Raw genomic sequence first — 57,671 nt, 5'->3', positions numbered from 1 at the left:
CTCCGCGAGCTGCATGCCCTACACGTTCCGCGGGTGAATCGGGAGCCTCATCGCTGCGGGGTCTCCCGTATTACACTTATCCCGCAGGAGTCTCCGGGCATTCCGCTCGCTCCGTTTTGGTCAAAAAAACTAGCTAAAGCCATAATGGACCATCTTATGAATAGCCTAAAGGTTTGAGATTCTTCCTAGTTAAAGGTGAGAATAAAACTTTTTCAGCGACCTCTGATATTCCTATGGTGGTTATTGGTGATTCTCATAATGGTTGTGTTGACTTTTTATGAGTTATTCCCTATCATCTTGTCCATTTTCAACCGTTTGACTACTCAAGTATTCATTTGGTTCTCCACCGACAGCGTTATGGTTTTTAAACTGGCTTAATCGACCATTTCTATGCTCTCCACTATTTTCATTTTCCTTAAATTGATTGTTATGCTTTTTATTGTGTTTACCCATTTTACACCTCGTTAAAAATTTTAATATATACGATCCTCTCAAATCAGTGAACCAGTCCTATTGTCTGTTTACGAACTAAAAATTATACGAGTCAAAAAAGACTTTTGCATAATAAAATTTTCTAAAGGATTATTATTTTATTGGGTAAGAGAATTTAAAGAATAGCATGAGATAGGCTTCTTTTTCACCTTCTTACTTCCTTATACGCCGTACTTCAGCTAGCTCGGCTCCTTTTCCACCTTCTTGATTCCTTTTACGCCGTACTTTCGCTAGCTCGGCTTCTTTTTCACCTTCTTGATTCCTTTTACGCCGTACTTCAGCTAGCTCGGCTCCTTTTCCACCTTCTTGATTCCTTTTACGCCGTACTTCGGCTAGCTCGGCTTCTCCCAAACTAAAAACGCTTAATCATTTCCTATCCAACAAAAAGAGATATCCAAAAGCTCCACTGCATTTGGATACCCCTATAATGTATAAAACGAACTTTTCCAAAACGACTTAACTTACAGCTTCTTTTTTTCTTCTAACACGCTCTCTCCATGTTGGTATAACAATGGATAATGCGGTCAGGACAAATAACGTCATAGCAAGTGGACTGCTTGTAAAAATATTCCAAGACCCACCTGAGATCGTTAATGATTGACGTAGTGCTTGTTCCATCATTCCTCCTAAAATAAAGGCGAGAATAAATGGAGCAGCCGGAAATGCAAATATTCGCATTAAATAACCTAATATTCCAAAAATAACGAGTAAATAAAGATCAAAGGTACTAAAGCTGACGGCATAAACCCCAACTAAACTCGAAATAATCACTAATGAAATTAATAACGGACGTGGTACTTTTAAAATTTTTACAAAATAAGGTATTAATGGTAAATTTAAAATTAATAAAAAGACATTCCCTATATACATACTCGCTATAACGCCCCAGAATACCGTGGGGTTCTCTGTCATTAATAACGGACCTGGCTGAACACCAAGAACGAGAAAGGCTCCTAGCATGACAGCCGTTGTTCCTGACCCAGGAATCCCTAGACTTAACAAGGGTACAAAAGCTCCACTTGTTGCTGCATTGTTCGCCGTTTCAGGTCCGGCTAAACCTTTAATTGATCCTTTCCCGAATTCTTCAGGCTTTTTGGCCATTTTCTTTTCGGTAATATAAGCGACAAATGACGAGATCGTTGCTCCTGCACCTGGCAAAACGCCAAGGATAAATCCTAAGAATGATTGTCTTGTCATGGGACCTTTCATCTCTTTAAAATCTTCCTTTGTTAACTTCAAACTCCCAATATTATTTAAACCTGACAATTTTTCTTTTCGATTTAAAATTAAGAAACAAACTTCTGCTATCGCAAAGACACCGAGGGCAATAATTAAAAAGTCAATTCCATCAAGTAAGTTCACACTTCCAAATGTAAATCGACTCGTTCCCGTTTGTGAATCGATACCGATTGTCACAATCATAAATCCAAATACAGCTGAGATCAGAGCTTTAATGGTCGACCCTTCTGATAAACTCGCGATCGCTGTTAAGCCGAGTAACATTAAAGCAAAATATTCAGGTGGGCCAAATACAATAGCCACACTAGCAAGCATTGGGGCAAACATCATTAATAAAAGAACACTGACCGTCCCTCCAACGAAGGAAGCAATGGCCGATATCGCCAACGCCTTTCCAGCTTTCCCTTGCTGGGCCATCGGATATCCGTCGAATGCTGCGGCAACCGTTCCTGCTACACCTGGTGCATTTAATAAAATGGATGTCGTTGAACCCCCGTACATCGATCCATAATAAACACCAGCCATCATCACTAGAGCAATCGTTGGATCCATTCCATATGTGACTGGAATCATAATCGCAATCGCGCTAATCGGTCCAAGGCCAGGAATCATCCCAATTAGCGTTCCTACTAATACACCTATAAAAACAAATAATATGGCTTCCCAGCTAAAAGCTACCTGGAAACCTTGTACGATTCCATCAAACATTGATTGTCTCACTCCTTTCCATCATTTCTTAAAATGGGAGAATCCCTGCAGGTAAACGGATGGCTAAACCGTAATTAAATAAACTATATGCACTAATTGAAAAAATACAGGCCGTTACAATATTTACAACCCATTTTTTATAACCAAGAAATCTAGAGCAAACGATAATAAAGACTGCCGTCATAATGACAAACCCTACGACCTCCAGAACCGTGATATAAATAAGAATAAGGGTCATGACGCCAAGTAACATAAGAGCCTCTTTTTTCGGAATCACTCGTTTTTTCTTTTGTTCCTCCGTATCAACATCTTTACTAAAGAAGAACAAGATAGAAAGGAGTAATAAACAAAACCCCAACATCTTTGGAATCAAATCGGCATCTACAGGTACAAACGCATACTCAGGCAAACGAAACGCCATGATTAAATAAGCAATCGCTACAACAATTAATACGATAGAAATCGTTTTATTCATAGTTAATCTCATAATGCCCCCCTTAATCATTTAAAAATCCTAACTCTTTTAACAGGACTTCTAAATCATTTGATTGTTCATCCAAAAACGTTTTAAAATCCGTACTATTCATGTATTGCTCATCCCATCCATACATGTTTCTAATTTTCTCAAAGGCTTCAGAATCAGATGTTTCCTTAAAAATTTTCTCATAATAAGCTAATTGTTCTTCCGTCATATCTGGTGGTCCAAAAATGCCACGCCAAACGACAAATTCAGCTTCTATCCCTTGCTCTTTTCCTGTTGGTAATGTTTCTAAAAATTCATCCCCTTGTAATCGCTCCGGCGCTGTTATTCCGAGAATTTTCATTTTCCCTGCCCGAGCTTGGTCTGCTGCATCTGATACCCCTGTTGAAACGACATCGACACTACCATTTAACACAGCTGTCATCGCCCCGCCATCTTGGTCAGATATATAACGAATCTTTGTAATATCGACGCCGGCCGCTTCAGCAAACATAATAAACTGCATATGATCCATACTGCCCGGAGAAGAAACTCCGACAACGGTTACATCTTCAGGATTCTCTCTCATCTCTGCAAATAATTCGTCAAGAGTATCCCAGCGAGCATCTTCACGAACGGCAAAGGCACCATAGTCGGCAATCAGATTGGCAATCGGGGTAAAATCTTCGTACCCGTATGGTGACTGTCCATTAAGGTAGACAAAATGTAACGGTGGCGAGCTAATGAATAAATTATGTGGATCATTTCGCTTATGAACATAAGCCCACCCTACTGCACCGCCTCCCCCTGGTTTATTGACAACACCAAAACCACGTGTACTTAGGTTTTCCTCATCGATCGTCCGCGCTAACATTCGAGCGGTCGTATCCCATCCCCCACCCGCGGCGGCTGGGGCTATGATTTCAATCGAACGATCTGGTTCCCATTCTCCCTCTTCATTTATCGTTCCACTTTGAACAGGCATCGTACAGCCTACTAATATAATGAGCCCGAAGAGCATCATGGTTATTAATCTCGTTTGCAATGAAAGTCCCCTCCTTCTGTATTTTCACTAATTCTACTTTTAGTGATTGAATTTGTAACCGTTTTCAAATTATTGTTCATTAAGACTATTCTGAATGTTTTGTTCATTTTGTTCACAAAAAAAAGCCTTCAAAGGAATCTATGTCCCTTAAAAGCTCCTGCACACCTGTATACAAAACACCTCTTTATTTTTTCTTTACCGCTTGATACTTCCTCTCCGGGCGTCCGACAATTCCGTAGACCAGTTCCGCACGTGCTTCATGGATTGAAATTAAGTACTCTAAATATCGCCTGGAAGTTGTTCTAGACGCTCCAAAAAGGTGCCCTAATGCCTCTGCTGTTATACCTTCCGTTTGTTGTCTCAATAAATCCTTCACCTTCTCAAGTGTCAATTGATCGATACCTTTAGGGAGGTCCACATCCTTCGCTTTTTTGGCCATTGGTTGAAAGATCTCATCCAATAATTGCTGAGTAACATCATTGCTTGTATGAAGAAGCTGTTGATTTTTCTTTGCCTTAGCAACCGCATCAGCTAGTCGTTCTAAGGCAATGGGCTTCACTAAATAATCGACTACTCCATATTGGTAAGCTTTTTGTAAAACCTCTTTATCAGTAGCAGCTGTAATCAGCACAATTTGTAAACCTAAACATGCTCCTCTTAAATCATCCATTATATTTATTCCGAGCTCATCCGGTAAATAGACATCTAATAAGACTAAGTCTGGCTGTTTGAGTTGAACTAACTCTAACGTTTCCTGTGCTGTTTTAGCAACGGCGATGACATTGACACCTTGGATACTTTGTAAATATTGTCGATGAATATCGGCTACTCGATAATCATCCTCTGAAATCAAGACATTCATTGTGATCCCCTCTCACCTTTGGAATATATACATTAACAATCGTCCCATTTGGCTCGTTCTTCGTTATTTCTATTGAACCCTTTAATTCCTTTAATGCCGCCTGTACTAGGGCAAGTCCAAACCCACGATGCCCACCTTCTTTTGTTGTAAAACCTTGCTCTAACACCTTGTCGATATTTGCTAAAGCAATTCCAGAGCCATTATCTGCAACTTCGATAATTAAATCGTGACCAATATCCGTTAAGAAAATTTCGACCTTAGGTTCAACCACTTCGCTCACTGCATCAAAAGCATTATCTAATACATTACCAATGATCGTAACTAAAGGGGCTGTTGTTTCTACTGGCCACACATCGTTCAACATACTTTCTTCATTGAGTAAAAAGGTTATTTTCTTCTCAGAAGCCTTCGAGAGTTTCCCGATTAAGATGGCTTGAATCGTCGGATCTTGTATTTGTTCAAATAAAACTTGCTCATATTCTTTTTGCTGCCCTATTTCTTGATGAATAAATGTCATCGCTTTTTTTGTATGCCCAAGTTGTAACCACCCTGAAATCGCATACAATTTATTCGTATATTCATGTGTTTGAGCACGCAAATCTTGAGAATACTGCTGTACTTCTGACAATGTATTTATAATTTCTTGAATGCCTAGCCTATCTTGAAAACTAGCTACTTTCCCAGCATAAATGCCATCATCATCGATTGTTTGATACCGAACTAGCAATTGCTTCTCTTTATAAAACGTTTCATATTGACCTGTCGCCTTTTCGCTTGCTAGCACATAGGCTATTTCAGATTGGGACATCACTTCTTGAATGGGTCGTCCCACTGCATCTGAACTTATTCCTAAGATTTCTTTAGCGGATTGATTAAGAACGGTGATACGACCCTTTTGATCGGTTGCGATTAACCCTTCTTTAATCGACTCTATAATAGCTCCTTTTTCTTTATAAATACGGGCAATTTGATAAGGCTCTAATCCAAAAGTATCACGACGAATACTTTTTGCTAATATAATGCTTCCGACTAAACCGACCATAAAGATCAATACTAACCAAAGCACAAAGCCCATTAATCCTTGTCGAAAGATCGAATCAACATATGAAATCATAAAACCGACCGAAACAACACCAATAATCTGACCGTGTTCATCATAAATAGGGGTTTTCCCTCGAACCGAGGCACCAAGCGAACCATCTGCTAAAGAGATGTAACTATCCCCGTATATAAGAGCCCCTTCATTATCTCCACCTATCATCTCTTGTCCTACTTTATCAGGCTCTGGATGGGTATAACGAATTCCTTCAACATCACCGATTACGATAAATTCCGCACCTGATTGAACTCTTATACTTTCTATTAAAGGCTGGATTTCTTCAGCATCACGATCGGTCGTAAGCACTTGTTTCACTTCAGGAATTTCAGAGACAACAATCGCAGTCGTTAACGCTTGATGACCAATTAATTCACGAGCCTGCTCTCGCTCAATATATATATAAACAGCTGTCACCATAAACATAATAATTGCGATTAATATACAAATAAGGATCATGAATTTTCGTTCTAATGACCAATGTTGATTCATCCAGCACCTCCCAGCTTCCTTTAGTATATCTACCGTTCAAAAAAAGTGATAGTCCGCAAAGTAGGAATTAGAAAACAACAAAAAACGTTGAACCGTGCAAAAAGCAAGGTCCCACGTTTTTACTCTTTCTTATGGAATCATGTTACCTGCTGCTGAATATAGCTCGTACCATTCTTCTCTCGTTAATTCAATATCTGCCCCTGCTGCAGATTCTTTTAAACGTCCTATATTTGTTGTCCCTAACACGACTTGAATATTGGCTGGGTGGCGTGTAATCCAAGCGACCGCAATCGTTGTCGGAGATACATGATATTTTGTCGCAAGCTTTTCTAACACTTGATTTAATTCAGGGTACTTTTTCGTGTCTCCAACAAATGGGCCATCAAAAAAGCCGGATTGGAAGGGCGACCACGCTTGCAACGTAATGTCGTTTAATCGACAATATTCTAATGTGCTACTCGCACGGTCAATGGCATTATTCGTATTCATATTTAAAGACATTCCTGAATCAATAAGTGGTGTATGTGCAAGGCTAAACTGGACTTGATTAACAACAAGCTTTTGGTTAAGACTTTTTTGCAAAAGTTCGATTTGCATCGGATTATGATTCGATACACCAAAATAACGGACCTTTCCAGACTTATGAAGTTGGTCAAACGCCTCGGCCACTTCGTTTGGTTCCATTAATGGGTCAGGTCTATGTAGCAATAAAAGATCTAGATAATCCGTTTGTAATCTTCTTAAAATTCCATCAACAGATGTGAGAATATATTCTTTTGAAAAATCATAATAGCCCGTTGCTCCCTTGCGGATACCACACTTGCTTTGAATGACCATTTCTTCTCTTATAGACGAATTCATAGATATCGCGTTCGCAAAGTGCTCCTCACATTTTCCGCCTCCATAAATATCAGCATGGTCAAATAGATTAATTCCTTCCTCCATCGCGGTTCGAATAAGCGTTTCTGCCTCTTTTAATGAGAGGTTGGCAATTCTCATATTTCCCAACACAATATTAGAAACTTGTAAGTCTGTATTTTTTATATCGATTTGCTTCATAATCAATTCCTCCTTAAGCTATATTCTTAGTTAATAGTTTACTACATATCTTAATGAACATCCTACCCCTACCACTCCAAAAAAGCGCTAGTTCTTTTTTGATATATAGTTCTAACCTTAGCTAAATTTAAATATATTTGATTTTAAGTCTAACAGAAACGAACATTTGGGTATTATTTTGGAGGGAACCGTAATGGTGGCAGAGGAAAAAATAAAAGGAGTCAAAAACTCCTATATGTTACCGAGAATTGTCGCATTTATTCCAGCTCATAATGAAGAAAAGTCAATCCGTGATTGTTTAGCCGGATTGGGAGATCAAGTCTTACCAAAAGGAGTTCAATTAGATGTGATCGTCATTGCTGATAATTGTTCAGATCAAACCGTCACAAAGGCAAAAGAAGCAGGGGAAGAATTTAATTTGAATTTGACTGTGGTCAAGACCGAAAATAACAAACAGCGAAAAGTAGGGGCGTTAAATACCGCATGGAAAAGGATTTATGGTGATCATTTAGATTTGTACAATCTGCCCTTAACTCCATACCAACAGAAATATAAAGAGTCGGTTAAAGCCATTTTAGGAATGGACGCAGATAGTAGACTTGCCCCTAATGCCCTTATCCATCTGTGGGAAGGATTAATGAGTACGCGAAATATTGGTGGAGTTATGGCAAAATATACGATGAGAATGCCTAAAAGAAAAAGCTCCATCTCAAAGTATGATGTTGACTACGAGGACAAACTTGCTTCAGGAGAATACGGTGGTCCTGTTACTAGATGGTGGACACATCAACAAAAACAAGACATGGCTAGTTGGTTAATAGACTTACAGTATCATGGTGGTAGCACTTATGTACTTGGAGGACAGGCCACTCTTTTTCGTCCAGAAGCTTTGCAGGAAGTAGTTGACGTCAATAAATTAGATGGGCCTTGGCAAAATGATAGTGATGTGGAGGACATGCTTTTAACTTGGCAGCTTCAACGAAATAAATGGAAAACACTCATCAGTCCAAATGCACGGTGCTTTGTCGATGCAATGAAAACCTATCATACTTACCGTCAGCAACGGAATAAATGGAAGTCAGGAACGGTTGATTTACTAACAAACCAAGATATTGGTGTCAAATCACGACATCGCGGTAAACTTTGGCGTTCACAATTAAAAACCTTGATGGAGTTAATCGTTCGCATTTTATTCCTTTCATTGCTTATATTATCTCTAGCTACGGATCAATTTTATTGGCATTGGATATGGCTTATACCGATTGTATCTGCTTCCTTGCTCAATATTATACTCGCTCTGAAAACACCTATGCATCGACCCATTGATGTTATCTTAGCTGGACTACTTATTAGCCCCGAAATCTATTTATGGGTCAACCTTATTACGTCTTCACAAGTTTGGTTAGAAAAGCTTTCAGCTAATAAAAAAGATGGCTGGGCCAATCAATATAATGCTGAATCTGGTAAAACAAAAAGTAAACTATTAGAAGGAATTCTTATCATAATCGCTATATTTACTAGTATTCTATTTTTATGTATCTATTTCAGAGACTTTTTAACAAGCGCCTCCGTTCAAGCTGCCGTTCAACCTTATTTAATGACCGGTTGGGTTATACTAACACTTCTCACGATTTATGCTACCATAATTATGCTTTATCAAATTTGGACCTTAAGAGGAAAATATACAGCTTAATCTCCCTCTTTAAATTTATTTAAAGAAACATTTACTATATAATAGAAAAATATAAATTTTCTGTATATATAAATGGAGGGGTTTGATAATGAACACATCTATTCAAAAAATTGGACAAATCGGGGTACCTGTCAAAAAATTAGAACGGGCGATTGAGTTTTACCAGAAAAAACTTGGTCTCTCCTTACTCTTTCACACTGATAGTATGGCTTTTTTTCAATGTGATGGACAAACTGTGCTTCTAACATTGCCAGAAAAAGAAGAATTTGCCCACAAGAGCTCTGTCCTCTATTTTCAAGTCGACGATCTTAAAGAAAGCTACGAATCGATGTTAAACAATGGAGTATCTCTTATTGATGAGCCACATTTTGTTGCTAAAGTTGGTACCAAAGAAACTTGGATGGTCTTTTTTCAAGACAGTGAAGAGAACACACACGCTTTAATGAGCGAGGTCCAAACAGGGGACTAAGCTTACGACTTTCGAACCTTTCCAAATCAATCAATAACGCCCCAAAAAGAAGCACAGATCAATTGATGATCCTGCTTCTTTTTTCTACTTATATCTATCGATTTAATTCCTAAAAGCAACTAACCGCTCATTCATCTCTTTTGTTCCACTATACACTGATTGATAAACCTTAAAGAGTTCTTGATACGTCTTGACATTTTCCTCATTCGGTTCAAACTCTTTATCGACCTGTAAAAAGGCATCTCCACATTGCTTCAATGTTTCGAACCAGCCACATCCGTAAGCGGCAAGCATGGCGGCACCCATCCCTGGTCCTTGTTCACTCGATAGTTTCACGACTTTTGCATTAAAGACATCCGCTTGGATTTGTAACCATAAATCACTTTTAGCACCTCCACCAATGGAGGTAATCGTATCGATTTTCTTGCCATAACTTCTAAATATCTCAACCGACTCATTTAAAGAGAACGTAATTCCTTCCATAACGGCTCGAACAAAATGAGCCTGTTTATGAGAACCATCGATCCCAATGAAGCTAGCACGAATAGCTGAATCAGCATGAGGTGTTCTTTCCCCAACAAGATATGGTGTAAAAAGTAACCCATTTGAGCCGACCGGAACCTCTTTTGCCCCTAATAATAAATCGTCAAAGCTCTTATCTTTTGCAAAAGTGTCCTTAAACCAACTGAGGCTATAACCAGCTGCTAAAGTAACGCCCATCGTATAAAAGCTATTTGGTACACTGTGGTTAAAATAGTGGACCGCTCCTTCAAAGTCTTTATCACTATCTGACTCAAAAGAGAGAACAACACCAGAAGTACCAATGCTTACAAGCGTTTTACCTTCTTCATTCACTCCAGCTCCAATGGCACCACACGCGTTATCAGCACCGCCTGCAAACACACGAGTTTGATATGAGAGGGCCGTTTGCTCGGCAACTTCAGCTAAGATCAAGCCCACTTCTTGGTGTGAATCTACTAATGGAGGAAAAAAACTTTCTTCTAGCTCAAACACACTCGCTAGTTTTTCACTCCACCTTTTATTCGTTACATCCAATAGAAGTGTTCCAGCTGCGTCTGAGAATTCCATGTGTAGGTTCCCAGTTAGCTTCAAGCGCACATAATCCTTCGGTAATAAAAAGGTCGTCGCTTTAGCAAATAACTTAGGTTCATGTTTTTTGACCCACAAGATTTTAGGCAACGTAAACCCTTCTAAAGCTGGATTTTTGGCAATCTCAAGTAAGGTTTCTTCACCAAATGTTTCATAGATCAAGCGACATTCTTCCGTTGTTCTTGTATCATTCCAAAGGATTGCGTCTCGAAGTGGCTCGTGATTTTCATCTAATAATACGAGACCATGCATTTGTCCAGAAAAACTTAGCCCTTCAATATCTTCGGCGTTTCCTCCAAAACCTGCCACCAACTCAGAAAGTCCTGCGAGTGTTTGTTCCACCCAGTCATTTGGATTTTGCTCGCTATACCCGGCCTTTATTTGCTTTAAAGGATACTCCTTTGAGACCTCATGGACAACTTCCCCAGCTTGGTTGACGAGTACAACTTTGACTGCACTCGTCCCCAAATCAACACCTAAAACATATTTCATCGTTATCACATCCAAGCCATCTTTTATTAGAAATTATTCAGCATATGCTGTTAATAAATACTGGTTAATTGTCGATTTGATACGCTCTAATTTACCAGATGATTGTTTGATCTCGCCTAAATTTAACGCATATTCTTCAAGCTCTTTTAAACTAACTGTACCGTCAACAATTTGTTTGCCAATTCCATCCGTAAAGCTTTGGTAACGATCTTCAATAATATTTTCTAATGCTTTGTCATCAAGTAGCTTTTTCGCCACTCTCAATCCAATCGCAAAGCTATCCATACCAGCAATATGAGCTTCAAATAAATCTTCAGGTGCAAATGAACCTCTTCTCACCTTTGCATCAAAGTTCAAACCTCCACTACCTAGTCCACCATTTTTTAAGATTTCATACATTGCAAGCGTTGTTGCATATAAGTCTGTAGGAAATTCATCTGTATCCCATCCTAAAAGTGGATGACCTTGGTTTGCATCAACAGAACCAAGCATACCGTGAATACGGGCATAATGAAGTTCATGTTCAAATGTATGACCCGCTAATGTCGCGTGATTCGCTTCAATATTAAACTTAAACTGCTTCTCTAAACCATAATGTTGTAAAAACGCATATCCACTCGCTACATCAAAGTCATATTGATGAGAGGTTGGCTCTTTTGGTTTTGGTTCAATTAAAAATTGTGCATCGAAGCCTATTTCCTTTGCATAATCAACAGCTAGATGGAAGAAACGGCCAAGATTATCTAACTCTAATTTCATATTTGTATTTAGAAGCGTTTCATACCCTTCACGTCCACCCCAGAACACATAGTTTTCTGCTCCAAGTTCTTTACCTACTTCAAGTCCTTTTTTCACTTTGGCTGCAGCATATGCAAACACGTCCGCATTACTAGACGAAGCAGCTCCATGTACAAAGCGAGGATTAGAAAAATTGTTCACTGTGTTCCAAAGCAGCTTGGTTTTGCTATCTTTCATATAATCTTTAATCATACTTACGATAACGTCTAAGTTTTTATTGCTTTCTTGTAAGCTGTCCCCTTCAGGAGCAATATCAATATCATGGAAGCAAAAATACGGTACACCTAACTTCTCAAAAAATTCAAAGGCTGCTTCCACGCGTGCTTTCGCTAAGTCAAGTCCTTGCAAATGATTCCAAGGTCTAAGTGCTGTTCCAGCTCCAAATGGATCCGATAAATCCTCTGTGAAAGTATGCCAGTAGGCGACTCCAAATCTTAAATACTCTTCCATTGTTTTGCCATCAATTATTTCGTTCGGATTGTAAAACTTAAAAGCGTATGGATTCGTTGATTTTGCACCTTCAAATTGAATTTTGGACATGTTAGAAAAATAAGTCATTGTTAATTCCTCCTCGAATATATTTTAAGTTTATCGATTAGACAAACAAAGTAACGGAACTTGATTTAAAATCTTCATTAATTCCTATATAATAAAAGCAGCATTGATAAGGAGGACAGCTATGAGCCAAGCACTCTATCGTCTATTAGAATGGATCACACGATTTGCCTACATCAATTTATTATGGATCGCTTTCACTCTTGTAGGAGCCGTTATTTTTGGCCTTTTCCCTGCAACCATTGCGATGTTTACCCTCATAAGAAAATGGATTATCGGTGATCATGACAAGCCAATCTTTCCTAGCTTTTGGAAGGTTTATAAAGCTGAATTTATAAAAAGCAACCTTTTAGCCATTTGGATCTATATCGCCTTTGTCATTATTGGCTATAACCTCTTTTTCTTATATTTGAACATCGGACAACAACTAACATGGGCGACAGCTCCACTTTTTGCTGGAATGATATTATTTGTACTGTTTCTTTTTTATTTGTTTCCAGCCTACGTCCATTTTGAGCTTAAGACTCTACCCCTTATCAAAAATACTTTTTTAATGATGCTCGTAAGTCCTTTGCAATCGTTAGCGATGCTCATTAGCATTGGTTCAACTTCTTTGATTGTTTATGTCTTTCCAGCAACTGCTTTTATTTTTGGAGCTAGTTTTTATGGATTTATTACCCTTTGGTTTGCCATTCAAGCTTTTAACAAGATTCAAGATAAGCAACAATTAGGACAAAGTTAGCTCCATTTTGTCCTACCCTTTAACGGCACTTGATGATATACCTTCAACGATTTTATTACTAAAGAATAAGAAGGCAATTAAAATCGGTAATACACTAATAACGAGTGTCGCCCCAATTGCCCCCCAATCCGTCATATACTGCCCAACAAAATTCTGTATTCCTACCGTTAACGTTTTATATTTATCGGAACTAATAAAAGTGTTAACAAAAACAAACTCATTCCAGTTATAAATCATATTGATGATTGCCGTTGTCGAAAGAACCGGTGTTGTGAGTGGTAAAATAATCGTAAAGAATAAGCGATGTAAGGAAGCTCCATCAATAATAGCTGCTTCCTCTATTTCCTTAGGAATCGTGTAATAGAACCCTAAAAGAATCATCATCGTAATCGGTAAGTTATACGCTGTATAAGTAAGAACAATCGACCAAGGATTATCAATTAAATTAACATTCAAAAACATACTAAAGAGTGGGATAAGGGCAGAATGAATCGGGATCATTAACCCAATCATAAATATCCCTAGTACAAGTTTGTTTAACTTCCAATTCATTCTCGTAATAACAAACACGGCCATACTTGCGAATAATAATGTTAAGAGAATGGCGACACCTGTAATCCAAATACTATTAAAAAAGTAATTGCCAATCCCCGCCTCCCACACACTTAAATAATTTTCCCATTTAATCTGTTGTGGCAAAGCAAACGGATTACCTGCAAATATTTCACGATTATCCTTTAATGAGAAAAGAAATAACCAAATAATCGGAAAGACTTGAAATATTGCGACACCAATTAAGCAGAAATAAAGTAAAAAATAGCCTAACTTCCTCATCAAATCACCCCATTAATATTGAATTTCTTCTTTATCGGCCGTCGCTTTTCGAACGATATAGGTGACGACTAGTGTAATGACAAGTAGCATAAATCCAACGGCACTACCATATCCGAAGTTATAATTCCCAAAAGCAAGCTTATACATATACGAAGCCATTACTTCACTTGCTCCATTTGGTCCTCCTCCGGTCATTACATAAATCAAATCAAAGTACTTTAATGATCCGACAACCGCAAGAACAATGGTCACCTTCACGACACCCATAATTAAAGGAAGTTTAATCCGATAAGCGATTTGTATAGGGTTTGCTCCGTCAATTTTTGCCGCTTCAATAATGGATTCTGGTATTCCTTTTAAAGCCGCATAATAAATTAAAATATAAAAACCAGCGTACTGCCAAAGTATCGGGATAAAAATCGAATATAAGACAATGTTTGGATCGGCTAACCACAGTGGTGGGTTTTGGACACCAAACCAGCTCAATATCGTATTTAACATTCCATTTGATGGGTTATATACTTTAATCCAAAGTTGGGCAATAGCAACCGACGATAAAAGCATCGGGATTAAATATAATTTTCTTAAAAGGTTAGCCCCTTTAATTTTTGAAGCTAAAATCATTGAAACAAGTAGATAAATTACTAAGCTCAAAGTAGAAAACAGAGCTAATATAAATGAATGCCCAGCACTTTGCCAAAACTTACTATCCTGAACAACATTTATATAGTTATCGAGTCCGATAAATTGCATCGCACCGATTCCATCCCATTTCATCAATCCGTAATAACCTGTTAAAACAAGTGGGATAAAAATTAATATACCTACTAATAACAATGCTGGTAGAAGATACAGTGTTATAAACAACTTATTGGACATGACTTTGTTCATTTCACACAACCCCAATTAATAAGAGTGGAAAAGGGCCTTTCCATTGGAGAAATAGCCCTTTATTAAGATTAAAACGTATGAAATCCTTAATCAAAACTTGATTATTCTTCAGCTAAAGCCCTTTCATGTAACTCAACAAATTCCTCAGGTGTAATTTGTAAACCAAATAAAGATTGAATTAAATCTAAATGAGTTTGTGCTGCGGCTGCTGACATTTGAACATCTGCATAAAGAGTTAAGTTCGTTGCCTCATTTAAATCGTTTAATACTTCAACATACATATCTGGTAAATCTAAGCTATCGCCATCGACAATCGTGGCAGGAAGAACCCCAGCTTCTGATACAGCTCTTTCTCCCCATTGCTCAACAAAATATTTCGCAAATTGCTTCGCTTCATCTTGCACATCAGAGTCTTCACTTACGAATAAACCAACTCCGGGTCCGCCAACAAAGCTATTCGTATCTCCAGTTCCAGATACGGTCGGGAACTTGAAATAACCAACACTGTCTCTGAATTCCTGTGGTACATCTTCGTTTGTTGTAAAGTTAGGTAAATCCCAAGTAGCAATCATATACATGGCTGCTTGCTCATTCATAAACATACTTTTCGCTTCTTCATCGGCTAGTCCATTAAATCCACTAATAAATGAATCGTTTTCGACTAATTCTTGAACTTTTGCCGCTGCTTCTACTAATGCTTGATCTTCAAATGAACCTGAACGATCAATCGCACTCGTTAATGTATCACTTCCACCGATTCGGTCAGCAAAATACATATACCACATAGAACCTGTCCAACGGTCTCGATTTCCTAATGCAATCGGATTGACATTATTTTCTTTAAGAGTATTCACAACTTGTTCTAATTCTTCATATGTTCCTGGTGCTGTTAAATTATGTTCATCAAAAATCGCTTGATTGTAGTATACATAAACCGTATTTAGTTCAAGAGGCAATCCATATGTTTGCCCATCCTTTTCATACGCTTCAAGTGTCCCCGCAACAAACTCTTCTCTTAACCCATCATCTAATAGATCATCTAATGGAGTAAATTTATTTCCTTCAACAAATGGATCTAAATAACCAGCAGCCCACGTCATTCCGACATCAGGAAGTTCATTTGAAGCTGATAGGATTGTAATTTGATCCTTATACTGCTCATTACTTAATACTTGCAAATTAATGTTAATCTCGTTCTCTTCTTCAAAGTCTGCAATAATCTCATTTACAATTCGGTAATGTTCAGCAGAGCTACCTTGTGGCCATAAATGCATAAAATCAACCGTTGCCGTTCCTGCCCCGCCCGTTTCGTTATCGGACGCATTTGAGCAACCGACTGCTAAAAGCAATACCATAAATATCGCAACTATAATTGTAACCGCTTTCCTTTTAGCCATTGCATTTCCCCCCTTGAATGTATAACGTAGTTTAACCTAACTACAAATTTAGAATATCACGCAAAACATCGTTTGTCTAGTGGATAAACTAAGTGTATAATAAATTTATAGGTTTTATATTTGTAGTATTAGGAAGCGCTTATACTCGTTTATACTATAATGATTAACAATGAGTGCTATTTACAATAAAGGGGTGATTATTTGATTCAGACGTATAATCAACATGTAGTCAAACAAAGAAACAAATCGCTTATCCTCAACTCAATTAAAGATTCCTACCCGATATCAAGAGCCGCCTTAGCTAATCAAACGGGGCTTAACAAAGGGACTGTCTCTTCATTAGTCAGTGAACTATTAGAAGAAGAGTTAATCCTCGAATCTGGGCCAGGAATTTCAAGTGGTGGTAGAAGGCCCGTTATGCTTCTTTTTAATCAAGCAGCTGGCTATTCAATCGGGATTGATATTGGGGTTAATTATGTCCTTGCTATTCTTACTGATTTACAAGGAAAGATTTGTTATGAGAAGCAAATTGAAATACATGAATTAACTTTTTCAGAAACAACTGAGGTTTTATTTAATGTAATTGATGACATATTTGCCGCCGTTCCTAAAAGTCCCTATGGCATTGTTGGAATTGGAATTGGTGTTCCTGGTACGGTAAGTAAAGATGGAGAAATTCTACTTGCTCCTAACCTCAACTGGAAAAATATTAATTTAAAAAGTTTGATCGAACAGAAGTATAACCTCCCTGTTACGATTCATAACGAAGCGAACGCTGGTGCTTATGGGGAAAAGAAATTTGGAGCAGGTCAAGAGTTCACTAACCTTATTTATATAAGTGGTGGAATTGGAATTGGTGTCGGCCTTATTTTAAATAATCAGCTCTATTTAGGTCAAAATGGTTTATCTGGTGAGCTCGGTCATATGACGATTAATACAGATGGACCACCTTGTAATTGTGGCAGTAAAGGCTGTTGGGAATTATTCGCTTCAGAAAAAGCTTTATTACAGTCGGCCAAAAATGAAGGGATTACAGCAGCCGACAACAGCCATTTATCGCTTGAGTCCTTAATTGCATTAGCCGAGTCTGGCGACGAACAGACCATTGAACTCATCCAAAAGCTTGGGAGAAATTTAGCGATTGGACTAAATAATATCATTAACATTTTTAACCCTGAACAAATTATTATTGGTAATCGCTTAGCCTCCCTACAAAAGTGGCTATCAGAAGAATTAAAGATTCAACTAGATAAATCTTCTTTAACGAATCACCAAGCAAATATGAACCTACAATTTTCTGAATTAGAAAAGCGTTCTGCAGCACTTGGTGTAGCAGCCTTTTCAACGGAAAACTTCATCAAGATTAACTTAGAAAGTAACTAACTCAACTTTCACATCAAGAAAACCCGTTCAACTAGTTGGCAGAGCGAAAGAGCAGCTCTTAAACAAATGCCCTTGACACGTTTGAAAAGCGAGAACGCACTATCACACCAAACGGATAAACTGCGCAACAAGAAAAAAATAATAGGCCCTCCGGCGGTCGCTCCCAAACAGACACTCCGCGTCCTTGCCGAGAACCTCATGAGCCTCCTCAGCGTTTCACGCTTGCGGGATCTCATTGGACGGTTTATTCCTGCGGGAGTCTCCGTGTCTGTTTGTCCGCTAGATCATGGAATCGAATCTAGGTTCGGTTTTCTCATTGAATAAAAAAACAGTCATGACTTCAACGTACATGAGCTTGAGAATGATTTTTTCTCCTTCCATGACTCATTCCGTTACAGTTGTAAACATATCTGTGTTGATGCTCTGTACATTAGCTAGATGATCGAGCTTGTTTATCCTGTCTTTTGATGACTACAGACTTAGGAAAAAATAGGTGGAAACTACCTATTTAGTTCCATAACCAACAAAGTGAAGAAGAAGGTCCTTCTGCGTTAGAAATAGCTGATTGAGAATGGCCCTATCATCAAGCATCTCCACGACACTTAGCGGACAAAACCATACGGAGACTCCCGCGGGAATAAACCGTGGAGCGAGACCCCGCAAGGCTTGCCGAGGAGGCTCGCAAGGTTCCCGCAGGACGCGGGGTATGGTTTTGGGAGCGACAGCCGAAGCTCTTCATTTTACTGCACAGTTTCCTTCAACAGCCTACGAAGAGATGTCAACGATTGAATCGTTCATGTAAAGTCGATTTGAGTCTTGTATCGCCCTAAAGTCAATCTCTATCAACGGTTAAGGGTCCATTATACACTTCGAAAGTTGAGTAACTAACAAACATAGCTTTTTTAACTTAATCACTTATGAGAGGTGGAATTATCATGTCCTTCATTCAAAACCCTATCTTAACAGGTTTTAATCCTGATCCGAGTATTTGCCGTGCAGGTGAAGATTATTATATTGCGGTTTCTACATTTGAATGGTTTCCAGGGGTAGGCATTTATCATTCAAAGGATCTTAAAAATTGGAAACTCGTTTCAAGACCACTCAATCGAGTAAGCCAACTTAATATGATGGGTAATCCAGATTCAGGTGGGGTTTGGGCTCCTGCCCTCTCCTACTCCGACGGAAAGTTTTGGTTAATTTATACGGATGTAAAAGTAACAGAGGGTCAGTGGAAAGACTGCCATAACTATCTTGTTTCATGTGAAACAATTGATGGTGAATGGTCTGAACCCGTTCATTTAAACAGCTCTGGTTTTGATCCTTCTCTCTTTCATAATGAGGATGGCAAAAAATATTTTGTCAACATGGTTTGGGATCATCGTTTACCTAATCACAGCTTTTACGGAATTGTTCTCCAAGAATTTGACCCAGAAAAACAAAAGCTTGTTGGTAAAAAAGAAATCATCTTTACAGGGACAGATATTAAATTAACGGAAGCACCTCACTTATACAAAATTGGTGAATATTATTATTTACTAACTGCTGAAGGTGGCACAAAATTTGAGCACCAAGCGACGATTGCTCGCTCAAAAAATATTTGGGGACCATATGAAGTTCATCCAGAGAATCCATTGATCACTTCTTACACTTCGCCAAGGAACCCATTACAAAAAGCAGGACATGCCTCTATTGTCCAAACGCATACCGATGAGTGGTTCCTTGTCCATTTAACAGGTCGACCACTACCAAGAGAAGGTCAATCTTTACTACTTCCGCGTGGATATTGTCCACTTGGTCGTGAAACGGCGATTCAAAGATTAGAATGGAAAAACGACTGGCCTTACGTTGTCGGTGGAAATGAACCAGCTCTTGAAATACAAGGTCCTAACATCCCAGAAACAGCTTGGGAACAAGAGGATGTTAAAGACGACTTTGATGCCAAAGAGCTAAGCCTTCACTTCCAATCATTGCGTATCCCACTAGGAGAAGACATTCTCTCCCTTAAGGATAACCCAGGACATTTACGCCTTTATGGGAAAGAATCTCTTACATCTAAGTTTACGCAGGCTTTTGCCGCTAGAAGATGGCAACATTTCCGCTTTCATGCCGAAACAAAAGTAAAGTTCCATCCAGAAAGCTTTCAACAAGCAGCTGGTCTTGTAAACTATTACAATACTCAAAACTGGACCGCCCTACAAATCACATGGCATGAAGAAAAGGGAAGAATTCTTGACCTCATGACATGCGACAATTTCACTTTTGCTCGACCTTTAGTAAATCGCGAAATTATCATACCCGATGAAGTCGATTACGTTTCTTTACGCGTTGATGTCGAAACGGACATTTACCGCTACTCCTATTCATTTGATGACACGAACTGGACTCAAATCGAGATCGATTTTGAATCCTATAAACTATCAGATGATTATATTCAAGGTGGAGGCTTTTTCACCGGAGCCTTCGTTGGAATGCAATGCCAAGATACATCTGGTGAAAACTTACATGCTGATTTTGATTATTTTAGTTATGAGGAAACAAAATAAGTGGAAAAAAGCTGTCCAAATTGGGCAGCTTTTTTTCTTTAACATTTTAAAAAGTCCTGTTAGGTAGAATAGGTTGAGATAATTTAGTAAACTCCGCTCGCTCCGTTATATTGGCAACGAGATCTCACTCCACACATCTTATTTAAAGGGTATCAATATATTCTTTTATCAACGGTAATGCCGCTCCAATTGCAACAGCATCATTCGTTAATTTCCCTAATGAAATAAACTTGTTTTCATCTGGAAAAGCACTTTTATCTTTAACTAATTGATTAATGTGTAATAAATCTTCTTTCGTTATAAAATTTAGGATGTCTCCTCCAATTATAACCTGATTATCTAAGAACATATGAAAGTTATTGATAGCCATAGCTAAGGAGTCCATAAAGGCATACCAAATTTGATTTGCTCTCTTATCGCCATTACGTAAACAATTGATAAACTCTTCCATTGTTGAGCCGTATTGAAGAGCAAGAGCATTTAAAGAACAGTAAACTTCTACACAACCCTTTTTCCCACAATAACATTCTGGACCACTCGGATTTAGGATGGTATGTTCAATCGTTCCACTTCTTCCATTCGCTCCATTATACGGTTGTCCATTCATAATCAAGGCGCCACCTAAATGTTCGCCTACAGAAAGAATAATGGCCTCTTTAATTTCAGGTTCCACCCATTGCTCTGCCGTGGCTACACACTCTGCATCATGAACAAAACGACATGGGAAATCAAGATACTTAGCGATGGCTTTAATGTCTAAACCTGTGCAATTTAAAATCTTCCCATATAAGACGGTTCTACCATCATGAGAAATTAATCCTTGAATTCCAAGTCCAATCCCTAAAATTCGGCTTTTATCAAGATTTCTATTATGAATATAGGACTTAATAAAGTCAGCTAAACACTCAAAGTAAGTATCGGAGTATTGAAATGCTAACCTCTTTGTTTCTTGTAATGTTACATTTCCTAATAAATCTAACGAAACAATCTTCACCTCTTGTTTGGAAATTTCTACTCCTAAGGCTATTTTAGCAGATGAATTAAGCGAATATGCTATTGCCTTTCTCCCTCCCTTAGAAGAAAACTTTCCTTCCTCAATAATTAAATCCTGTGATATCAAGGCTCTAATGTTTTGGGTAACTGTTGGTAAACTCAAATTTAATTTGTAGGCAATATCTTGTTTTGAAATTTTTATTTGCCTTTTTTTTGAGTTATAAAGCAGGTGAAAGATATTTGAATAATTTGTTTTTTTGATATCTATCACAGAAAAATCATCCATTTAATTCACTCCATGAGTTGAAATTCTCTTCTTGAAACCATTCTATAATTAGTTTAAATGAATCAAACTCTTGACACAAGAAATGAAAACGTTTTAAAATGAATCTAGTTTTATAAAACCGTTTTACAAAACTATATAACGAAAGAGAGTGATAGAATATGGGGATCATTGAAAAATTTAAATTAAACGGTAAAAAAGCGTATGTGACTGGTGGAGCTCGTGGTATTGGTAAAAATATTGCAACAGCTTTAGCGGAAGCTGGTGCTGATGTTGCGATCGTTGACATTGATATTGTTGAAGCAAAAAAAACGGCCGATGAAATTCAAAAAATAAATCGAGTCGAAACAATGGCCATTCAAACAGATGTAACAAACCCAAATGACGTTAACGAAATGATTGACCAAATCTTAACTCAGTTTGGCAAAGTTGATATCGCTTTCAATAATGCCGGTATATGTATAAACACCCCTGCGTCAGAAATGACATTAGAACAATGGCAGAAAGTAATTGATATTAATTTAACTGGTGTATTTTTAACATCACAAGCTGTCGGAAAAGTTATGCTAAAACAAGGAAATGGTTCGATTATTAATACAGCCTCAATGTCTGCTCACATTGTTAACTTCCCACAACCTCAAGTTTCATATAATGCTTCAAAGGCTGGCGTCGTTCAATTAAGTAAGTCGCTTGCTGTTGAGTGGGCAAAGTTTGGTGTACGTGTTAATACAATTAGTCCCGGCTATATTGGCACAGAATTAACTCTAAACTCACCAGACCTACAACCTTTAATTAAACAATGGGAAAGTATGTCTCCCCTTAGTAGAATTGGAAAACCAGAAGAGCTACAAGCCATTGCGGTTTACCTTGCAGGAGATGCAAGTCCATTTACTACAGGTTCTGACTTCGTTATTGATGGAGCCTTTACAAGCATTTAATTATTACACCTACATAAGGAGTGATTACATTTGAATTATCTAATTGGAACAGATATAGGAACGTCCGGAACAAAAAGTATATTAATGGACACGAATGGAAACTTACTTGCACAGGATCTCGTTGAATATGGTCTGTTAACACCAAAACCTTTATGGGCTGAACAATGGCCTGACTTATGGGTGAGTGCTGTAAAGCAAACGATCAAAAATGTTGTACAAAAAGCGGGTGTTGAACCTGCCAAGATTAAAGGAATCGGAGTAAGTGGATTATATGGTGGCTCTGGTATCCCCCTAGATGAATATATGAAACCAGTAAGACCATGTATTATTTGGATGGATCGCCGTGCTACCGTGGAGACAAATTGGGCTATTAAGAATATTGGTGAAGAGAGATTACAAGAAATCACAGCTAACGGAGCTGATCCCTACTATGGATTTACAAAGATGCTTTGGATCAAAAACAATGAACCTCATAATTGGGAGAAGATAAAGTTGTTTCTCCCCCCGAGCCATTATGCAATCTACCAATTAACTGGTGAAGTTGCGATTGACTACTCATCTGCTGGTAACATAGGTGGAATATTTGATATGAATACTCATACGTGGTCAAAAGAGTTATTACAGGATATGGATATACCTGTTGAAATGATGCCAGAGAGAATAGTTAATTCTACGGAAATTGTCGGTCGAATAACAGAGGAAATAGCCGATGAACTTGGTTTAGAATCGGGTACCCCTGTGATTAGTGGCGGGATTGATTGCGGGGCTGCAAATATAGGGATGGGCATATTTGAACCAGGTGTTTACACTGCGGCAATTGGAACTTCCATGTGTGCGGCATTAGTAGAAAATGCCCCTTTAAAAAAACAAGGCTTAATCGTATGGCCATATCCATTTAACTCTAAAGAACTTAGTTACAATTTCAGTGGTGCTGCTACAGCAGGAGCACTAACAAGATGGTTTAGAGATCATTTTGCTGAATTAGAGATGGATAGACAAGAAAATGGTGGGACTAATGCTTATGAGCTATTAAATATTAAAGCAGAAAAGATACCTGCTGGAAGTGAAGGGCTAATCGTTCTTCCTTACTTTATGGGGGAAAGAAGTCCAATCTGGAACCAAGACGCGAAAGGAACCATTTTTGGGCTGTCACTAGCTCATACAAAAGCACATATTTATCGTGCCTTTATGGAGGCTGTTGCTTATTCATTACGTGAAACGATCGAAAGCACTGGAAAAGATCTAGGAGAATACATTATTATTGCTGGCGGTGTCACAAAGTCAAAGCTCTGGAAACAAATTTTTGCAGATGTTACTGGTTACCCAATCGTTACTCCTACCTATGATACGGAAGCGAACCTCGGTGATGTTATGTTAGCTGGGCTCGCAACAGGTGAGTTAACTGTTGATGATGTGAAGAAATGGCAAGTATTAGATGAAAAAGTGTTTCCTAATCCAAACAGCCAAAATGTGTACGACCAGTACTATAATCTCTATAAAAAAGTGTATCTTGATTTGAAAGAAAATATGAGCATCCTATCTGAAATTGTAGATAGACATAATTAGGGGACCCCTTCTATGAATATCAGTGAGAGAAACGATTCAAAAGAATTAGAACTACTAGTTAATATCATCGGTGGTTTCAATAATATTAAAACGATCAATTACACAAATAAACGTGCTGTCATTAAGTTAAAGCAAGCGTTGGATAATACGGCTCTTGAACACTTGAAGTCTTCTAAAATTGTTCATTCCTTTATCCTTTTAGAAGATACATTAGAAATTATTCCAGCGACTTTACCAGCCGAGCCTTTCGTTTCAGAGTTAAAAAAACAATTCAAGCATAAAAATCATCAAAGTATTTTAGACAAAACCATCGACTTCATAAGTTCTATCTTTCTTCCCCTCTTACCTTTGTTTGCAGGAGCAGGAATCTTAACCGGATTACTCATCTTATTAACAACATTCGGCTGGTTAAGCGAGACGAGCGACACATATTTGATTTTATCAAGTGCAGCCAATGCGGTCTTTTACTTCTTACCTGTCTTAGTCGCCTTCTCGACAGCAAAAAAATTAAATGTGAATCCATTTATTGCGGCGATGTTAAGTGCAGGTTTAATTGAACCATCGCTCATAGATTTATTACAAGGAGAGACGAGCACAACTACATCCTTTTTAGGAATTCCTGTCGTGCTAATGCAATATTCTGCAACAGTCATTCCAGCCATATTGGCAACTAGCTTTTATTCAATCGTTGAGAAACTTATTAAAAAGTATACTAAAGAAAACTTCCAACTTGTGTTAATTCCGCTTCTTTCCCTAATCATAGTTGTACCGATTACTCTCATCGCATTCGGTCCTTTAGGAATTTACTTAGGTGAGGCCTTGGGGTATGTTGTGAATGGATTGATGAGTGTAAATGGATTAATAAGTGGTGCGATTATTGCAAGTGGTTGGATGATTTGTGTCATTTTTGGACTACACTGGGCCCTTTATCCCATTATCATCAGTAATATTGCTATACTCGGATATGATTTAATCCTCCCACTTACTGGTATAGCCAACTTTGCCATGTTAGGTGCTACATTAGCTGTCTTCCTAAATACAAAAAACCAACAACGACGCTCCATTGCAGCATCAGGATTTGCCTCACTATCACTAGCAGGTATCGCTGAACCTAGTCTTTATGGGGTAACTTTACCATTAAAGAGACCATTTATTGCCTCTTGTATCGGGAGTGCGGTTGGTGGTGCAGTCGCGGGCGCCTTTCAAACAAAAACATTAGCACTTGTTTTTGTAAGTATTCCTTCACTACCTGCCTTTATCACTGATACATTTATTTATTTTTTAATTAGTATCATAATTGGATTTGTTGTAGCATTTATTGCGACATTAGCTTTAGGATTTGATAAGAATAAGTAGGCTCTTGCCATTCTTAAGTGCATCAAGAAAAGGGTTGTCCCATAAGGTCATGAAAATGAGTTTATGGAGACGACCTTTTTTTATTTAAACTATTTCATAACTTAAAACCTTAACCACTAGCACTCAACTATTAGTTTTATATGTAAAATTCCTATGCTAAAACCTTTGCTGATTCTAATAAAACCTTGTTACATAAACAAGAAATAGCATACCAAATCATTGTGAATTGATACGCTATTTCTATTGTTCTTTCTTAATTTAGAGTAAAACAGCCATGGCTTGCCTATCTCTGAATTAATCCTTTTCCCTCAAAATATTGTAGGCTGCACAGAAAACCCCGAATAAAATACCCGTTATCGGAAATATAATCCAGTTAATATGCCACTGATTAAAGACTAATCCACTAATCAAAAAAATACAAACGGCTAGCGGCCAGACGATTACAGCTACAGCACTAATAATACGACTTTCTCGTTTTTCCTGTTTTGTAACTGGGTTGATTTTCAAAAGTTTTTTATAAGCTTCATTTATACCGCCAAAATGAATGAAGATATAGATCGCTATCGCTACGATTAATAATAAAACGACTACCCCGTATTTTGAACCATTCTCATTTAAAGCTAACGCCAAAAATATAGCAGCCGGGGATAAAATGATGAATGTTACACCAATAATAAAGGCCTTAATAAACCTAGGTTGGTAAGCATCCTTTTTATCTTCAATTCCTTTTTTTAGATAATCGGGTAATTCAAAGCTTCCTTCTTGCTCAATGAACGAAAATTTCTCCATTTTCATCCCACTATAAATAAATAAACCCACTGCTATGGCGACACATAAAAATAAAGGAATAAACCCGATCATACGACTTGTTCCTTCTGCTATTCCAGAGAGATACCCTTCCTCCATCAGCTTTAGAACCAAGACTAGTGAAGCAGATCCGAAAATACACAAAAATACTCCAAATCCTATTAGTCTACTCGTTTTTTTAGTTGTTGCGATATAGGTATCCACATCTTCTTCTGTTAGTAATGGATAGACTTCTTCCCCGTCCTTATCTATCGTAATCTCAAACTCCTCAATAATTTCATCAATATTACCAAATTCAGAAATGACTACTCCAATCGCTTCATTTTCCGATTTCCCATCTTTTTTTAGTTCAAAATACTTCTCCTCCATATTCGCTAATAACTCATCTTTTAGCTGCTCCATCTGCCTCGTTTTTGGCAGTGTCCCAAACATATTATCGAGATAACTTATGATCGTATTCATTAATCATTCCCCTCCCTAATAAATCGATTTATAACTTCCTTTGTTAACTCCCACTCCTGGCATTTCTCTTCATAATATGATAAGCCAGCTTTTGTAATCTTATAATAAGTACGCCTTTTACCGAATGTTTCTTCTTTATGAAAAGATTCTATATAACCATTTTTTAAGAGCCGATTAAAAGCGGAATAAAGGGTCGTTTCTTTAATTACATATTTATCTTCTGAAAGTTCTTTAATTCTTTTAGAAATTTCATAACCGTATGATTCATTATCTAATAACAAATAAAGAATAATCGTGTCATTATAACCACGGATCACATCACTACTAATCAAATGGAATCTCCTTTCTCACGACAATCTGTATTACTTCGACTGTCGTACTTCATCTATCGTAGTAATTTCAGTTTATCATGTTTACTACGACAGGTAAAGTAAAATTCAACTAAAAATTGGAATTAATTTAATCGAACTTTTATAAACACGCCTTTTGGATGAAATAAGAAAACGTATACTGGTTGAATTAGTAGGAATGAATATGTGAAGATTCTAAGGGAAAAAAGCGTATAGATACTGAAAAACGGTCTAATCGTTAAAATAGAGTTCCATTAGTTAGCTATACTCCGCCAGCTCCATACCCTACGCGTTCCGCGGGTGAACCGGGAGCCTCCGGGTATTGCGCTGGCTCCGTTTTGGTCAAAGAAAAACCGGCTAAAGCCCAAATAAATCAGCTAATTGTTTGAGACCCTTCGTAGTTAAAGGTGAGAATGGAACTTTTTTGATTGAGGTTCTTCTCCTTAAGTCATATAAATTCGACCTTTAAGACGGTACATAATAACATCAGCATATAAAAGACGTATTCTAGAGTCGCCCGTCGAAATGCATCAATTTTTTCACAGGAAAAAAGGTTATTGAGAAACTACCTCAACAACCTTTTAACGATTCTCTAACTTTCTAGCTGTTTCACTCTTCTCTACTTGCTGTTGGTCTTTAAATGTTCCGAGCGTACGATCAATCGATGTATGGGTTACGCCGTACCAATAATTTTCATTTTTGAAGTGATGTAACAGATGTGTTCTTTTTAATTTTTTTCCGAGTTTAGTCAGTGGTTGAATCGGTCTATGAGCTATATAATGCTTCCACTCATAGTATAAAAAGTAGATAATCAGTCCGGTCAAATAAGCGATCGTTAAAGGAAAACTGAACGTAATGGCATAGACGACAGAGCCGATAATGATAAAGCTCGGTAAGCTAAACCAAAGCGGCAAAAAGAGCAAATGTAACTTTTCCGGATCGGTGTGATGGTCAAAATGTAAACGCTTAATTAATTTTAGTAAAAAGGGCTGTTTTGGTGTCCTCATATGGAAAACAAATCGATGAACAACATACTCACTCATCGCATATGTCGCCATTCCAACAATCAGCATAAGCCAACCTACGACACTCGCCAACTGTGGTACCGTCCACACAAGACCAACGGCAACTAACAGCACCATAACAAGCACATCCGGATATAAGAAAAACTCTCTGAACCACTTTTTCATCAGCTTGCCCCCATTCGTTCCCCTTTTCATTAACTTATTCTGTAAGAGCACCAATAGTCCTGCTTTTAAAGATTAAATTAGCGAAAGTACTCCATTCATAAAAAAGGACGATTCATTGTTGTCAATACAACTCGAATCGTCCTTTACTTTAAACCTTATTCAAAAGCAGGAATTGCCGTTTCATCATAATTTTCTTCTAAAAATTGGCGTACTTCTGGACTCGTCATTGCTTCAGCTAGCTTTTGAATGGGCTCCCAATCCTTGTTATCTTCACGAGCGACTAATGTAATCGCAAATTCATTATCGATTCCTTCCGTAAGTAGCGCATCACTTTTTGGTGTTAATCCAAGTGGTGAAGCGTACGCAGGAGTCATCACAACCGCATCTGCATCATCATATGTTCTCGCAAGCATTAACAAGTCGACTTCTTCAAAATTATAGTTTTTTGGATTATCGATAATATCAGCTTGAGTATAATAAGTATCTGTTTTTTCTTGCAATGTAATCACTTCATGCTGAGCAAGCAATGCTAATGAACGATCGATATTTGAAATGTCATTAGCAATCGCAACCGTAGCACCCTCCGGTAAATCATCCATTGAATCATACTCTTTCGAATAAATACCATAATTAGCGAAATAAATAGGCACGATTGGCACAAGCTCTGCCTCATTGTTTCGATTGAATTCCTCCATATACGGTACATGTTGGAAGAAGTTCGCATCTACTTCACCTGCTGCAAGAACACTATTAGGTTGAACATTATCACTTAAAACAAGAATTTCAAGCTCAATGCCTTCTTCTGCTAATGTTGGTTGAATCAGCTCAAGGATTTCTGTCATTGGCGGGATGAGCGAAGCAATCTTTAATGTAACTTCTTCTACCTCTTGATCGGCTACATCTCCACCATCATTCGTTTCATTATCTTGGCCGCAAGCAGCTAAAATTAATATAAATACCGACATTAACGCGAATATTTTCTTCATTGTCGTTATCCTCCTTTTGTTTATCTTTTATCTATCAATCTTGATACTGTTGTTCCGGTAAATTGGATAAGCTGTACCAGTATGACCATAATCACAATAACATATAGCATTAGATCTGTTTTAAATTGTTGATAGCCGTATCGAATCGCAAAGTCGCCAATTCCTCCACCTCCGACCACTCCCATGATCGTCGAATAGGAAATAAAACTAATAATCGATGTCGTCAATCCGAGCACAAGCCCTGAACGTGCCTCTACATAAAGGAATTTAAAAATAATTTCCCTCACAGAAGCCCCCATTGAAATGGCCGCTTCCATCACCCCTTTTGGTACATCCAAGAGAGACTGTTCCACCAAGCGAGAATAATGAGCGATCGCAATAATCGATAGAGGAATCGTCGCCGCTGCTGTCCCAATAGCTGTTCCAACGATCAGCCTTGTAAATGGGATTAGAAAAACGACTAACAATAAAAAAGGGAAAGAACGAATAATATTAACCAACAAATTAAATGTTGAGAATACAAATTGATTCTCCAGAATTTGTCCCCTTCGACTTAAGAAAAGCAATGTTCCAACAGGAAGTCCTAAGAGAATGGCCGCTAAAATCGACACACCTACCATAACAAAAGTTTCACCAATAGCCTGCCAAATCACAGCTTGATATTGAACTAATACCTCAGGCATGGTCACTCTCACCACCCTTAGTTAGCTGTTCGACAAAGTATTTAGGGTCAGTGCTAATTTGAGGGATCCCTTTTGGCTCATTTGATACAGTTTCATAAACTTCTCCATCAGCCATGACCGTAACACGAGTACAAATACTTTTAATGACATCCATCTCATGACTAACAATCACAATCGTCACACCAAGATTTTTATTAATATTATCTAATACACGTAATATTTCTGCTGTTGTATTCGGATCAAGAGAAGAGGTCGGTTCGTCACATAACAAAACTTGCGGTTTATTTGCTAACGCCCTCGCAATGGCAACACGTTGCTTTTGTCCTCCGCTTAATTGGGCTGGATATTTATCAATAAAGCTTTCCAATCCAACAAATTGCAGACACTCAATCACTCGGCTTTTTCGTTCTTTTTTGGGATAATTAGCCAGTTCTAACGAGACTACGACATTTTCGTATACTGTTTTATTGGCCACCAAGTTAAAATGTTGAAAAATCATCCCAATCGACTTCCGAGCTTGGCGAAGCTTTTGACTGTTCAAACTCGTTAACGTTTGACCATTGACTTCCACTTCTCCTGTGTCTGGTGGTTCCAATAAATTCATTAACCGTAGTAAGGTTGATTTACCAGCTCCACTCGCCCCAATAATTCCATAAATTTCTCTTTTATCTATCGTTAAAGACACCGATTTAACGGCCTCAAACCGTGCGTAATTTTTGCTTACATGACGTAATTTAATCATAAAAAAACCCCTTTCTATCGGTTGAAAGGTGATTACAACGTTCATTATTATAGCTTAAATGAGAACGGATGTCACTTTGAGAGTTTTATCATCAAAAAACAGCTTGTAGACAACCCTATAATAGATTTTGTCTACAAGCTGAAACTATGCTTTCTAACGAATATATTAGATTAAATTATCCCTTCTTGTTCGTACAATTAATAAAAATAATCCTACAAATAAAGATATCACTCCAATTAACAATATGTTATAAACAGATGTTGCAGTATTCGGTAACTCGGTGCTTTTCTTATTGTCTTCTTCTGTCACCAAGTCTTCTTCTTTCTGGTCGTTATCTAATTCACCTTCTCCTTCACGCTCATCTTCTCCTACTTCTGTGTCTGATTCTGTTCTTTTATCGTCTGAATCAACTTTGTCTTCAATGTTTTCTTCCTTTACTTCTTCTGGCGAAACCATTTCAAAAATGGTAAATGTACTAAATTTGTTGATAGTAAATTTAATTCCAATAGGTTGTCCTTCTTCATAAACAATTTCACCCTGTACTACTTTTGTTTCTCCATCAGTATGCTCAATAAAGATTCTAAGCATATCCAAGTTAATACCGTCGTATAAAACATCATCTAAAGGAAGAATAACTTCTGTATCAAATCCATTATAATTAGTCTCAATTTCTCTAGGTGTACCTAATATTTTTACTTCCTTGCCATCTTTTAGAGCTACTTCTAGCTGTTTACTTAATACTAGTCGTTCCCATACCCTGGATTTTTCTTCCTTATCTCTAAGAGGTACTATGCGGAAGAATAATTCTATTCCCTCTTGTTGAATTTGTAATAAAGATTCCTTTGACAAAGATAATATTCCTTGGTCCGTTTTAATTATTAAATCTCCAGCTATTCTTTGAACTATATCAAATGGAATTTCTATAGCCAGTTCATCAGCTAAATTATTTTTATCATCTGATAAGTAAATGGTTATATTCTCTGTTGTGTAAGCTGGAATAATTGAATCATCCACTACTAGCTTATCAATACTACTTAGTATCAACCCACTATCGCGTGCAAGTAAATTTATTCTTTGAATAGCTGATACATTCGTATTATTTGAACTCATATTAATATTTACTAGTCTTCTAGAATCTTCTACTACAATATCTCCTACTAATTTACTTTTTACTACTAGTAAAAATGTTCTTTCTAAATGTTGATTATTATTTTTAATTTCTGCCGTCATGATGACGGAGCGATCCTGGTTTTGTCGATTGACCTTACCCATTTTTCCATTAGGCAAAATAATATTTGAATTACTAGATTTCCAATAAATAGAAGACCCATAATCCCCTTCTAATAATAATTGAAAATCAACAGTTATACTTTCCCAAGAATTGTCCCCAACAAACATAAATGCCTTTTCTTTTGTTAAGGAAAGTGTGTCGACATGTAGTCTATGCAAATTTGTTAAACTTTCGTTACTTGAAACATCTTTAACTTGATTTATTACTTGAGCAATGGCCTTATTTTCAGACCTTTGGAATAACTCATTTTCTTTTGGAACGTCCGGCTTTACTAATTCTTGTATCGATTTTTCAGCTAATCGAACATACAATTTTTGTTTTTTATTCTCTTCATTGCTTAACTGGGAAATGGCATTTCTAATACTATTAATATCTTCGGCTATTTCTAAACTTATATGACGTTTAGGATCAATAACCGCTTCAACTACTTGATGATAAAGTTCGCTTTTATCCACTTCCTCTAATTGGCTAATATTAATATTTTTTAAAATCTTTCTTGCTGTTTCGATACTCCTCATATTCTGTATTTCTTTACTTATTTTCTCTTTGATTATTCTATTACTCTCTTTTTCTAAATCATTTACAACATCGATTAATCTCTTCGTCGCTTTTTCAATCGCTTTTGTGTTTGGTGACGTTGTCGTCAAAGCTTCTTCTAACGCTGATTTCGCTTTTTCGACTGCTTTATACAACGGTGCTGTTTCACTTCCGCCTGCTTTTGTATAGCGTTCTTGGTTCGTTTTCGCTTTGTCTTTCGCTTCATTCGCTGCTTGGATCGCATTCTCTAGCTCCAACGCTCCGCTTGCTTTTTCCAACTTTTCGATCGCTTCTACCAATTTCTTTGTGGCTTTTTCTATCGTGTTTGTATTTTGTGGTGTTGCGGACAAGGCTTCTTCTAACGCTGATTTCGCTTCCTCAACTGCTTTATACAACGCGGCTTTCTCGCTTCCTCCCGCTTTTGTATAACGCTCTTGATTCTTCTTCGCTTTGTCTTTCGCCTCATTCGCTGCTTGAATCGCATTCTCTAGCTCCAACGCTCCGCTTGCTTTTTCCAACTTTTCAATCGCTTCTACCAATTTCTTTGTTGCCTCTTCAATCGCTTTTGTGTTTGGTGGCGTTGCGGTTAGGGCTTCTTCTAAGGCCAATTTCGCTTCCTCGACTGCTTTATATGGTGGAGCCGTCTCGTTTCCTCCTGCTTTTGTATAGCGCTCTTGGTTCACTTTCGCTTCGTTTTTAGCCACATTCGCTGCTTGGATCGCATTCTCTAGCTCCAACGCTCCGCTTGCTTTTTCCAACTTTTCGATCGCTTCTACCAATTTCTTTGTGGCTTTTTCTATCATGTTTGTATTTTGTGGTGTTGCGGACAAGGCTTCTTCTAACGCTGATTTCGCTTCCTCAACTGCTTTATACAACGCGTCTGTCTCACTTCCTCCCGCTTTTGTATAACGCTCTTGATTCTTCTTCGCTTTGTCTTTCGCTTCATTCGCTGTCTGGATCGCATTCTCTAGTTCTAACGCTTTGCTCTCTTCTTCTAACTTTTCGATCGCTTCTACTAATTTCTTCGTCGCTTTTTCTATCGCTTTTGTGTTTGGTGGCGTTGCAGCTAGGGCTTCTTCTAACGCTAATTCCGCTTCCTTGACTGCTTTATATGACGGTGAGGTCTCACTTCCGCCTGCTTTTGTATAACGCTCTTGGTTTGCCTTCGCTTTGTCTAAAGCTTCATTCGCTTTCTTGACGGCATTGGCTAGTTCTAACGCTTTACTTGCGTTTTCTAGTGACTCTATTGCGTTTTGTACCATTAACACTGCATTTTTTATATTAGCTCTATCTTTCACTTCATTTTCTAATAAATTTTCTAAATACATTTCCGTAACTTCTAAGTACATAAAAATAATATCGCTAGTAGTACCACCAGCATTAACATAACGCTCTTTTACTCGTTCAGCTATATTAATAGCTTTTGTATTCATTTTTTTACTTTCTAATTTATCTACTTCTATGATGCTTATTTGAATGGTTTGATTAGTTTTAAAAGATTTATTATAAATAATTATATCTAGATTAGATAATTGACCTGTTTCATTCTTTTCCTCACCTAATACAATTATGCCATCCACATCATATACAATAACGCTTGCTCCAGATGGAACATTCCTCACATGGACTACATTTGTTGCCGACTCAGCAAGTACTTGTTCCTCTGCTAATTGATTAGAGCGCACTTGTGCTACTTTCTCCGCTCTTTCACTTTCTGAAAATTTCGGGAACGTATAAGTAACTTGCACGATTTCCCCTTCTTCTAAAGGTACATCGACAAACTGAATCGTCCCACTGACATTTTCTTTTATTTGGATAGGAGTGTCTTCCCCAAACTTATACAAATTAACAGTAGTATGTGCGGGAACATTTTGAATGTCGACCGTGTTGTCCGTCGCATTGACGACAATATCTTCTGGCATCGGTGCTGATGATGGATCATATGTTGCTTCTGTTATTAGAAACTCACTTTCTAATTCGCCTGGCTTTTTTAACGTCACTTGAATCGATTGTTCATGATCAAGAACATTCGAAGCCGTAATAATCAACTCATCAGATCCGCTCCCATTCGTCGCTTCTCCAATTTTGTCACCTGACATGTTATAAACTGTTACCGTTGCTCCTTGTGGTACATCTTTAACGATAATCTCATTTGTTGTCGCATTCGCTCGAATTTTCTCTAGTAACAAAACTTCCGTTTGATTCTTTACGAGAACCTCCTGCTTTTCACTTTCTAATTTCCCTTCAGTTGTTACTGTCACATCGACTTTTCCAACATCCATACCTTCTGTTGAGAGCGTAATTGTACTCGTTTCTGGATTTTCATTCTCCCCAAAGCCAATTAAGTCTCCCTCTTTTGAATACACTTTCACTATCGCGTTTGCTGGAACATTTTGAATGTGTACTTCGTTTGTTGTCGCATTCGCAATAATGTCCTCTTCCTTTAATAACTGACTGCGAACTTGGGCTGCTTTAGCTATTTTTAAACTTTCTTCTTTATCTTCTTCTGTGAAGGTGACTTGAATCGTTTCCCCTTCATTTAACGTAACATTTGTAAATACAACCGTACCATCGACATTTTCTTCGGTATAAAGTAATTCATCCCCTTTATACAGTTTCACCGTTGTATTGTTCGGAACCTCTTTCACTTGAACGGTTCCATCAGTAGCATTCGCAATAATAGCATCCTCATTTGGAGGATTTGTTAATTCTTTTTCTACTTCTCCTGGTGGAGGTGGGGCAGTCGGATCCTTTTCAATTGGCCCGAAAGGCTCTCCATTCTTCAAGGTAATTCCTGGCTCTTGATCAACAAACAAATAAGGTGAAAGAGCAGTGTCTGATAAATTAAAGACGACAAACCCTAAACGGTATGTACCCGCTATATCGGCTGTAAGACTAGCTGTTTGCCACCCAGTACTACCATAATCACCTGTTGAATAATTACCCGTCCCTAAAACCGTCGCTCCTAATATACCTACGTCTGCTTTTACTCCGTTAACGATAGGCACACTAGTTGGGTTATCTATATTAACGAATGAAACAAATGAGGCATCGTTAAATGGACTATAATCCGTTGCGATATAATTCCAAGACATCGTAAATGATTCGTTAGCACCTAGTTGTATATCTTGATAAATATAAGCAAAATTTGTTGTGTTTGGAAATTGTCCGAGAATGTAAGCTTTACTAGCTTCTGATAGTAATAATTCATCAGATACCAGATTAAAAACATTACTACTACCTGAAGGAATTAAAACAGCCATTTTCGTTTGATATGGTTCTACTGTCCATTGATTCTGCCCAGCTGAATAGACACCACCTGTTGTGCTCGTTACAGTTCCATACGTTTTCCAGCCTTCAAGATTTTGCTCAAATCCTGGATTAATAAAAGAACTGTCAGTAACTTGTATCATCGTTACAAAACTTTCAAGTTCTCCTTTTTTAGTGATAGTGACACCAATTTTTTGTAAATCAAGTAAATTTGGTATTGTAAATATGGCATCCTCATTTGATGGACCCGTAGCATATTCACCGATTTTTTCGTTTGTATCTACGTTATAAATGGTAACGATCGAATGAGCTAATACATTTTTAACGGTTACCTTATTTGTATTTACATCTGTCATAATACGGTCAGCCTCTACTTCAGTACTGCGAGCTTGGGCTTGTTTTGCCGTTTTATCACTTTCTGCTTTATTAGCTTCGGTAAAAGTAACATGTACCGTTGTTTCAGGAGTGAGCGTTATGTCTGTAAAAATGACATGACCATTCGTCACTGTTTCTGTACGAACTTCCTCTTCCCCAATATATAGTTTTACAGTCGTATCGGAAGGAACATCAAACACTTCAACTGTCTGATCACTTACGTTAGCCAGTATGTTGTTAGCTGAAGGTGCTGTTGTTTGTGTAACTTCTTCGACAACATATAATGTTTTGTTCATCGTTATCGTTACACTCTTTATACTATCCGTTGGTAAACCTCCGTACTCGACAATATAACCATTAACAGGTTCTGTGTTAGAAAAATCATTCCATTTTCCATACTGTCCCCAGTGCGGCGGAGTTGGACCAAAAATATGGGCAAAGTGTTCGCTTCCATTATTATTTGGTTCTCCTGCTAGCCAGTTATGATAATGTCCACCTACTGAACTTCCATTAGCTGCTCCTGACCAAAATTGGGTTCCTTTTTCTGGACCTGTCACCCAATGCCACTTTCCTTCTGCATCAGCTTGGCTGTTAAATGTAGGCGACCCTAATGCTTCATTGAGCGTTTCATAATCATCAGATGCACCAATCCAACCTTGACCTGTCGTTTTTTCTTTTACAAAGTTATTTTCCTCTTCACTGGTAATCGTCGCTAAATAGCCTTGACGTCCATATAAATTACGCTCTTCAGCTGCAAGTTTTGCCTCTTTCCACGAAATCCCTTGTGCAGGAACAAACTCGTAAAAATGTTGCGTTGGTTCAAAGTACAATGCATTTCCGATTGTAAAAACAATCAAACGCTCTTCTAAGTTTGTTGATGTAGTGGAAAACTCCACACTTCTTAAGGCCGCTTGATAATTTTGAAGCGTTGCATTTCCACTAAGAGTTAAGACCCCATTAGTTTCATTATAATTTCCAGTAATCCCACTTTGATTACTAAAATGCAACTTATCCCCTTGCTTAACGTTATTAATAATAACCGTTGCACTTTCTAAAGTAGATATATCAGAAATAGAAATTGATAATTCTGGATCTACCTTCCCTATATTTCCTCCAACTTCTACTGATGGCACATAAGATGAAGCAAAAATACCGTTGCCTTCAGCTATCACTTTTTGTACATTTATATTAGCAAAAGATGATAGGACAATTAGGATAGCTAAAAAGACCTTTAAAAATTTGTTTAGTGTTTTATTTCTTAACATATTAGTTGCCAACTCCTTTCTTCATTAAAAAATTTTTTTCTTTCGTAAAATAGTAGATTGCTATGTTTTAAAAAGCATTCATAATAATATAAAATAAATATAAGAGCGGTTTCATTCCATACTTCATAATCATCGAGTGTTTTAGATAGTTTTTCATCAACTCCTTTTCAAAAAAAAGCATTTTATTTGTATAACTTGAAAAAATAGGCATAACCCTCTTAATAAGAGGTAAATCCAATTCCCTAAATCACTTCGACAAAATTTGAGTTACTTCTATCCTAATTATAAAGTAGTAATAATAGCCTAGACTATGTAATTTTTTTAGAAACTAGGTAAAAGTTTCTTAACCTTAAAAGGCGGAACATGACATGAAAATTAAAAAAATTTATTTTCTAGCTTTCTTTCTATCAATTTTTACTTTCACTCCCCCTATAGTCGAGGCTGGGGATAACTATCAACACGAAATAAACCAGGGACACTTAGACATTAGCGAAGTTCCACTGGCTAATCAGGTTATAGCTTTGGAAGGGGACTGGGCGTTTTATTGGAATGAATTATTAACCCCAGAAGACTTTAAGCCTCATACCTCTAGATTAAATAACCATACATATATTCAAGCACCTAGCACCTTCGAAGAGGCTGAATATTCAGGAAATAAAACCCTTTCAAACACTGGGTTCGGGACTTATCATCTAAGAATGACCGTAAATAAAGAAGACATCAACAAACTAATGGCTTTGTATATACCATCCGTCGCTTCCTCCTTTAAATTATGGGTAAATGGAGAGCTGCTTGCATCAAATGGTGTAGTTGGTACTGACAGACAAAGTATGAAACCAAAATCCTATTCTCAAACAGCTTCATTTGTTCCACAATCGACTGAAATTGAAATTGTTATGCAAGTTTCTAATTTTTCGCAAAGAAAAGGTGGAATGTGGGCCCCAATTAAATTTGGTATTGCTCAAGAAATTAACAAACAAAGGGAATTAAATTTTATTCAAGAGTTATTTATTGCTAGTACACTTCTTGCTCTCGGTTTTTATCTTTTGTCTTTCTACTTTTTTCGAGCAACAACTAAGCTACCTTTATTTTTAGGTCTTTTATGCCTTTTCATTTCAATCCGTACTCTTTTGGTTGGAGAAATGTTACTTATATACTTATTTCCTACTTTTTCATGGGCAGTAAGTGTTAAATTAGAATATCTAACCATTTATGTTGGGCTTATGGTCGTTACGATTTTTTTATTCTATCTCTTCCCTAATGAAATGAATCGTAAAGTCGCTCATGTGCTCGTTGTTATTAGCATTTTGTTTAGTCTGACTACACTATTTCCAGCTTATATTTTTACTCACTTTATGAAAGCTTTTGAAGTTTTTTTAGTAATTACGTTTTTCTTCTATCTTTATACCGTTACACTAGCTTTAACTCGAAAAAGAGAGGGAGCCTATCTAAATTTCTTCTCAATTTGTTTCTTAATGTTAGCAGCAGTTAATGACATCTTGTATTATAATTCTTTGACCCATAGGGCAGACCTTACGAATGTTGCTGCCTGCATCTTTTTATTTGCCCAAACCATTATAATTGCTAAAAAGAATTCAAAAGTCTTCTCTCAAGTAGAATCATTATCAGAAGAAATCCAAAAAGCAAATACAAAGTTAGAACAAAAAGTTAAGGAACGAACACTAGAGTTACAAGAAAAAAATGACAAACTCCAATCTATTGAACAGTCCAGAAAAGAGTTTTTTTCTTCTGTTGCTCATGAAATCGGTACACCTTTACAATCGATTCAAGGATATATTCAACTTATACAATCGAATTTACAATCTAAAGAGCTGGAAAAATATTCGAACATCGCTTATGAAAAAACAAAGTTACTTAACCATTTAACAAAAGACTTACTTGTTCTAGCTAAAATGGATGAAGGCTATTTTGAGTTTATTTTTGAAGAAACAGAACCAGTTCCCTTACTTGATTATTTATTTAATCGCTTCAAATTTGATATAGAAAAAGCAGGGATAAATTATGAATATATACAGCCGTCGAATCTTCCAGAAGAATATACATTATTGTTGGATATCGATATCGTTCGTTTCGAACAAGTTATCTCTAACATCATAAGCAATGCTATAAAGTTTACTCCACAAGGTGGCTCTATTCTTATGAAAGGAAGCTTTAAAAAGGAAACGGAATATCAAAAAGAAGTGGGAATCTTTCAAATTGAGATATGTGATAACGGGGTCGGCATAGAACCTACATTAGTTCCAAATATTTTTAAACGTTTTGTTAAAACTAAAGACCCCTTAATTAAAAATTCAGGATCTGGTATAGGCCTCGCCATTTGTAAAGAAATTATTGAAAAGCACGGAGGAACTATTTCAGCTAAAAGTGTTCTTGATGAAGGAAGTTGTTTTTTGATTAAACTTCCTGTGCAAGTAATCAGAAAAGCGTAATCTTTTCAGGAAGCTTACAGTTATTTTTATAAACTCTAGATAAGCTGGCTACCCGACGTTTTCATCAAGGTCTGAAAATAAAGAGTAGTTAAGTTGTTTTTATAAAAATTTAAAGGAGACTCTAAATGAACTCAACCATTTTAATATTAGAAGATGATATAGATATTCAAAATTTTTTAATGACCGCTCTTCAGGCTAACGGGTTTGATACGATTGCTAGTTCGACTGGGTTTAGTGCACTGGAATTATTTAAATCGGAACAACCAAATTTAGTCTTGCTAGACGTTCAACTGCCTGATTTAAACGGGTTTGAGGTTTGTAGAAAAATAAGGGAACTTTCCAATGTCCCTATCATCTTTGTTAGTTGTTTAGACGATGGATTTGATGTCATTCACGGGTTAGAGTTAGGTGGAGATGACTATATAACAAAACCATTTGATTTGTACGAACTTACTGCCCGAATTAAAGCAAACTTGCGAAGAACTCCTATTATAAATGAAAGATTAACTCATAACCCTCTCTCCATTCAAATGCCAGAGAAATTAAAGACGAATAAGATTACTTTCAACTTTCACACACAAATGGTTTTAGTAAACGGCGAGAACATCTACTTGTCCAATAAGGAATTCCAAATATTATCAATTCTCGCCCAATATCCGAACAAAACATTTAGTGCACAAGAACTGTATACAATGATATGGGGGGTTGAAAGCCTTGGAGAAACAAGAACACTGAAGGTCCACATTAGCAATTTAAGAAAAAAATTAGAAAGTTCCACAGGCCACTCAACAATAATTAAGACAGTTAAGGGATTTGGATACCAGCTTTGTACTGATAAACTTTAACCCCATAATCCGTAGCATAAATGAAATAGGCTCTTTTGTATTCGGTAATATCACCTTCAAAATCTAGGAGCATTATCTTTCTGCTCCTAGACAATCATTATATCCATATAATTAAAAACGCAGATCTGCTTATTCACTACCCCATAAAGTGCCGTAAACACACACGATACTTAATTATAGTCGTGTATACTCATAATCATTAAACTACCCTTCTCCTCCACTTGACTGTAACGTAACAAACTTTCAGCAAAGAACTCCTTACTATACACTCAACCCTCTTACCGACTCACGTTCAATTAAATCAGCATCAATACTTATCTTTTCTGTTGAAATCTCTTTGTCTTTGAGCTTCGCAATAATACGGCTAATCGCATAGTCTGCCATCGTATCTTTTCGTACACGCATCGTTGTAATTTTCGGTTCGGAGAAAATACTATGAGTGACATCATCAAACCCAATCACTGAACAAGTCCCTGGCACAGACTTCCCATTTGCTTGTAGCTTTTTAATGAGATCATATGCCGCTTTATCATTGTTACATATAAATGCAGTCGGCAAATCGTCCCCTAATTTATAATCAATTTCATTCTTTTCATCGTCACGCTCTTTGATCATATATTTCTCTTTCACTTCTAAATCATATTCAAACATCGCTTTACAGAAGCCTAAGTATCGATCCATAATGCTTTTTGTCATTTTCATGTTACCGACAAATCCAATTTCACGATGTCCCTTGCTAATTAAATAATTTGTCGCCATATAACTTGCCTCAAAGTTATTCGTCACAATACTATCGAGCTCCAAATCACGCATCGTAAAGTCAACGAGTACAATTGGAAGGTCATACTTCATCATTTCTTGAATGTATTCCTCCGGTAACTCCCCTAAAATAACGAACCCATCAGCCTTTTGTTCTTTACAAATATTCGGCAACTCTAAAACCTTTAATTGCGACTTACGTACGACTGATAAAAATAAGTTATATTGATTCTCCTCAGCTGCTTGATACAAATGCTTAAAAATATTTACATAAAAATTTTCATCTTTTTCTAAAAATAATTCTGAAACCAATACCCCAATATTATTGGTAATCCCCGTTTTTAACGTTTTAACCCCAGGATTATAACGATATCCTAATTCATCTGCCACTTTTAATACCTTTTCTTTAACTTCATCAGATATATCATTTCTATTATTAAATACTTTTGAAACCGTTACTTTACTTACTCCAACAATATCAGAAATATCTTGCATCGTTACTTTCTTACTCACTTCCCACACTCCTTAATAACGTAATAAAACAACTCATCTTTAGTTAAACTAATGTAAAATAGTTACATCATCTTCTTTTTTATATAATTAAATTAACATGTTACGTAATTTTTGTACACAATAAACAACTACATTATATAAATTATAACTCATAATTAAACAATGTAAGCGCTTGACACCCTATTTAGCACTATGCTAAATTTTAAATACAAACAATTTAAATAACGTTATTAATAACGTAAATTTTATTTAGTGAGGGGATAAATAAATGGCTCTTTTTAAAAAAGTAAAACTTGTAACGATCCTTGTTGTATCTCTTCTTCTATTTTCCGCTTGTAGCAATGGAGGGAAGAGTCTTTGTGGAGAAGGAAACAATGTTTTTACCTTCGCAACTTGGGCTGCTGGAGAAGAATTGAAAGAATTTAATGAAATTGTAGATCGCGTTAATGAAAACGCTAATGGAGAATACACAATTAAAACTTTAAGTATTCCTTCTGACTACTATATTAAAATTTCAACACTAATTTCATCGAACAACTCACCAGATTTCTTCTGGATGACACAGGAATTAATTTCTCGTTATGCTGATTTAGGTGCAATATCAGACCTTTCAAGTCACCTAGAAGAAAGTGAAAATTTAAAACCTGAATATTTTTATGAAGGCGTACTAGCTTCGGCAACACATGATGACAAATATTACGGTGTACCTTGGATCGCTAACCCATTAATGATGTATTACAACAAAGATTTATTTGACGATGCAGGCATTCCATATCCAAGCCCAACGGAAGATTGGACTTGGGATGAATTCATTAAAATTGCTAAGCAACTAACCACTCAAAAAGAAGATACTAACGGAAACAACTATCAACAATTCGGAACCGTGGTAGATGGTTGGCCGAACATTGAAACATTTATTTGGGCTGGTGGTGGAGACATCATTGGAGAAGACGGAGAAGAAGTTTTATTAGACTCTGCAGAATCGTTACAAGGATTAGATATTTTAAACGATATTCTTGTTTCAAACATTACACCATCTTATGCAGAAGTATCTAGCTTAGGGTCGAATAATGTTTGGTTTGAAAAACAGCGTTCTGCCACTTTCATGGGTGGTATTCAAGATAACTTTGAAGAAAAAATTTCTAAATTGCCTGCTGATGAACAGTTTGAAATCGGTTACGCTCCGATGCCAGTTGGCTTAGATGGACAAGCACACTCGTTTGACTGGACCGCTTCAACCGTAATGAAAATAGAATGTAGTGATGACGAATTAGCTTTCCAAGCATTAGAAGATATGACATTAGAATTCTTTAAATGGAAAGTCGCTTCTCCCCTACAAGGACAAGTCGATAAAGTAATCGAAATCGATCCACTTAAAGAGCCTGCTTTAGAAACGATTGAGCATGCGTTAAATATTGCCCGCTCAGCAAATTACATTTCTGAATGGAATGTTATTAATAACAGATTATGGGTTGAGCTTTACACAGGGATGTTAAATGACCCAGGTGTATATGACTACCATCAAAAAGCAAAAGAAATTGCGGAATTTTCGCGTGAACAAATAGCGAACCGCAAATAAAACGGAGGATAAACTATGCCAAAACAACGTGTCGGGTTTTATTTTATACTCCCTTGGTTGATCGGATTAATTGCCTTTACCATCTTTCCAATGCTTGTTGCACTCTATGTATCGTTAACTGACTGGACAATCATTGGGACACCAAACTTTATTGGCTTTGAAAACTTTGAAAGAATTTTTAACGACCCAATGTTTTATGAATCTTTATGGATTACGGTAAGATATGCGATTTTTGCTGTTCCTTTAACGATTGCGACTGCCTTTATGGTAGCAGTGCTCTTAAATAATAAATTGCGATTTGTTGGTATATACCGAACGATTTTTTATATGCCAGCCATCGTATCAGGGGTTGCCGTTGCAATTGTTTTCAAATGGGTGTTGGATCCAAATTATGGCGTAATCAACTCTCTCTTAAACCTTATTGGACTAGAAGGACCTAACTGGTTATATGACCCGAACTGGGTCCTTCCCTCCTATTTAGTCATGGCCTTATGGGGGGCGAGCGGAGGATTACTCACATACCTAGTTGGATTAAAGGATATTCCACAAGAACTATACGAATCGGCAGAATTAGATGGGGCGAACTTTTTGCAAAAGGTTCGACACATTATGATGCCACTCATAACACCGATTATTTTTTATAACATGATCATGGGAATTATCGCGGCATTTAGAAAGTTTACGGACGCCTATATTTTAGGTGGGGCAGGTAATCAAGGGACGTTCTATATGGTGTATCTATATGAACAAGCCTTCTCTTTTTACAATATGGGATATGCTACCGCACTTGCTTGGGTACTATTCGTTATTATCCTCGGCCTAACAATTATAGTTAATGTCAGCAAAAAATATTGGGTTCATACAGGATAAAGGGGTTGTACGAAATGAACAAAAAGAATAAAAAGAGTCGGATCGGAAAGTTCTATCTATACTTCTTCCTCACATTAGGATCGGTCGCGATGTTACTGCCATTCTTTTGGATGTTAAGTACAGCTCTGAAACCAGATAGTGAGATTTTCACTGTACCGATAAAATGGCTCCCAACGGTCTTATATTTAGAAAACTTTGTTAGAGCTATGGAAGTTATTCCGATTGGCAGATACATGTTTAATACATTCTTAATTGCTGCCCTAAAAATTGGTGGAGAAGTCTTTGTCTCAGCTTTAGTTGCATACGGCTTCGCACGTTTTAAATTTAAATATAAAAACGCCTTATTTATGCTTTTACTTGCGACAATGATGCTTCCTTACGAAGTAACAATGATTCCAACGTTTATCGTTTGGTCAACCCTAGGATTTTCCGATAGTTATGTACCATTAATCTTACCGGCTTACTTTGGTTCAGCTTCTTTTATCTTCTTCTTACGAATGTATTTTGAAACATTTCCAAAGGAGCTAGAAGAATCAGCAATTCTCGATGGGGCAAATTATTTTCAAATATTCATCCAAATATTTATTCCATTATCAAAAGCTGCTCTTGTCACAATTGGACTTTGGTCGTTTATGGGTACATGGAATGACTTATTAGGACAACTTATTTACATTAACTCACCAGACAAATATACAATCCAACTTGGACTTGCTTCTTTTAGTAACATGACTGGTGAGACTTTATGGGGCCCATTAATGGCCGCATCATTCTTGGCCTTACTACCTGTTATTTTATTCCTACTGTTTGCACAACGTTATTTTACAGATGGAATTAAAATGTCAGGAATTAAAGGATAAAACATACACGACATTTAGGGGGAGATTTACATGTTGAAAAAAGTTTTTATGTCCATCGGTTTTATCGCAATTCTTGGCTTAGCAGTAGGTTGTCAGCAACAAGAAAGTGCTGAAGACTTATTCTTCTACACACAATCAGCAGAAGAAATTGCTGATTGGACTTCTATGGTAACACCTGGTGGCGGAGAAGGTTCTGCTTCTCTTGGTGACGACGTAGCGATTGTACAAGCTGCAGAAGATGGTTGGGGTGGCGTACAATCCGAGCCTATCACGCTTGATTTCTCTAAGGATCCCATGTTCTTCATTCAAATTAAAGAAAGTGCTGATGAATTCCAATGGGGAGCAAAGTTTGTTCCAACTACACCTGAGATTGAAGAGCATGCATGGGGCGTATATTTAATTGAGGATAACAACTTTAAATGGAACAATTATGCTGCAGTAGATATCGCAGACAAAGTTGGCGAAGACTTTATCAGCTTATATGGTGAAGAAGTAGAAGGTGTGATTTGGGTGTATGCAACTGGCGGCCCTGAAGCTGAAGTAGAAGTAACAGAAGTTAAAATGTTAAATCAACAATAATTTTATTAAGGGGGAATGTTGTATGAACTTCCTTAATAGAAAAATAGGTTTACTTGCAATGGCCATTATACTCGTAATGGCCGTTGCTTGTAATAAGGAAGAGACTACGATGAATGAATCGAGCTTCAACAAAAACCTACAACGTGTCGAGTTATATAATCAAAATACTCCAAAAGACTATAAACTAATTAACTGGAAAGAAAGAGCTATGCTATTTGATGAACTTGTATTCAACGCTGAAGCAGATGGAAAGTACCTCCCCTTAATATGGGAAGATACAACCTATCAATCTTTTGGTCTACCCGCTTATGTCGGGGATGGGCGTCTTCACAATGACGGAGCACAGGAAGCTGTCACGAATATTGCTGCGATTGTAAGTGCTAGTCTCTTAGGCACTGATAAGTCAGGAGACAAAAATTATGTCGAGCAATTAAGTGCTTTTTTTAGTGAACAAGAACAAATCGTCTTGAATAACCCGGCTGGTAGCAGTGAGACGACTTCGATGTGGTACTTGCTATACCCTACCATCCTCTTTGCACATGTATCTGATTTATATGAAGACGAAGACGTGTTACGTGAGCAAACATTAGCAGCCATCGAAAGCTGGTATCAAGCTTACGTAATTATGTACGATACTGGCGAACCAGACTTTGACTATACTGGGTTCAACTTCTTAACAATGGAACCGTATCGTAATGGTGTATGGGAGGAGCCAGACAGTGCCGTCGGAATTGGTCTTCTTATGTATTACGGCTACGAAATGACAGGCGATGAGAAATATCTTGAAGCAGCCATCAACACGATGGATTATATGGAAACTTATTTTGGTAGTCCATTATATGAGGCCTTAATGTACTTTGGCCCTTATTTAGCAGCGAAATTAAACGCTTTCCACGGAACGAATTACGACATTGAAAACTTCTTAAATGATAATTTTAATGCTTCTTCTATTCCACGTGGTGGCTGGGGTTCTATCGTTGGTCATTGGGGCGAATATGATATAAATGGGTTGTACGGCTCAGCATCAGACGGTGGTGGCTACGCATTCTCAATGAATACGTTCGCAGCAGCGGGAGCGATTGCACCGACTGTTCAATACGACCCTCGCTTTGCCAAAAGCATCGGGAAATGGATGTTACATGCAGCGAGTAATTCACGTTATTATTTCGCAACGGAAACAAACCCAACCAATCAATCTTGTACGTATTTTAACAATGAATGTAACGACATCGACCCGTTAATTAAAAAAGCGATTCCATATGAAGGAATTAGAAAAGATAGCCAAGGACGTACCCCATGGTTTGGCGGAGACCCGACTGTCTATGACTGGGCAGAAACAGACTTTTCTTTATATAGCGGAGCACATACTGGCATTTTTGCTGCACTAATTGAAGAAACGAATATTGAGAAAATCCTTCGTTTAGACTTACAAGCAACACAATTTTTTAATGAACATGATTTTCCAACATCTTTGTTTTTCAACCCATATGAAGAAAAGAAAGAAATTGAATATGAGGTTCAATCAGAAGATGCGGTTGATTTATATAATTCCATGAAAAATTCGATTGTAGCATCAAATGTAACAGGTGCTACAAAAGTGACCATAGAGAGCGATGATGCTCTCGTTCTTATTGAATTACCAGCTGGCTCAACGATTCAAAACGAAGATAAAAACTATTACGTCGACAATAAGTTTATCTCTCGTGATGTTGCAACGATAAATATTGTTAATCTCAATAACAACGATAGTGTCTCAGGGAAGTTCACCGTTGAGCTTCTTATCGCCGCTAACTATGAAGCAGAAATAGACAAAGTTACAGTTGAAATTGACGGAGAGTCTTTTACATTTAAAGCAGATGAGAAAATAGAGCTTCATACTAAAGATTTCTCGAATGGAACAAAACGCCTTTCAGTGGTAGCAAAAACTACTGATGGTTCTATAGACAAAAAATCTTTACGACTTCAATTTAAGTGAGTATCATTCCAAAAAGGTAGGTTAACAAAGTGAGTATTAAGATCAGTAGACATCTAAAAAACCCAATCATCAAAACAACTGACGTAAAACCATCTCGTTTAGATTTTCATGTAGATGGTGCCTTTAACGCAGGAGTAACGGAATACAAAGGAGAAACGATTCTATTACTTCGTGTAGCTGAAAGTGTAAAGACTGACAACGAACTTGAAGTCAAACTTCCTTTTTTAGAAAAGAATAAGGATAATAAATACTCTCTAACAGTTAAAACATTGCATAAAGAAAACGATGCTCATTTATACGACTTTTCTGATTCAAGAGTCATTTTGAATCGTAAGGACAACCCTAAAACCGTATACTTAACATCGCTTTCTCACCTTCGAATCGCCCGCAGCACTGATGGGGTACATTTTGAAGTAGAGGACAAACCGTTTATCTTCCCTGAAGGCAAGTATGAAACATGGGGTATTGAAGATCCACGTATTACTAAGATGGAAGATTGGTACTACATTAACTATACAGCTGTATCAAAATTAGGAGCAGCAACTGCTCTTATTCGTACGAGGGATTTTATCGATTATGAACGAATGGGGATTATCTTCCCTCCAGAAAATAAGGATGTGTCTATTTTCCCAGAGAAAATAAACGGTAAATACATCGCCTACCATCGTCCAGTACCGAAAGCATTTGGAAATCCCGATATTTGGATCGCGACTTCCGATGACTTGCTTACTTGGGGGAACCATCAACACCTTTTATCCGTAGCCGAAGATGATAACTGGGAAAATGGACGTATTGGTGGCGGTGCACCATCCTTTAAAACAGAAAAAGGTTGGGTTCATATTTATCACGCAGCAGATAAGGACCACCGTTACTGTTTAGGTGCTTTTATTACGGATTTGAACGATCCAAGCAACATTATTGCCAAAACAAGTAAACCGATTTTAGAACCAACTGCAGATTACGAAAAATACGGCTTCTTCGGTCAAGTTGTGTTTACATGTGGTGTAACCGTTAAAGAGAACCATGTGAAAATATACTACGGGGCATCTGATGAAGTCATGGCTTTAGCAGAAATAACTATTGATGAACTATATGTCGCTTTAGGACTAGAAGATGAGGAGGAATAGAAACGTGACCTTACAATTAGTGAATCAACTATTACAACAGTTTCGAAATGGACAATCAGTACTAAACAATCCGTCGAAAATTCTATTCGAAGGGGTCGAAGGCTTTGATGTATACAATCCTACTGCACCCTTTAAATGGAATGGAGAAACATATGTAATCGGACGAGTAGAAAAACGGGATAGCGAGCATTCAAAAGCTGTATTTTTTACTTTAAATGACAAAGGAAACTATAGCCCTAAAGCTGAAATTCCTCAATATACATTACAAGATCCTTATGTTTCATTTATTGATGATAAGATTGTCTTTGGAGGAACCGAAATTTTCTCTCATCCTGAGGATCCGAACCATCTCGGCTGGAGAGCGAAATTTTACTATGGCACTGACTTAACAAACTTAGAAGAGCTAACAACTGGTCCTGAGGGTATGAAAGATATTCGGATTGTCCAGCTTAATGATGGCAAGATCGCGGTCTTCTCTCGTCCTCAAGGTCAAAAAGGCGGTCGTGGAAAAATTGGATTTGCAATTATAAACAAATTAACCGACTTAACAGCTTCTGTCATTTATGATGCACCTCTTTTGGAGCAATTCAATGATGAAGAATGGGGTGGCTGTAATGAAGCGACGCTACTTTCCAATGGAAAAATTGGGGTCCTTGGACATATCGCAAAATTCTCAGAAGGTGATGTACGCCACTACTATCCAATGACATTTTGTCTCGATCCTCTCACAGGAGAATACTCTGAAATGAAAATCATTGCCGAACGAGCAAACTTTCTACCAGGTCCAGCAAAACGACCAGATTTAGAAGATGTTCTATTTAGTGCAGGGCTAGTACGAAATAACGCTGGGAAAGCGACCCTATATACCGGTGTCAGCGATGCAGAGGTACAATCGATTGATATCATAGATCCATTTTTAGAATACGAAAAAGAATAAATAGATTGACGAATATCCGTTAGGCTGTTGAGGAAGTCTCGACAGCCTTTCATATATTAAAGGAGTATAAATGATGAGCGTCTGGTGGAGATCTGCTGTTTTTTATGAAGTGTATATGCCAAGTTTTGCTGATGGAAACAAAGATGGAATTGGAGACTTTCAAGGCTTAACGGCGAAGCTTGATTATTTTAAAGAACTTGGGGTAAACGGTCTATGGCTCACTCCCTTCTATCCATCTCCCAAAATAGACAATGGCTATGACATCTCCGATTATTATAACATCGATGAAGATTATGGAACGATGGATGACTTTGAACATTTTCTTACTCAAGCCCATAAACGCGGGATTAAAGTCATTGCCGACTTAGTGTTAAACCATACATCCTCTGCCCATACGTGGTTTCAAGAGGCGCTCTCTTCTAAAGACCATACGAAGCGAGATTGGTATATATGGAAGGACCCTGTTAACAGCAAGGAACCAAACAATTGGGAGTCGTTTTTTGGTGGTACAGCTTGGGAATATGATCAAGCTTCTGGACAGTACTATTATCACGCGTTCGCAAAAGAACAAGTGGATTTAAATTGGGCAAACCGAGAAGTCAAAGAAGCACTGTTCGATGTAATGAAGTTTTGGTTAGATAAAGGCATTGATGGCTTTCGATTAGATGTGATTAATTTCCTAACAGTGACGAATACATTCCCTGATAATCCTGTTAATGTTAAAGGAGAGCAGATTCATAAATACGATAAAGACCAAGAAGGAATTCAGCATACCATAAAGGAAATTTCTGCGTTTATTCACCAAAATTACAGAGATAAATTCCTCGTTGGAGAAGTTGGTTCTGATGATATTGACGTGCTGTCCCAATACGGTGGAGCAAATAAATTAGATGTTGTTTTTAACTTTAATATAGGAAGCATCGAAACTTACGATGTTAACAAGGTATTCTCAGCATTGGAGAAAACTGAAGAGGTCTACCAAGAAGAACAAATTCCAACCCTCTTCTTTGGTAGCCATGACATGCCAAGGTTTATTTCACGATTCGGGAAAGAAGGAGAGGAAGAAGCAAGAGCTAAACTATTTGCAACGTTCATGTTAACAGCTAAAGGTATCCCCTTCATTTATTATGGCGATGAAATTGGCATGCGTAACCTTATCTTAGACAATATAGAGAAGATGCGTGATGTACAAGGAGTTACAGCATATGAACTAGCAAAAAAGGAAGGCAAAACCTCAAAGGAAGCACTAAGTTTCGCTAATGAAAAAGGAAGAGACCAATCACGCTCCCCTATGCAATGGTCTGATTCTCCATACGGTGGTTTTTCCGAAGTCCAACCATGGATTGAAGTAGCTGACAGTGCCTCAACTATTCATGTTGCAGCACAATTAAAAGAAGAACAATCACTCTTCCAATTTTATAAAAAGCTTATCTCCATAAGAAAAGCTTACGACGTTTTCACCTTTGGTACCTATGAGCAATTAAACATACAAAATGGAGTGATAATGTTCATTCGTAAGTGGAACGAAGAACGTTTTTGTGTGCTATTAAACTTCAATGAAGAGGAAGTAAGTTTTTCATTACAAAACATCGTACTTCATCACTTTTTGTTATCTAATCATCCAAGAGAGAGACTAGACACTTCTGAAATCACCCTTACTCCATATGAAGCAATTATTGCAAAAGTAAAATTACGTACCTAGACATACAAAGGAGCACTTTGGAAGGCTGTTGGCCTTATCATCATGATTTTCTAGAAGGGCTCGCCTCATGAACAGCTCTATCGGATAGATACGGAATAGTATAAATGAATGAAATAAATAATGCGGTTTCTACAAATTATTTGGAGGTTATTATGTATAAAAATGAACCCATCTTTTTGCAACCTATTTTTCAAGAAAGAATTTGGGGTGGAAATAAATTGAAAACGGATTTTGGCTATCATATCCCCTCTAACTTAACTGGAGAAGCTTGGGTTATCTCTGCACACCCTCATGGACCAAGTATTATTAAAAATGGCCCACTTAAAGGAAAAACCTTAATCGATGCTTGGAATGATCATGGTGAGCTTTTTAACAAAAAGCCAGATAATGTAGAGGAATATCCTTTATTAGTTAAACTATTAGATGCTGCCAATGATCTTTCTGTACAAGTCCACCCCGATGATCAATTTGCTCAAAAAGCAGAAGGCGTCCCTTACGGAAAAACCGAATGCTGGTATGTAGTAAGTGCTATTGAAGGTGCAAAACTCGTGCTCGGTCATCACGCTAAGTCAAAAGTTGAGTTAGAGAAAATGATCGACAATGGCCAATGGAAAGACCTATTAAGACAAGTTAACGTTCAAGCGGGCGATTTTGTATACGTTCCAAGCGGGACGATACACGCAATTGGAGAAGGGATTGTTATTTTAGAAACGCAACAAAGCTCAGATATTACATATCGTGTATATGATTATGATCGTACCGATGCAGCCGGCCAAAAGCGCGAGCTCCATTTGGACAGATCTAAGCAAGTCACAACTGTACCACATGTAGATGCAGCTGTTGAACAGACCGAAAGAATAATAGATGGCTTAACGGAAAAAAAACTAGTAGAGGAACAGTATTTCACCGTGTATCATTGGAAATTAAATGGAACGGCTAAACTGCCATTAACACATGATTTTTTACAAGTGAGTATAACGGACGGTAACGGCTCGATTATAATAGATAAGCAGTCATTCCCTCTTGAAAAAGGGACACATTTTATCCTCGCAAATGGACTAACTTCATACGAGCTTAGAGGAAATGCCGAGTTTATTGTCTCACATGTTTAGAGAGCTTTGCTTTGACAGTTCTTTCAAATCCTTTGAAACAGTATTAATATACTAGATATTTAGCTTCCTCCGTGAGCTGCATGCTCTGCGCTTTCTGCGGGTGAAACAGGAGCCTCCGTTGCACAAGTCACTTCCGGGTCTCCCGTTTCACACTCTTCCCGCCGCTAGCAGAACTAGACCTATATCAAACCCGTTTAAAACCCTTCTCATGCTTCAACAGCCATTCTTTTCTCCACAAACCACCTGCATATCCAGTTAAACTCCCATTTGAACCAATAATTCGATGACAAGGAATGACAATACTTAACTTATTTCTACCATTTGCACTTCCAACCGCTCTAATCGCTTTTTCATTCCCAATTGAAAGGGCAATATCTTTATATGAGCCTGTTTGAGCATAAGGTATTTTTGTTAAAGCCTTCCATACTCCTTTTTGAAAATTGGTTCCTTCAAGCAAATATGGAAAGGTAAACTCTTGACGTAACCCTTTAAAATATTCATCAAGCTGCTCATAACAATTGGTTAATACTTCTGGAACTTCATCCTGACTAATATGTTCGACTTTATCCCTTTCAGAGAACAAAATGGAATAGACCGCTTCACCTGTTCCAACTATTTCTATAACTCCAATTGGCGATTCGTAGTCTAATTTATGTAGCTTATTCATACAATGACCTCCATAAATAAAAGGTGGCATATGCGTGCCAACCATCCCAATTTGTTGCTAGCTCTTTGATTTCTTCAATCGTAGGCTTTCGCTCAAGACCTAGTTGATATTTTAAGGCATTATGTAGACCTACATCTGCTATCGGAAAAGCAACAGGATCTTGTAAACATTTCATGATCACATAATCTGCCGTCCATTCTCCTACCCCTCTGAACTCGATTAAAAATTTTTTCATTTGCTCGTAATCTTGTTTTTGCTGCAACATTTCTTTTGTTAGTTTACCATCTGTAATGGCCTTTGCTATGCCGATAATATATTCAGCCTTCCTCGTCGCAAATTGAAGTTCTCTCAGCTCATCTACATTTATACTTATGATTTTCTCAGGAGATGGGAATACCCAGAAATTATCTCCTTCAAAAGTTAGGTTTTCACCAAAGTGCTCGACAAATCGTTTCTTTAAAGTATAAGCAAATGTTAAATTAATTTGTTGGCCTATAATCGCCCAAGTTAGTGCTTCAAATAAATCAGGGATACCTATTATCCTTAAACCATCATATTTTAAGGCAATAGACTGTAAGACCTTATCTTGTTGAGCAATCTGATAAAATGAACGAAGGTCTCTCTCTAAATCAAACCATTGCCATACAAATTGAGCGACTTCTTCACGAATACAGAAAGTGGTACTGTTTGCGGGGAATTCTACTTGAATTATATGTGAGGTACTCCTGATCCTTAATAAAATCAACGCTCCTCTCACTTTTATTAACTTATCTAAATACCCATCTCTCACCTGATGCAAGATTTCTTGCTCAGACCTCTCTAAAAAAGTTAAACATTCCTTAAAGTTAAATTCAGCTGGCGGGTAAATTTCAATTGCCGTTTCTAGGTCATTCCATCTCATTGCTGAAGCTCCTTTGTCCCTTTTTTCGATATTCACTCGGGGTACAATGTTTCAAATGGCGAAACACTTTATAAAAATTGGATGGACTTTGAAAGCCTACCTCATAACATATCTCAAGATTCGTTTGAACGGTGTTGGTTAAAAGATGTGTCGCTTTATCTATTCGTATTTTTTCCAAATAAGAACGAGGTGTCTCTGACATTTCTTGTTTAAATAACCGTTCCAGATAATAGGTACTTATACCAACATGATTTGCAATATCTTGTAATTCTAACTTTTGATGAAAATGATTGACTAAATACGTTATAACATTTCTAACCAATTCAACCTGAGGAGAATGAGCAGATTCTGGCTGACACCTTTTACAAGCACGAAAACCTGCTTCTTTAACTTTTTTGATGTCATAAAAGAATTCCACATTTATTTTTTTAGGTTTCCTCGATCGACAAGAAGGCCGGCAGAAAATTTTCGTTGTTTTTACCGCCGTAAAAAACAACCCATCATATTTACTATCGCATGCAATGATTTTCTCCCACATTTCTTCAAAAGAAAGATTGATTTTCTCTACCATTATCCTCTCCACCCTTTCTAGGTTACTAGTTACATTCTACTCCTCTATTTATCAGGGCGAGTCTTTCTAAACCTATTACATTTAGCTCCAAATTTATTTATTAAAGTTATTATCATTTTATCAAGACTATATTTATTATTTCATCCTCATTCTTGCTCTTATGGTCTTTGTAAATTAAAAAGAGAAGCCATTTTATACTTCTCTTCACAATACCCATTATTAATTTGTATTTTCTAGTATGTTTCGAATTTTTTCTGTATAAATTTCATCTAAGTGTTCTGTTGTATATTCAAAGTGTTTTATACTCGACACTTTAGGAATGTCGCTATTTACAAATTCACGGTCAAGTTCTTCGATGATAAAATACTCATGTTGATTATTCTGAACTCCTCCCGCTTCTGTTAAATCGATTTTTTTGCCATCCGCTAATTCAATTATGTAAAAGAACTGTCCCTTTGAATGTTTAAATGGTATATAAGAATTTTTTCCATACACTCCTGTACTAACCTTTACTACAGCTGCATGACTATATTCTCGCCCTTGTGGATACAAAAATGAATAATCAATAATCTTATTGTTCGTCACAACAGTAACAGCCGAAACGATTATATAAAATAAAACGATATTGCTAGCTACAAATAAAGCATAAATCGATTTTTTATTCCTTTTAAAGAAGTTATCTTTTGAATTGACTTGTTTAATCCCCTTTTTCTTCCTAAAGCGTTTCTGCAAAAAATAGAACATAATAAAAAATAGATACAGTTCATAAATCAAAACAAATATTGAAGCTGGATAATTAAATGTCCATATTATATAGTCTGTCGGCACAAACAACCTTTTTTGAATAGCTCCAATTAAAAAATATATCCCTATGGTTAATAGAACTATAGCCATTATCATAAAAATATATAAGCCAATTTTTAAAAAAATTTTCAAGAAAACAACCCCTTCATACAAAACCTAACGATTAAAAATACCGCTCATCATTTTACTATATTCCCTAAATATGGTCATTACAGGTCAACAAAAGACTCTAAAGGAAATTTACGAACTAAAAAAAGCGGCAAAGACAATGAACTGTACTTTGACGCTTCAATCACTCTTATTAAAAAGAACCTCACTCTATGCTTGCTTTAACATACGAGGATTTCTTTTTGAATCTGTTTGGTTATTATCGTTTAAGCCGAGCGACTCCGCTGTGGAAGTGTGAATTTCTTCTAGAAGCTCAGGGTTATCCATTAATGTCACACCATAAGATGGAATCATTTCTTTTATTTTCGGTTCCCACTCTTTCATATGTTGCGGGAAACATTTTTCAATGACTTCAAGCATAACATGGACGGCAGTGGAAGCACCTGGAGAAGCCCCTAATAAGGCGGCAATCGAACCATCTTCAGCACTAATGACTTCGGTTCCAAATTGAAGCGTTCCTTTTCCATCAGCTTCCGTGTCTTTGATCACTTGCACACGTTGACCAGCAACTACTAAATCCCAATCATCACTTTTAGCGTTCGGGACAAACTCACGTAACTCTTCCATCCGTTGTTCTTTTGATAACATCACTTGCTGAATCAAGTATTTCGTTAATGACATATTCTTGGCTCCGGCCGCCAACATCGTAACCAAATTATCTGGTTTTACCGATGTTAACAGATCAAAGACCGACCCATATTTTAAAAACTTAGGTGAAAAACCAGCAAACGGTCCGAAGAGCAACATTTTTTTATTGTCGATAAAACGTGTATCCAGATGTGGGACAGACATTGGTGGTGCACCAACTTTAGCTTTCCCATATACTTTGGCATGATGCTGCTCTGACACATCTGGATTATTACAGACCATAAAAATTCCACTTACCGGGAAACCTCCAATATGCTTGCCTTCAGGAATACCCGATTTTTGTAATAAATGCAGGCTTCCTCCGCCGCCACCGATAAAGACAAATTTGGCTGTATGACGGTCAAGAGAACCGCTTTCATGATTCCGTACTTTTAATTCCCACAAGCCATCGCTCGTACGTTTTATATCTGTGACACTATGTTTATAGTTCATCTCGACACTTTGCTTCTCTAATTGATCAAACATCTTACGCGTTAAAGCTCCAAAATTGACATCTGTTCCAGAATCAATTTTTGTGGCCGCGATCACTTCATCCGATGGACGGTCATTCATAATAAGCGGAATCCATTCCATCAGCTTTTCCGCATCATCAGAAAATTCCATTCCCTTAAATAAAGGATTTTCTGAAAGCGCTTTAAAACGTCTCTTTAAAAAATCCACATTTTGTTGCTCTTGTACTAAACTCATATGAGGCAATAATCTGATAAAATCCTCTGGATTCTGAATCAGATTATGATTAACAAGATTAGACCAAAACTGCATAGAAACTTGAAACTGTTCATTAATTTTTATCGCTTTGCTAATGTCGACAGATCCATCCGGATTTTCACTCGTGTAATTAAGCTCACACAGTGCTGCATGCCCTGTTCCTGCATTATTCCATTCATTAGAGCTTTCCTCTCCTGCGTTTGAAAGCTTCTCAAATACTGTTATTTTCCAATCCGGTACTAATTCTTTCAGAAGTATCCCCAAAGTCGCACTCATGACTCCGGCACCAATTAATATAACGTCCGTTGTATTTTGTTTGTTCGTCATGTTTTCCTTCCTTATACGTTAAAATTCGCAGAAAGAATGTAAAACACTAGGTGTCCCACATCATTTCTAGATTAATTACCTAATCATATTGTATCACTATTGTTAGAAATTTAAAATA

General features: G+C 37.3%; 46 protein-coding genes. 19 read left to right on the top strand and 27 right to left on the bottom strand.

The window, feature by feature from the left end:
• Nucleotides 1-282: 282 nt before the first annotated feature.
• The 8 genes from AA0017_RS20055 to AA0017_RS20020 form a co-directional block, all read right to left on the bottom strand.
• Nucleotides 283-453, bottom strand: coding sequence for a hypothetical protein (locus tag AA0017_RS20055; protein ID WP_413377344.1), 171 nt, complete (start codon nucleotides 451-453; stop codon nucleotides 283-285).
• A 192-nt stretch (nucleotides 454-645) separates the two neighbouring features.
• The gene (locus AA0017_RS20050) at nucleotides 646-843 is read right to left on the bottom strand and encodes a hypothetical protein (RefSeq protein WP_413377342.1); all 198 of its coding nucleotides are present in this window, start codon (nucleotides 841-843) and stop codon (nucleotides 646-648) included.
• Between the two features lie 105 nt (nucleotides 844-948).
• Entirely contained in the window at nucleotides 949-2,439 is a 1,491-nt protein-coding gene (locus AA0017_RS20045; protein WP_413377340.1) for a tripartite tricarboxylate transporter permease, read from the bottom strand.
• 28 nt (nucleotides 2,440-2,467) lie between these two features.
• Nucleotides 2,468-2,926 (bottom strand): tripartite tricarboxylate transporter TctB family protein, encoded by a 459-nt coding sequence (locus tag AA0017_RS20040; RefSeq protein WP_413377338.1) that lies wholly within the window; start codon nucleotides 2,924-2,926, stop codon nucleotides 2,468-2,470.
• 10 nt (nucleotides 2,927-2,936) lie between these two features.
• Entirely contained in the window at nucleotides 2,937-3,944 is a 1,008-nt protein-coding gene (locus AA0017_RS20035) for a tripartite tricarboxylate transporter substrate binding protein (RefSeq protein WP_413377336.1), read from the bottom strand.
• Nucleotides 3,945-4,128: 184 nt separating this feature from the next.
• On the bottom strand, nucleotides 4,129-4,806 hold the full coding sequence (locus tag AA0017_RS20030) for a response regulator (protein ID WP_413377334.1): 678 nt from the start codon (nucleotides 4,804-4,806) through the stop codon (nucleotides 4,129-4,131).
• Nucleotides 4,781-6,394, bottom strand: a complete 1,614-nt coding sequence (locus tag AA0017_RS20025) for an ATP-binding protein (protein ID WP_413377332.1) — start codon at nucleotides 6,392-6,394, stop codon at nucleotides 4,781-4,783. The genes AA0017_RS20030 and AA0017_RS20025 overlap by 26 nt, the downstream gene beginning before the upstream one ends.
• A gap of 129 nt (nucleotides 6,395-6,523) precedes the next feature.
• Entirely contained in the window at nucleotides 6,524-7,453 is a 930-nt protein-coding gene (locus tag AA0017_RS20020; RefSeq protein ID WP_413377330.1) for an aldo/keto reductase, read from the bottom strand.
• Between the two features lie 193 nt (nucleotides 7,454-7,646).
• Here AA0017_RS20020 and AA0017_RS20015 point away from each other — a divergent pair, with 193 nt between their 5' ends.
• The gene (locus AA0017_RS20015) at nucleotides 7,647-9,146 is read left to right on the top strand and encodes a glycosyltransferase family 2 protein (protein ID WP_413377328.1); all 1,500 of its coding nucleotides are present in this window, start codon (nucleotides 7,647-7,649) and stop codon (nucleotides 9,144-9,146) included.
• Nucleotides 9,147-9,234: 88 nt separating this feature from the next.
• The gene (locus tag AA0017_RS20010) at nucleotides 9,235-9,615 is read left to right on the top strand and encodes a VOC family protein (protein WP_413377326.1); all 381 of its coding nucleotides are present in this window, start codon (nucleotides 9,235-9,237) and stop codon (nucleotides 9,613-9,615) included.
• A gap of 102 nt (nucleotides 9,616-9,717) precedes the next feature.
• Here the strand turns inward: AA0017_RS20010 and xylB are convergent, their stop codons facing one another.
• The gene (gene xylB, locus AA0017_RS20005; protein WP_413377324.1) at nucleotides 9,718-11,217 is read right to left on the bottom strand and encodes a xylulokinase; all 1,500 of its coding nucleotides are present in this window, start codon (nucleotides 11,215-11,217) and stop codon (nucleotides 9,718-9,720) included.
• 33 nt (nucleotides 11,218-11,250) lie between these two features.
• Nucleotides 11,251-12,573, bottom strand: a complete 1,323-nt coding sequence (gene xylA, locus AA0017_RS20000) for a xylose isomerase (RefSeq protein ID WP_413377322.1) — start codon at nucleotides 12,571-12,573, stop codon at nucleotides 11,251-11,253.
• Between the two features lie 121 nt (nucleotides 12,574-12,694).
• Between xylA and AA0017_RS19995 the strand changes: the two genes are divergently transcribed.
• Complete coding sequence (locus AA0017_RS19995; protein ID WP_413377320.1) at nucleotides 12,695-13,312, top strand: YesL family protein; 618 nt, start codon at nucleotides 12,695-12,697, stop codon at nucleotides 13,310-13,312.
• 12 nt (nucleotides 13,313-13,324) lie between these two features.
• Here the strand turns inward: AA0017_RS19995 and AA0017_RS19990 are convergent, their stop codons facing one another.
• The 3 genes from AA0017_RS19990 to AA0017_RS19980 form a co-directional block, all read right to left on the bottom strand.
• Nucleotides 13,325-14,146 (bottom strand): carbohydrate ABC transporter permease, encoded by an 822-nt coding sequence (locus AA0017_RS19990; protein WP_413377318.1) that lies wholly within the window; start codon nucleotides 14,144-14,146, stop codon nucleotides 13,325-13,327.
• A gap of 12 nt (nucleotides 14,147-14,158) precedes the next feature.
• Nucleotides 14,159-15,037 (bottom strand): carbohydrate ABC transporter permease, encoded by an 879-nt coding sequence (locus AA0017_RS19985; protein WP_413377316.1) that lies wholly within the window; start codon nucleotides 15,035-15,037, stop codon nucleotides 14,159-14,161.
• Nucleotides 15,038-15,138: 101 nt separating this feature from the next.
• The gene (locus tag AA0017_RS19980) at nucleotides 15,139-16,434 is read right to left on the bottom strand and encodes an extracellular solute-binding protein (protein WP_413377314.1); all 1,296 of its coding nucleotides are present in this window, start codon (nucleotides 16,432-16,434) and stop codon (nucleotides 15,139-15,141) included.
• Between the two features lie 201 nt (nucleotides 16,435-16,635).
• Here AA0017_RS19980 and AA0017_RS19975 point away from each other — a divergent pair, with 201 nt between their 5' ends.
• A complete protein-coding gene (locus tag AA0017_RS19975) occupies nucleotides 16,636-17,817 on the top strand; it encodes an ROK family protein (RefSeq protein ID WP_413377312.1) in 1,182 nt (393 codons plus the stop codon).
• A gap of 935 nt (nucleotides 17,818-18,752) precedes the next feature.
• On the top strand, nucleotides 18,753-20,360 hold the full coding sequence (locus tag AA0017_RS19970; RefSeq protein ID WP_413377310.1) for a glycoside hydrolase family 43 protein: 1,608 nt from the start codon (nucleotides 18,753-18,755) through the stop codon (nucleotides 20,358-20,360).
• 142 nt (nucleotides 20,361-20,502) lie between these two features.
• Here the strand turns inward: AA0017_RS19970 and AA0017_RS19965 are convergent, their stop codons facing one another.
• The gene (locus AA0017_RS19965) at nucleotides 20,503-21,639 is read right to left on the bottom strand and encodes an ROK family transcriptional regulator (RefSeq protein WP_413377308.1); all 1,137 of its coding nucleotides are present in this window, start codon (nucleotides 21,637-21,639) and stop codon (nucleotides 20,503-20,505) included.
• 158 nt (nucleotides 21,640-21,797) lie between these two features.
• On the opposite strand from AA0017_RS19965, the gene AA0017_RS19960 reads away from it, so the two are divergent.
• The 3 genes from AA0017_RS19960 to AA0017_RS19950 are packed head-to-tail and all read left to right on the top strand — an operon-like array spanning nucleotide 21,798 to nucleotide 25,496.
• Complete coding sequence (locus AA0017_RS19960) at nucleotides 21,798-22,574, top strand: SDR family oxidoreductase (RefSeq protein ID WP_413377306.1); 777 nt, start codon at nucleotides 21,798-21,800, stop codon at nucleotides 22,572-22,574.
• 30 nt (nucleotides 22,575-22,604) lie between these two features.
• Nucleotides 22,605-24,140 (top strand): FGGY-family carbohydrate kinase, encoded by a 1,536-nt coding sequence (locus tag AA0017_RS19955; RefSeq protein ID WP_413377304.1) that lies wholly within the window; start codon nucleotides 22,605-22,607, stop codon nucleotides 24,138-24,140.
• Between the two features lie 12 nt (nucleotides 24,141-24,152).
• Nucleotides 24,153-25,496 carry a PTS transporter subunit EIIC gene (locus tag AA0017_RS19950; RefSeq protein WP_413377302.1) on the top strand — a complete coding sequence of 448 codons (1,344 nt, stop codon included), beginning with the start codon at nucleotides 24,153-24,155 and terminating at the stop codon, nucleotides 25,494-25,496.
• Nucleotides 25,497-25,790: 294 nt separating this feature from the next.
• Here the strand turns inward: AA0017_RS19950 and AA0017_RS19945 are convergent, their stop codons facing one another.
• From AA0017_RS19945 to AA0017_RS19915, 7 genes are all read right to left on the bottom strand, one after another.
• A complete protein-coding gene (locus tag AA0017_RS19945; RefSeq protein WP_413377300.1) occupies nucleotides 25,791-26,765 on the bottom strand; it encodes a permease prefix domain 1-containing protein in 975 nt (324 codons plus the stop codon).
• Nucleotides 26,765-27,097 carry a PadR family transcriptional regulator gene (locus AA0017_RS19940; RefSeq protein WP_413377298.1) on the bottom strand — a complete coding sequence of 111 codons (333 nt, stop codon included), beginning with the start codon at nucleotides 27,095-27,097 and terminating at the stop codon, nucleotides 26,765-26,767. Before AA0017_RS19940 ends, AA0017_RS19945 begins: the two co-directional genes overlap by 1 nt.
• Nucleotides 27,098-27,696: 599 nt before the next feature.
• Entirely contained in the window at nucleotides 27,697-28,308 is a 612-nt protein-coding gene (locus AA0017_RS19935; RefSeq protein WP_413382735.1) for a sterol desaturase family protein, read from the bottom strand.
• Nucleotides 28,309-28,460: 152 nt separating this feature from the next.
• Nucleotides 28,461-29,291: a MetQ/NlpA family ABC transporter substrate-binding protein gene (locus tag AA0017_RS19930; RefSeq protein ID WP_413377296.1), complete on the bottom strand. Its 831-nt coding sequence runs from the start codon at nucleotides 29,289-29,291 to the stop codon at nucleotides 28,461-28,463.
• A gap of 20 nt (nucleotides 29,292-29,311) precedes the next feature.
• Nucleotides 29,312-29,974 (bottom strand): methionine ABC transporter permease, encoded by a 663-nt coding sequence (locus tag AA0017_RS19925; RefSeq protein WP_413377294.1) that lies wholly within the window; start codon nucleotides 29,972-29,974, stop codon nucleotides 29,312-29,314.
• The gene (locus AA0017_RS19920) at nucleotides 29,967-30,716 is read right to left on the bottom strand and encodes a methionine ABC transporter ATP-binding protein (protein WP_413377292.1); all 750 of its coding nucleotides are present in this window, start codon (nucleotides 30,714-30,716) and stop codon (nucleotides 29,967-29,969) included. The genes AA0017_RS19925 and AA0017_RS19920 overlap by 8 nt, the downstream gene beginning before the upstream one ends.
• A gap of 165 nt (nucleotides 30,717-30,881) precedes the next feature.
• Nucleotides 30,882-37,454 (bottom strand): immunoglobulin-like domain-containing protein, encoded by a 6,573-nt coding sequence (locus tag AA0017_RS19915; RefSeq protein WP_413377290.1) that lies wholly within the window; start codon nucleotides 37,452-37,454, stop codon nucleotides 30,882-30,884.
• Nucleotides 37,455-37,822: 368 nt separating this feature from the next.
• Here AA0017_RS19915 and AA0017_RS19910 point away from each other — a divergent pair, with 368 nt between their 5' ends.
• The gene (locus AA0017_RS19910; RefSeq protein WP_413377288.1) at nucleotides 37,823-39,904 is read left to right on the top strand and encodes a sensor histidine kinase; all 2,082 of its coding nucleotides are present in this window, start codon (nucleotides 37,823-37,825) and stop codon (nucleotides 39,902-39,904) included.
• A gap of 125 nt (nucleotides 39,905-40,029) precedes the next feature.
• Nucleotides 40,030-40,749 carry a response regulator transcription factor gene (locus AA0017_RS19905; protein ID WP_413377286.1) on the top strand — a complete coding sequence of 240 codons (720 nt, stop codon included), beginning with the start codon at nucleotides 40,030-40,032 and terminating at the stop codon, nucleotides 40,747-40,749.
• Between the two features lie 261 nt (nucleotides 40,750-41,010).
• Here AA0017_RS19905 and AA0017_RS19900 read toward each other — a convergent pair whose 3' ends face one another.
• The gene (locus AA0017_RS19900) at nucleotides 41,011-42,021 is read right to left on the bottom strand and encodes a substrate-binding domain-containing protein (RefSeq protein ID WP_413377284.1); all 1,011 of its coding nucleotides are present in this window, start codon (nucleotides 42,019-42,021) and stop codon (nucleotides 41,011-41,013) included.
• A 268-nt stretch (nucleotides 42,022-42,289) separates the two neighbouring features.
• Here AA0017_RS19900 and AA0017_RS19895 point away from each other — a divergent pair, with 268 nt between their 5' ends.
• The 9 genes from AA0017_RS19895 to manA all read left to right on the top strand — a co-directional run bounded on the left by AA0017_RS19895 (nucleotide 42,290) and on the right by manA (nucleotide 52,759).
• A complete protein-coding gene (locus AA0017_RS19895; RefSeq protein WP_413377282.1) occupies nucleotides 42,290-43,600 on the top strand; it encodes an ABC transporter substrate-binding protein in 1,311 nt (436 codons plus the stop codon).
• A gap of 15 nt (nucleotides 43,601-43,615) precedes the next feature.
• Nucleotides 43,616-44,470 carry a carbohydrate ABC transporter permease gene (locus AA0017_RS19890; RefSeq protein WP_413377280.1) on the top strand — a complete coding sequence of 285 codons (855 nt, stop codon included), beginning with the start codon at nucleotides 43,616-43,618 and terminating at the stop codon, nucleotides 44,468-44,470.
• 14 nt (nucleotides 44,471-44,484) lie between these two features.
• Nucleotides 44,485-45,327, top strand: coding sequence for a carbohydrate ABC transporter permease (locus tag AA0017_RS19885; RefSeq protein ID WP_413377278.1), 843 nt, complete (start codon nucleotides 44,485-44,487; stop codon nucleotides 45,325-45,327).
• Between the two features lie 30 nt (nucleotides 45,328-45,357).
• On the top strand, nucleotides 45,358-45,906 hold the full coding sequence (locus tag AA0017_RS19880; RefSeq protein ID WP_413377276.1) for a hypothetical protein: 549 nt from the start codon (nucleotides 45,358-45,360) through the stop codon (nucleotides 45,904-45,906).
• A 22-nt stretch (nucleotides 45,907-45,928) separates the two neighbouring features.
• Nucleotides 45,929-47,881 (top strand): hypothetical protein, encoded by a 1,953-nt coding sequence (locus AA0017_RS19875; protein WP_413377274.1) that lies wholly within the window; start codon nucleotides 45,929-45,931, stop codon nucleotides 47,879-47,881.
• Nucleotides 47,882-47,910: 29 nt separating this feature from the next.
• Nucleotides 47,911-49,008, top strand: a complete 1,098-nt coding sequence (locus AA0017_RS19870; protein ID WP_413377272.1) for a glycoside hydrolase family 130 protein — start codon at nucleotides 47,911-47,913, stop codon at nucleotides 49,006-49,008.
• Nucleotides 49,009-49,012: 4 nt separating this feature from the next.
• Nucleotides 49,013-49,945, top strand: a complete 933-nt coding sequence (locus AA0017_RS19865; protein ID WP_413377270.1) for a DUF1861 family protein — start codon at nucleotides 49,013-49,015, stop codon at nucleotides 49,943-49,945.
• A gap of 73 nt (nucleotides 49,946-50,018) precedes the next feature.
• A complete protein-coding gene (locus AA0017_RS19860; RefSeq protein ID WP_413377268.1) occupies nucleotides 50,019-51,647 on the top strand; it encodes a glycoside hydrolase family 13 protein in 1,629 nt (542 codons plus the stop codon).
• A gap of 152 nt (nucleotides 51,648-51,799) precedes the next feature.
• Nucleotides 51,800-52,759 (top strand): mannose-6-phosphate isomerase, class I, encoded by a 960-nt coding sequence (manA, locus tag AA0017_RS19855; protein ID WP_413377266.1) that lies wholly within the window; start codon nucleotides 51,800-51,802, stop codon nucleotides 52,757-52,759.
• Between the two features lie 184 nt (nucleotides 52,760-52,943).
• On the opposite strand, the gene AA0017_RS19850 is transcribed toward manA, so the two are convergent.
• The 5 genes from AA0017_RS19850 to AA0017_RS19830 form a co-directional block, all read right to left on the bottom strand.
• Entirely contained in the window at nucleotides 52,944-53,426 is a 483-nt protein-coding gene (locus AA0017_RS19850; RefSeq protein ID WP_413377264.1) for a methylated-DNA--[protein]-cysteine S-methyltransferase, read from the bottom strand.
• Entirely contained in the window at nucleotides 53,419-54,327 is a 909-nt protein-coding gene (locus AA0017_RS19845; RefSeq protein WP_413377263.1) for a DNA-3-methyladenine glycosylase family protein, read from the bottom strand. The genes AA0017_RS19850 and AA0017_RS19845 overlap by 8 nt, the downstream gene beginning before the upstream one ends.
• Entirely contained in the window at nucleotides 54,314-54,898 is a 585-nt protein-coding gene (locus AA0017_RS19840) for a bifunctional transcriptional activator/DNA repair enzyme AdaA (protein WP_413377261.1), read from the bottom strand. The genes AA0017_RS19845 and AA0017_RS19840 overlap by 14 nt, the downstream gene beginning before the upstream one ends.
• Nucleotides 54,899-55,117: 219 nt before the next feature.
• Nucleotides 55,118-55,726, bottom strand: coding sequence for a hypothetical protein (locus tag AA0017_RS19835; protein ID WP_413377259.1), 609 nt, complete (start codon nucleotides 55,724-55,726; stop codon nucleotides 55,118-55,120).
• 294 nt (nucleotides 55,727-56,020) lie between these two features.
• The gene (locus AA0017_RS19830; protein ID WP_413377257.1) at nucleotides 56,021-57,553 is read right to left on the bottom strand and encodes a malate:quinone oxidoreductase; all 1,533 of its coding nucleotides are present in this window, start codon (nucleotides 57,551-57,553) and stop codon (nucleotides 56,021-56,023) included.
• Nucleotides 57,554-57,671: the final 118 nt, after the last annotated feature.

This window comes from Alkalihalobacillus phoenicis (assembly GCF_047302405.1).
Taxonomy (GTDB): domain Bacteria; phylum Bacillota; class Bacilli; order Bacillales; family Bacillaceae_D; genus Alkalihalobacillus.
The sequence above is the reverse complement of the archived record's forward strand: the minus strand, read 5'-3'. Positions and strand labels throughout refer to the sequence as shown.

Excerpts from the sequence above, each read along its gene's own strand:
- AA0017_RS20055 (WP_413377344.1), bottom strand. The coding sequence starts at position 453 with ATGGGTAAACACAATAAAAAGCATAACAATCAATTTAAGGAAAATGAA.
- AA0017_RS20045 (WP_413377340.1), bottom strand. The coding sequence starts at position 2,439 with ATGTTTGATGGAATCGTACAAGGTTTCCAGGTAGCTTTTAGCTGGGAA.
- AA0017_RS20040 (WP_413377338.1), bottom strand. The coding sequence starts at position 2,926 with ATGAGATTAACTATGAATAAAACGATTTCTATCGTATTAATTGTTGTA.
- AA0017_RS20030 (WP_413377334.1), bottom strand. The coding sequence starts at position 4,806 with ATGAATGTCTTGATTTCAGAGGATGATTATCGAGTAGCCGATATTCAT.
- AA0017_RS20025 (WP_413377332.1), bottom strand. The coding sequence starts at position 6,394 with ATGAATCAACATTGGTCATTAGAACGAAAATTCATGATCCTTATTTGT.
- AA0017_RS20020 (WP_413377330.1), bottom strand. The coding sequence starts at position 7,453 with ATGAAGCAAATCGATATAAAAAATACAGACTTACAAGTTTCTAATATT.
- AA0017_RS20015 (WP_413377328.1), top strand. The coding sequence starts at position 7,647 with ATGGTGGCAGAGGAAAAAATAAAAGGAGTCAAAAACTCCTATATGTTA.
- AA0017_RS20010 (WP_413377326.1), top strand. The coding sequence starts at position 9,235 with ATGAACACATCTATTCAAAAAATTGGACAAATCGGGGTACCTGTCAAA.
- xylB (WP_413377324.1), bottom strand. The coding sequence starts at position 11,217 with ATGAAATATGTTTTAGGTGTTGATTTGGGGACGAGTGCAGTCAAAGTT.
- xylA (WP_413377322.1), bottom strand. The coding sequence starts at position 12,573 with ATGACTTATTTTTCTAACATGTCCAAAATTCAATTTGAAGGTGCAAAA.
- AA0017_RS19995 (WP_413377320.1), top strand. The coding sequence starts at position 12,695 with ATGAGCCAAGCACTCTATCGTCTATTAGAATGGATCACACGATTTGCC.
- AA0017_RS19990 (WP_413377318.1), bottom strand. The coding sequence starts at position 14,146 with ATGAGGAAGTTAGGCTATTTTTTACTTTATTTCTGCTTAATTGGTGTC.
- AA0017_RS19985 (WP_413377316.1), bottom strand. The coding sequence starts at position 15,037 with ATGAACAAAGTCATGTCCAATAAGTTGTTTATAACACTGTATCTTCTA.
- AA0017_RS19980 (WP_413377314.1), bottom strand. The coding sequence starts at position 16,434 with ATGGCTAAAAGGAAAGCGGTTACAATTATAGTTGCGATATTTATGGTA.
- AA0017_RS19970 (WP_413377310.1), top strand. The coding sequence starts at position 18,753 with ATGTCCTTCATTCAAAACCCTATCTTAACAGGTTTTAATCCTGATCCG.
- AA0017_RS19965 (WP_413377308.1), bottom strand. The coding sequence starts at position 21,639 with ATGGATGATTTTTCTGTGATAGATATCAAAAAAACAAATTATTCAAAT.
- AA0017_RS19960 (WP_413377306.1), top strand. The coding sequence starts at position 21,798 with ATGGGGATCATTGAAAAATTTAAATTAAACGGTAAAAAAGCGTATGTG.
- AA0017_RS19950 (WP_413377302.1), top strand. The coding sequence starts at position 24,153 with ATGAATATCAGTGAGAGAAACGATTCAAAAGAATTAGAACTACTAGTT.
- AA0017_RS19945 (WP_413377300.1), bottom strand. The coding sequence starts at position 26,765 with ATGAATACGATCATAAGTTATCTCGATAATATGTTTGGGACACTGCCA.
- AA0017_RS19930 (WP_413377296.1), bottom strand. The coding sequence starts at position 29,291 with ATGAAGAAAATATTCGCGTTAATGTCGGTATTTATATTAATTTTAGCT.
- AA0017_RS19925 (WP_413377294.1), bottom strand. The coding sequence starts at position 29,974 with ATGCCTGAGGTATTAGTTCAATATCAAGCTGTGATTTGGCAGGCTATT.
- AA0017_RS19920 (WP_413377292.1), bottom strand. The coding sequence starts at position 30,716 with ATGATTAAATTACGTCATGTAAGCAAAAATTACGCACGGTTTGAGGCC.
- AA0017_RS19915 (WP_413377290.1), bottom strand. The coding sequence starts at position 37,454 with ATGTTAAGAAATAAAACACTAAACAAATTTTTAAAGGTCTTTTTAGCT.
- AA0017_RS19910 (WP_413377288.1), top strand. The coding sequence starts at position 37,823 with ATGAAAATTAAAAAAATTTATTTTCTAGCTTTCTTTCTATCAATTTTT.
- AA0017_RS19905 (WP_413377286.1), top strand. The coding sequence starts at position 40,030 with ATGAACTCAACCATTTTAATATTAGAAGATGATATAGATATTCAAAAT.
- AA0017_RS19895 (WP_413377282.1), top strand. The coding sequence starts at position 42,290 with ATGGCTCTTTTTAAAAAAGTAAAACTTGTAACGATCCTTGTTGTATCT.
- AA0017_RS19890 (WP_413377280.1), top strand. The coding sequence starts at position 43,616 with ATGCCAAAACAACGTGTCGGGTTTTATTTTATACTCCCTTGGTTGATC.
- AA0017_RS19885 (WP_413377278.1), top strand. The coding sequence starts at position 44,485 with ATGAACAAAAAGAATAAAAAGAGTCGGATCGGAAAGTTCTATCTATAC.
- AA0017_RS19880 (WP_413377276.1), top strand. The coding sequence starts at position 45,358 with ATGTTGAAAAAAGTTTTTATGTCCATCGGTTTTATCGCAATTCTTGGC.
- AA0017_RS19875 (WP_413377274.1), top strand. The coding sequence starts at position 45,929 with ATGAACTTCCTTAATAGAAAAATAGGTTTACTTGCAATGGCCATTATA.
- AA0017_RS19860 (WP_413377268.1), top strand. The coding sequence starts at position 50,019 with ATGAGCGTCTGGTGGAGATCTGCTGTTTTTTATGAAGTGTATATGCCA.
- manA (WP_413377266.1), top strand. The coding sequence starts at position 51,800 with ATGTATAAAAATGAACCCATCTTTTTGCAACCTATTTTTCAAGAAAGA.
- AA0017_RS19850 (WP_413377264.1), bottom strand. The coding sequence starts at position 53,426 with ATGAATAAGCTACATAAATTAGACTACGAATCGCCAATTGGAGTTATA.
- AA0017_RS19845 (WP_413377263.1), bottom strand. The coding sequence starts at position 54,327 with ATGAGATGGAATGACCTAGAAACGGCAATTGAAATTTACCCGCCAGCT.
- AA0017_RS19840 (WP_413377261.1), bottom strand. The coding sequence starts at position 54,898 with ATGGTAGAGAAAATCAATCTTTCTTTTGAAGAAATGTGGGAGAAAATC.
- AA0017_RS19830 (WP_413377257.1), bottom strand. The coding sequence starts at position 57,553 with ATGACGAACAAACAAAATACAACGGACGTTATATTAATTGGTGCCGGA.